Source organism: Marinobacter sp. VGCF2001, assembly GCF_049943275.1.
Taxonomy (GTDB): domain Bacteria; phylum Pseudomonadota; class Gammaproteobacteria; order Pseudomonadales; family Oleiphilaceae; genus Marinobacter.
Genome location: NZ_JBNFVX010000009.1, coordinates 1 through 57671, shown reverse-complemented (window position 1 = coordinate 57671; position 57671 = coordinate 1). Strand labels below are relative to the sequence as shown.

Genomic DNA, 57671 nt, shown 5'->3' with positions numbered 1-57671 from the left:
AGAATTTTGCTCCCACGCCAGCCGTTTTCTGAAGCGGCGAAGTTTCCTTGCGATAAAATGCGGGCTCCAGCCAGGTACCAAGGCTAAGGCTTGCGGGATGGCGGGAGCCCCCAGGCCATCGACCAGAAACAATTCCGGCCGGCCGGTACGATCGGTTACCACCAGATTGTGCGGTAGCAGATTGCGGGTGAGTATCCGGGTTTGAGTGAGCCAGGCTTCAAATCGATGGATGGCATTCCATAGCTCTGGCGTTGCCTGTTCGTTGCGGATCAGAGATTCGAGCGTGGGGGCGATGGCACCGTCAGCGCCGCGAATTAATTCACTTTCATTCGCCGTGCCGAGGCTGGTTTCGACGGTGCCAAAAAATTGTGGCAGATGACCCCACAGCACGTCTGCGCTATCAACTTGTTTTAAATGCTGCAAGGCGGTTTGTTGATGGGCTCTCAACTCCTGGGTGTTGTCATTGAGGCGGGCTTTTCCCAAGAGGCGCTTTACCGGAGACTGTTTTCGATACCTTGCCTGTATGCTTTCTGGCCGAATTACTTTCAGGCATCGATCAGGATTGTCCGGGTGTTGAAAGCAGAAGCGATTGGCACCCTGTGCAAACGGGAGGAGTGAGCTCAGGTCGATAACCATCGCGCCGGGTCGTTGGTGGGTGTTACTCATCCCGGATCACCTCCTGGTATACCCGCAGGGTATTTTCAATCATGGCGTCAATAGTCAGTTCACGGGCAGCATAATCGCGGGTAGTGGCTTGAGTCTCTTCCAGTTCAGGAATGGGCGTATTCAGCAGCGCGGCGAGCGTGTCGATATCGCCGATCGGACAGATATGTTGAGGGGGAAGTAGCTCATTGGCTACGGGAACATCTGTTGAGATTATAGGTTTGCCCGCCAGCAAAGCCTCGGCACAGACATAAGAGAACCCCTCTCTTCTAGAAGAGATAACTATTGCGTCGACGGACTGCATCAGCCTGGGAATCTGAGCCTGATATCCCAGCAACTTTACTCTGTCCGCTAACCTGAGCTGCTCGACTTTTTTTTGCAGTGGCTCTCGCTCCTCCCCGTCGCCTGCAATCAGAAGGGTGCCTTTGACCTTAACAAAAGCATCGATGAGATGATCAAAACCCTTCGCGTGAACCAGTCGGCCAACCGCTAGCCATATGGGGTGGTCACAAACATCCAGGGTGCAAGGTGGCGCCTTTTGGGTGTCAACGCGGATGCCGTTGTAGACCACCGTTGTTGATTGACCGATATCGCGGGCAAGAGCATGGCTAACCGCAATAATTGCTGAGAAGCGCTTCGGGGACGGATACCGCGACTTGAAGTTATGAATCGTTGCTATGTATCTGGGGGTGGGTAAGATCGCGGACAGAGGCTGGATGGTCGCTGCAGCTTTGCTCCCCTGAGCATGAATGATGTCGAATTTTTGCCTCCGCTGGGCGTTGACGATTGACCGGATCAGCGGAACCGAATATCGGGATGCATTGGTATTAACCGGATATCGGAGGATTCTGCTGTCGAGCGATTGAAGGTGTTCAGCCGCCGACATACAGGATACCGAAACACCCGCATTCGCCAGCCCATTGGCCAGGTCGCTGAAGTGTTTTTCCATGCCTCCGTTTGCCGCGGGGGGGGAAAGCATCAGGAGCAGAACTTTCACTGAGCGAATTCCTGTTGGGCCTGGAGGGCTGCTTCGTAGACCTGCAACGTTGATTCAGTCTGCGCCTTCAGCAAAAAACGCTCGGGCAGCGTAATATCCGGCCGGGGTTTGTTGAGTAGCCCCAGAACTGCGCCGGCAAAGGCGCCGGTATCATCCGGAGTTACCAGGCCATCACGAAAACAGGCCTGCAGCGTTTCCGCCGCGCCACCGCGATTATAGGCCACCACCGGTGTGCCCGATGCCAGCGCTTCGGTGACGGTGCGCCCGAAAGGCTCCGGCTTTGTCGACATATGGCACACCAAATCGGCCAGCAGGTAAAGATTGGTCATATCGTTACGCTGGCCCAGAAACGTGACCTTGTCGGTTAATTGTAAACGGCTCCGTTCTTTTTCCAGCTCCTGCAGAAAGCGTTCTTTTCCTGGTTCAGCGCCACCCACGATGATGCCGTGGCAGTCCGGGCGTTGGCGTACAATACGTGCCATAGCCTCAAGAAAGTGCAGCTGACCTTTCCAGCGCGAAATGCGGCCCGGCATCATGATGATTTTTTTCTCAGCCAGTTGCGGAAATCTCCCGAGGATATGGTCTCGCCACTGCTCGTTGATGGCACGGTCCCGGAAGGCGTCTATGTCGACGCCACGTTGAATGACGGTCAGCCGATATTCCGGCACTGAAAAGTGGTTTAACACATAGTCGCGCACACAGTTGGATACGGCAATCACCTGATCCGCCTTCGCCATAACCGCACTGTAAGGGTTCACCGAGTACATACCGTGAAAGGTGGACACCAGCGCTGGCCGTTCTCGTTCCGGCAAGGTCTTCAGTGCCAGATGAATGATCCAGGCCGGCATTCGTGAGCGCACGTGTATGAGGTCGGGCTGTAATGTCTGGATCAGCCGGCGCATCGGCAGAATCTGGCCGAACGAAGACGGCGATTTGCGGTGGATCGGCATATGAATATGGGTAGAGCCCTGGCCTCGAACCTGCTCGGCCATGGGGCCTCCGTTCGAAACCACAAAGGACTCATGGCCACGTTTGACCAACTCCGCGGCGAACTCCACCGTGCCGCGTTCAACGCCGCCGCTGTGTAATGCCGGCAATGCTTGCAGGACTCTCAAAATCGTTACTCCCTGCCTCTGTTCTGGTGCTTGGCGAGAAATTGTTTGATCAGCCATCGGGCTGCCCGGTCTGCCTCCCAGAGTTTTGTCTGATGTTCGGCCTGGTGTGTCATAACCGAGGCATGATCTGCCCAGTGCGCCACAAGTCCCCGTTGTAACAGATGTTCAACGCCTTTAGCCACCCGGCTGCCCTTAAGGGGCGCGAGCTCCAGCAGCCCGGTGGGCACGCCGGAGGTAATCGCTTCGCACACCATAGACTGACTATCCGGCGTCACCCACACCGCTCTAGATGCGGCGAGTTGATGGTTGAGCCAGCTGTCGTGGGTTTGATGGTGGCTGACCACGGAAACTTTGGGGCTCTGTAGTTCGGATAGTTTCTCAAACACAGTGTCTGGCGTGCGGCGTGAATCGCTGATGGTCCACCGCCAGTCTGGATAGCGGGCCATTAAGTCGCTTAACTGGGCGAGAATGGCGTCGTCATGCCAGTCAAAATGCGCCGATGGTCCGCCGATAAGCGCCAGCGCCTCGGGCTTGCTGGTGAGCCTGGCCAGTGGGGTGGCGGCGTTGATAACGCCTTCGGTCATCAGAACGTTGCGGCCGGGTTTGACGTTGTCGTGTGCGGGTATCAGCGCCGCGTCGATCCAGTGGATGGGAAAAGCGGGCTTCATCAGCACCACCGATTTGGCCTGCTTATGGCGCCGCAGCGCCAGCAACAGTCTGTGGGTACCGGTACCCGCAGCTATGATGAGCGCTGGCTGTGGCAGCGTGGGTAAAGAAGCGGGGGCTACGCCCAGAAGTGCCCGCCAGAGCGCAACCGGATAGTCTGGCGCGCTGACCCAGTGGATATCCGCACCCGCCAATACCCGCAAGCGGTTGCCCAGACCGCGCAACTGGTTTTTGTGGCCGGGCTTGTTGTCGGTCAACAGCCAGATCACAGGCGCAGAGGCGTCGGAGCCCTGGCTCAAGACCGCCTCTTCTTCTTTCGCTTGGGGCCATAAAAACCGGGGTCAGCCGGGTCCGGCCGCGTTTTGAAGCGGCGGTGCATCCACAGATACTGATCCGGTGCCTTGCGGATTTCCTGTTCGATGATGGCATTAACGCGGGTGGCATCTTCAAGATCGTCACCGCTGGGAAAGTTTTCCAGAGCAGGGTGGAAGTAGATGTCGTAGCCGGGGCCGTCTTCGCGCCGAAAATGGCTGAACGGTACGACCTTGCATTTGCTTCGTTCCGCAATACGCGACGTTGCCGTAATGGTGCCCGTGGGAATTTTGAAGAAGGGCGCGAAGACGATGTCCTTCCGGCCATAATCCTGATCGGTGGCATACCAGACAGCGCGGTTGTTTTTCAGGCACCGGAACAGACCGCGAAGATCCCGGGCGCCCAGAACTTTGCCATAGCGGCGGCCGCGGGCCCGGGTCATCACGGCATTCATCAGTGGGTTGTTGTGATCCCGCTGCATGACGTCAGCCTCAATGTACTCGGTCGCCAGGCTACCGCCCAGATCCAACGTGCTATAGTGGCCTCCGACCAACAACACGCCATGCCCCTCTTCGAGCGCTTGCTCGAAATGTTCGAGACCGTGAACTCTGGTGATCTTTTTGAGTTTCGATGCATCGCGAAACCAGGCAACACCAATCTCCAGCAAGCCAATCCCATTGGCAATAAAGGCATTGCGTACCAAGGCGGCCTGTTGTTGCTGGTTAAATTCAGGAAAGCACAGCCGGATGTTCACCTCGGCAATGTGGCGCCGGCTTTTAGCCAGCTTCCAGGCCACCAGCCCGGCCATCTTGCCCAGCCACCATTGCAGGCGCAGCGGCAGTTGCGCGACCAGCCACATAACAGCGATGCCCAGCCAGGTTGGCCACCAGCGAGGATGGCGATAGGCGGAATAGTCAGTATTGCGCGGTTGTTTGCGGTACTTCTTCTTCAAAATCGTGAATCCTGCATCGACAAACGGTGTGCCGGGGGGCAAGATGCCCTTCCACAGCTATTTTTTCCTATGATAACGCACTGTTTTGCCGGGAGTCCTGTGTGTTCCAGTTTATCTATTCCCAACTGATTCGCCTTGTACTGCCGTTTATCCTCATCCGGCTCTGGTGGCAGGGGCGCAAGGCTCCTGGCTTGCGGCAGGATTGGCAGCACCGTTTGGGTTGGGTGCCGGAGATTTCCGGGCCGGTAATCTGGGTGCACGCTGTGTCTGTGGGTGAAACGATTGCGGCGGGGCCGCTGGTGCGTCGCCTGCTGGCCCGGAACCTCGGGGCCACCATCCTGATGACCGCCATGACCGATACCGGCCTGGCCCAGGCCCGGAAAATGTTCGGTGACAGAGTAACCTATGCCTACGCTCCCTACGACACCCCGGGGGCAATTCGCCGCTTTCTGAACCGGGTGAATCCGAAGATTCTGGTTATCCTTGAAACGGAAATCTGGCCCAATATGATCCGCCAGTGCCGCCGCCGCCGGGTGCCGGTATTTCTGATCAATGCCCGGTTATCCGAGCGCTCAGCGCGCGGTTACGAGCGAGTCAAAGGGTTGGCAGCGCCGATCATGAAAAGCATTACCTGGGTTGCGGCACAGGCTGACCCCGATGCCGACCGGTTCCGGCGTATCGGGGTTGCCGCATCCCACGTGGAGGTCACCGGCAGTGTGAAGTTCGATGTCGACATACCGGACTATGTGCGGGTCGCCTCAAAATCACTGCGTGAAGCGTTGGGCGATCGCCCCGTCTGGATTGCAGGGAGCACCCACTCCGGCGAAGACCCGCAACTGCTGGAAGCACACCGGGCCATTATTCGCCAGCACCCGAACGCGTTATTGATCATCGTGCCACGGCATCCGGACCGCTTTGATTCCGTGGCAGAGCTGGCGGAAAAAGAGGGTTTCAGGGTGGCACGCCGGTCCCGCAGCGATCATCCGGCCGATGCCCAGGTTTACCTGGGGGACACCATGGGGGAGCTGATGATGCTCTACGGAGCCAGTGACATTGCGTTTGTGGGTGGCTCGCTGATCGAGCGGGGCGGCCATAACCCTCTGGAGCCCGCAGCCTGGGGCATACCGGTGTTTTCGGGGCCACACGTATTCAATTTCGAAACCATCTACGAGCACCTGCTGGCCGACAATGGCGTGCAAGTGGTCGAAGGCGCCGATGCTCTGGCCAGGTGTCTGGTCAATCTGATGGCGAACGATAAAGAACGCAGGGCTTACGGTGAGCGCGGGCTGCGCGTTGTCGAGAAAAACCGGGGGGCGCTGGACAAGGTGGTCGAAGGAATAATCGAAAGGCTCTAGCCCCGGATAACCAGATGGCACCCGGGGCCGGATTTCAGATCGGTTACTGGGTAGGGTCGTCCAGTGTCCGGTCTTCCTCTGCCAGGGCCTCGATTCCCCGGGCTCCCTCGCTCAGCCAGTTGTTCAGATCCACCAGATCCTGAGGGCTCAGGGTTCCGGCAGCCTGTTTGAGCTGCAGTGTGTTGATCACATAATCGTACCGTGCATTGGCATAATCCCGCAGGGCGACATAGTACGCCCGCTCGGCGTCCAGCACTTCCACGATGTTGCGGGTACCCACCTCGTAACCGGCCCGGGTGGCATCCAGGGCGCTGCGGCGTGAAATAATGGTTTGCTCAAGGGCCGAGGCGGTCTCCACGTTGTTATTCACTGTCAGGAACAGGCTGCGGGTATTCACCTGCACATCCCGGCGAACGGTGTTCAGGTCTTGCTCCGCTGCTGTAACCAGCGAACGTTGCTGGCGCACGCCGGCCTGGGTGCCGCCGCCGGTGTACAGGGGAACATTGAGCTCCAGGCCAATAACACCCTGGGTGCCTTCCTGCTGAGTGGATTTGGCGCCATCCAGTTCCGATTCGCCATAGGATGCCACCAGGTCCAGCGTTGGCATATGGCCAGACTTGGCGACCTTCAGGTTGGCTTCACTGGCATTTAACTGGAACAGTGCGGCCTGAATAGACCAGTTCTGGTCGAGCGCAGTGGCCTCCCATTCGCTGGGGTTCAGTGGCTCCGGACGACCAAGCGGGAAGTTCTCCCGCAGATTCTCAAGGTCTTCGGCGTATTCGCCGGTCAGTCGCGCCAACTGCTCGCGGGCTACGTTCAGCTGGTTTTCTGCCGCAATGCGCTGGCTCTTGCTGTCGTCATAGCTGGCGCGGGCTTCATACACTTCGGTAATGGCAATCAAGCCGACATCGAAGCGCTCCTGGGCCTGTTCATACTGGCGCTGGATTGCCGCTTCGGTTGCCCGGGCGGTGGAGACGGTGTCTTGCGCTCGCAACACGTTGAAATACGCGGTTGCAACGTCGAGGATCAGTTGCTGTTGGGCCAGATTGTACTGGGCCTGGGCCGCTTCGGTCTGAAACTGGCTGGCGTCGTAACGGAACCAGTTATCCGCACGGAACACCGGCTGTGTCAGCTGTACGCCGTAATTGAACGCTTTATAGCTGTCGCCGGGGCCATTCTTGGCATCGAAGTCCGTGTGGTTCCCTTCAGCGAACGCGCCGACCTGGGGTAGCAAACTACTTTTGCTGACATCGCTGGCCGCCTGCTGCGCCTGAAACTGTGCCAGGGCGGATGCGATACCCGAGTCATACGACAGCGCCTGTTCGTAGGCATCCACGAGATCCAGAGAAAAGGCCGGCTGGGCCGCCAGCAAGGTGATCAATCCTGGAAGTAAACGTTTCTTCATTATCGCTCCTGAAAACTATCTCCGGGCATCCGTGATCTGGACACAGGTATCGGTAGGCCGTCGCGCGGGTCGCGAGCATCCTCGCAACCGTGACCCAAAGGTATTGGTGGACCATTATGGACAATAATCGTTCCCGTCTCTACACTTGAGAAGCTCACTCACTTTGTGGGCCAGACAGATTATTTATCGCGTCTTGACGGGGTGCTGAATCACCATGAACCGGTGATCGGCTGAGATTGCAACGCAGAACCCGCGACCTGATCCGGATAATACCGGCGTAGGGATTAAGGCCGTACGAATCATGCCAAAGCCGCATTTATGCGCAGTGTCGGCATGGCTCCGTCATACGCGACCCGACCACTCAATTAACGGGAGCAGACGATGACGGACCTTCCTTCCTACCTGAGCGATTCTGCGCAAGTAGATTCTGCAGCAATCAAACCATTACCAAGCTCACGAAAGATATACGTGCAGGGTAGCCGACCCGATCTTCGCGTGCCAATGCGGGAAATTACAGTGAGCGATACCCCCACGGACATGGGGGGCGAAAAAAATCCTCCGGTGATGGTGTACGACACCTCCGGCCCCTATTCCGACCCCGAAGCGACGATAGATTTGCGAAAGGGCCTGAAACCACTGCGCCAGGCCTGGATTGAGGAACGGGGTGATGTTGAGCAGTTGCCTGAATATACGTCGGAATTCACCCGCCGGCGGATGAAAGACCCGCAGCTGGACCCACTGCGTTTTATGGATGAGCGCAAACCACTGCGCGCCAAACCGGGCAAGAACGTCAGCCAGATGCACTATGCCCGCCAGGGCATCATTACGCCCGAAATGGAATTCATCGCTATCCGGGAAAACATGAAGCTGCAGGACGCCCGTGAAAACGGCCTGCTGGCCGACCAGCATCCGGGCCAGTCATACGGCGCCAACCTGCCGCCGGAAATTACCCCTGAGTTCGTGCGTGAGGAAGTGGCCCTTGGCCGCGCGATCATTCCTGCCAACATCAACCACCCGGAAACCGAGCCGATGATCATTGGCCGGAACTTCCTGGTGAAGATCAACGGCAACATCGGCAATTCCGCTGTCAGCTCGTCCATCGAAGAAGAAGTGGAGAAACTCACCTGGGGCATCCGCTGGGGCTCAGACACGGTGATGGATCTGTCCACCGGTAAAAACATTCACGAAACCCGCGAGTGGATCATCCGCAACTCGCCGGTACCGATTGGCACCGTGCCCATTTACCAGGCCCTGGAAAAAGTCGGTGGCGTGGCCGAGGATCTGACCTGGGAAATCTTCCGGGATACCCTGATCGAGCAGGCCGAGCAGGGCGTGGATTACTTCACCATTCATGCCGGCGTGCGCCTGCACCATGTGCCGCTGACGGCCAAACGGACCACCGGCATCGTCTCCCGGGGTGGTTCCATCATGGCCAAATGGTGCCTGGCGCACCATAAAGAAAGCTTTTTGTACGAGCATTTCGAAGACATCTGCGAAATCATGAAGGCCTACGATGTCTCCTTCAGCCTCGGCGACGGCCTCCGCCCGGGTTCCATTGCCGATGCCAACGATGCCGCCCAGTTCGGTGAACTGGAAACTCTGGGTGAACTTACCAAAATCGCCTGGAAGCACGACGTTCAGTGCATGATCGAGGGCCCCGGCCATGTGCCGATGCACCTGATCAAAGAGAATATGGATAAACAGCTCGAATGCTGTGACGAAGCGCCGTTCTACACCCTGGGCCCGCTGATCACCGATATCGCACCGGGCTACGACCACATCACCTCAGGTATTGGTGCGGCCATGATTGGCTGGTATGGCTGCGCCATGCTCTGCTACGTCACACCCAAGGAGCACCTGGGGCTCCCCAACAAGGACGATGTGAAAACCGGCATCATCACCTACAAAATTGCCGCTCACGCCGCCGATCTGGCGAAAGGGCATCCGGGAGCCCAGGTTCGGGACAATGCGCTTTCCAAGGCCCGTTTTGAGTTCCGTTGGGAAGACCAGTTCAACCTTGGCCTCGATCCTGACACCGCCCGGGCCTATCACGATGAAACCCTGCCGAAAGAATCGGCCAAAGTGGCGCATTTCTGCTCCATGTGCGGCCCCAAGTTCTGCTCCATGAAGATCTCCCAGGAAGTGCGGGATTACGCCGCCGAGCACGGCATGGATGAAGTCTCCGCCATCGACGCCGGGATGCAGGAAAAATCCCGGGAGTTTGTGGATGCCGGCAGTAAGCTTTACGACAAGGTGTAGGCGGCCGGGGCTCGGCATTTACTGAGCCCTGAAGCACTCGGTGGGCGGGGTGTTAACTTGCACCCCGCCCCGGCTCCCGCTATCGTTCAAGGCCGAATATGACGCCGGGATGACCGATGCCAAAACCGTTTCAGTTCCAGGCCAGTGACGTCCGTGTTGTTAAGCGTGAGACCGTGTTTCAGGGTTTTTTCCGCATGGATAAGTTCTGGTTGACGCATCCGCGCTTTGATGGCCGAGAAATGCCTGTCTTCACCCGCGAGCTCTTTATTCGCGGAGATGCCACCTGTGTGCTTCCCTACGATCCCGAGCGCGATGAAATTGTTTTGCTGGAACAGTTTCGCCTGGGGGCATTGGAGCGCGATCAGTCGCCCTGGCTGCTTGAACTGGTGGCGGGCATGAATGAAGAGGGAGAAAGCCCCGAAGATGTGGCCCAGCGCGAAGGGCAGGAGGAAGCCGGCCTGAGCTTCAGCCGCCTGGAGAAAATCTGTGACTACATGGTGTCCCCCGGTGGCACCACGGAAATGATTCACCTGTATTGTGGCCAGATCAGCACAGCCGCTGCCGGTGGCGTTTTCGGCGTGGAGCATGAGCACGAGGACATTCTCAGCCACATCGTGTCCGCCGATGAGTGCTTCGCTATGATTGCCGATGGCCGGATCAATAATGCGGCGGCGATTATCGCCATCCAATGGTTGCAGCTCAACCGGGACAGGCTGCGCCGGGAGTGGCAGCCATGACCGAGTGGGTAAAGCGACCCAAAGCGTACGTGCCGGATTTGCGCCAGTTAGGTGCCTTGTGTGATGGCAATTACCAGCGCCTGCGGAAATTGCGGCAACTGGAATCCGACGGTAAGCCCGTGTGTGAATTTGAACTGCACCGGGAAAACCAGTATCTGGGCCGGGTCCGCATCGAAGTGCTACAAACGGCGAAGTTCACCGAAACGCTCTTGCTCGAGCAGGTGCACAACAGCGGGCGCTGGCTAAACAATCCGCGCATCACCGTGCGGGTATATCATGACGCCCTCATGGCGGAAGTCATCAGCTGCTACCGCCAACGCCACATTGCCCCCGTGAATGACTATCCCAACCGGTTCATGCATCACCCGGACGAAAAAGCCCAGGTAAACGGATTTCTTGCCGACTGGCTGGACTATTGCCTTAAGTTCGGGCATTTGCCCATGGAGCACGCGGCCTGGTCAGCAGGCGAGGGCATTGAATAATTGCCGCTCCCGGTCTCTGCACCCATTCTCAATTTGGCGAAAGTCTGAGGGTTCGATTGCTTGACCTGTGTCAAAGTTGTCAAAAAGTGAAAAATATCGATAAAGGCTGGCCAGAGTGTGACCCAGGCTGCATTCTGGATTGAAGGATCTGAACTCCGCCATCGTACACTTGTCAGAATAAACAACCGCTTGCAGAGAATCGAACAGGCCCGGCATGACCGAAACCGCAACGGCTCGCCCACTCAAAGTGTTACAGCTTACCGATCCCCACCTCATGGCCTCTGCCAGCGGTGCGCTATTGGGCGTCAATACCCGAGACAGCCTCGCGGCCGTGATTGATGAGGTACTGCGCAGCCATGGCCAGCCTGACCTGATTCTGGCCACGGGTGACCTCACCCAGGATGCCTCACCGGAGGCTTATCGTTACTTTGGCGAGCAACTGAAGATATTCAATTGTCCCTCGCTCTGGATTGCCGGGAATCACGACGATTCGGATCTGGTTACCGCCATCGCCTCGGAATTCAATGCCGATCATAAACAATGGATTGAGGCCGGCTGGCACGTTGTCATGCTGGATTCCTCGGTGCATGGCAAAGTGTACGGCGAGCTCTCAGAGGATGAGTTGCGCTTTCTCGATCAGGCCCTCGCCGACCAGCCCGATCTTCCCGCCATGGTATGCCTGCATCATCATCCGGTTGATATCGGTTCGGCCTGGATGGAAAAGATCGGCCTGAAAAACCGCGAGGCCTTCTGGCAGGTTGTTGACCGGCATCCCCAGGTCCGGGTGGTGCTGTGGGGGCATATTCACCAGGAGCTTGAACAGCAGCGCGGCGGCGCTTCACTTCTGGCCACGCCTTCCACGTGCATCCAGTTTGCAACCGGCTCCGGAGACTTCGCGGTTGAGCCTCTGGCACCTGGCTATCGCTGGCTGGAACTGGATCCCTCCGGCAGTTTCAGAACCGAAGTGCGCCGGGCGGACAGGTTTGAATTTGATCTGGATGAGAATAGCTCCGGCTATTAATCCGGACTCATTGACGCTGAGCGTTTTCAGCTGGGGGGGCGAACTTACCAGCCAAAGCTTTGCTATTATCATAGCCCTGTGCACAGGACGTCACAGGAAGAGCAACACTCGTCAACGGATGACAGAACATGAAAATCGTGCATCCCCGGGATTTGCTGGCCGCAGATCTACCCGGGTTGGAATCGCCATTCTTTGCTGTAGAAAAAGCCCGCAACCTCATTCAGCGTGGTTCACTCCAGAGCCTTGCGCGCCTGCTCGGGCGGCCCGTATCCCATGGCCTGGGCGCCCGGGCATTCAGAGACCAGCGCAACACACTCATCGAGACCATCCTCCGCGAAATACAGAACGGACAACTGTTTCTGGTTCATGAAAGTATCGATGGCGAACCATCCTCTCCCGTTGTGCAATGGCAGGGCGACAGCGGGCACAAAGGCCGTTGGCAGATGACAGAGGCCGGTGGTAGTCCCGAGGTCATCGCCAGTGTCGAAGCCCTGAATCAACATGGTATTACCCTGCAAAAGCTGCGGGCTCAGAGCAGCACGGGTATCGGAAATCTGCCCGCCGGCGACTTTGCCATGGAGTACCGCCTGAAGCAGCGCGAAGAGGCTTTGCAACGGGAGCCCTTGGCCAGCAGTTCGGCCAGCTCACCTGCGCCGAAAATGGCGCCTGTTCTGGAAATGCCCGAGACAAGCGAATCGCCCTCCCGCAAACCAGCCCCGGAAATCCACCTCGAAATCGGCATCTTTACCGATGGCACCCTTAACAATGCTGAAAACTCCCGCGAAATGACGGAGCGCATCGCGACTGAGTGTGTTGAAGCCTTTGATCGGGGAGAAATGTCCAGGGAGGAGTGCGAGTACCGGTTGTCTATGACAATAGGAGGCAGTTATGGGAATGCGCCGAGTAATGTGGCTAAGCTTGCTACCTATTATGACGAATCTAAAAGTAAGTCTGGGAATCGGATAACCCACCGGCTTTGGGTCTATGCGCCGGGAATTGGTACTAAAACTGGCAAAGCTGATTCACTAGTTGGATCGATTTCAGGAATGGGTGAGACGGGTATAGTCAGCCAGGTTCGCGAGGCCTTTGCCGATGCTGCGAACCGAATTAGTGGGCTGGGGCTTACTGGACGGATCAGGGTTTTGAAGATTGATTTGTTCGGATTCAGTCGCGGAGCTGCATCCGCGCGGCATGCCGTATACGAAATAAATCAGGGGCAGGGTGGGGCGCTGGGTGAGGCATTTCGAAAAGAGGGTCTTGATTGGCCTCAAGACACAAAAGTTCGCTTTGTTGGGCTATTCGATACGGTTGCGGCTATCGTGAATCCGCTATTGCTGGATCTCGCGCCCGGCAATAACCGGAATGAACCCGTAAAGGTCGCCCTCGACCCAGCACATATTGATCGCGCTGTGCATATTGTTGCAGCCGATGAAATCCGGAAAAACTTCGCTCTGAATAGCCTGCGTAACGGTGATGGGAGTCTTGCTGAGTCGTTCCGCGAGATAGTGTTACCTGGTGTGCATTCCGATATCGGAGGAGGCTATCCAGACGTGCAGCGCGAGGATGTCCTCCTGACCCCATACCATTTGGTTCCAGTCAATCGGCATCGTTGGCCGGAACGGACTATACAGTGGGATAATCTGGAAGAGATCAAGTCGAAAGTTGCCTCAGAAGGCTGGGTTAGTGAGCGTGGTTTGTCAGGTCAATCATTCCAACGGTATGACACAGCGAGCACTGGGTTTCGCTCGGAGGCGGAGCCTTACTTGGGCATCTATAAAAAAGTTTCCTCCCATCCGACGCCTGACGGTCGAGTTGAGTTGGCATTGCGAATGGTTCGTCAGGTTCGGGGTGAATATTCCCGTGTCGCCTTAAAAGTAATGTACGAACTGGCCAAGGAAGCCGGTGTTCCATTCGGCGATATCAACGGTAGTGATAGTGCAAGATTACCAGAGGATTTGGAGCCAATTGCCGAAACCATTCTTGATCAGGTTACCTCCGGTTCTGATAAACCTTCGTTAGGCACAGATCAGCGTGCATTGATTCGTCAGCGATTTACTCACTACTCAGCGAACTATAACCCCTTTCGAACAATGACGAAGGGCCTCGTAGCGACTATCCGTCTCGGGCGACACTTCAGCCCAAATGCGCCGGCAGAGTCGGGAAAGCGAACCATCCATCCCAACAATTAAGAGGCATCCGTGATGTGTAGATTGCTAAGTATTGCATTAATGCTCGCACTAGCCTTTGCTATTGCCGGCTGCTCCACTTGGACGAAAGATGAGCCTCCTTTATACGTCGGTGTCTCAGCACCTGAGCAATACCAGGTGCGGGTCGTGCATATGCAATTGGAAAAACCTGGCGAGAGGAGCTGGTGGTTCCCTGTTGGTACAGTTTCTTGTTGCTGGATTGGGGAGTTCGGTCCTCGCCGCGTTGGAGGCGGGAAGATGAATCCCTTTCCCAGTCTGATCGCCCTTCATTGGTTTTCATTTGCAGAGCAAAAGTTTTATTTTTCGTTGATTCGTGTTCCGGAAGGTCTTCAAAACAAGATGCGCCAGCCAGCCAAACACTCATACGCGGATGGAACAACTGGCATGAAGCCCCGGAGTTCTCTGGTGTTGGGATTAGCCCCCGGTGGCCAGGTCGTCATGTGGATGATGAGCCAGCGAAGTAACGCGGTGGAGGTAATGCGTGTATCTGCCACTGAAGTCGAGGGTGACCCCGACGATTTTGCCAGCGCGACGGCAGCCTATCTGGAGGAGCATGGGGAGTACCTGCAACAGCATGGCCTGCAACTGAATACGTGGTAGGCAGGTGGTGAGGTCAGCGGGCGCACCCATTTGAGCACAGCCCGCTGCTTCACCTTTGCTCGTTTCAGGCGCGCAACTCCCGCGCCGCCGCCACCATAGTCTCCAGCGCGGGCGTCACTTCTTCCCACTTCCGGGTTTTCAGGCCGCAGTCGGGGTTGATCCAGAGCCGTTCCGCGGGGATACGTTCAGCGGCCAGGGTCATTAGGTTGATGATGTGGGCTTTGTCCGGAATGTTTGGCGAATGAATGTCGTACACGCCAGGGCCAATATCGTTCGGATACTCGAAGTTCCTGAAAGCATCCAGCAGCTCCATGTCGGACCTCGATGTCTCAATGGTAATCACATCGGCGTCCATGCGGGCGATGGCCTCGATGATGTCGTTGAATTCCGAATAGCACATATGGGTGTGGATCTGGGTGCTGTCGGCCACGCCATTGGCCGCGATGCGGAAGCTGTTGATCGCCCAGTCGAGGTAGTTTGCCCAGTCGGACTGGCGCAGCGGTAGCCCTTCTCGCAAGGCGGCTTCGTCAATCTGGATAATATTTACGCCGGCCTTCTCCAGATCCTGTACTTCCTCCCGAATGGCCAGTGCCAGTTGCAGGCAGGAATCCTTGCGGGGCTGATCGTCGCGCACGAACGACCAGTTCAGAATCGTGACCGGGCCCGTCAACATACCTTTGACCGGCTTGTCGGTGAGTGACTGGGCGTGGCGGGTCCATTCCACGGTCATCGCGTTGGGGCGGTGAATATCGCCGAACAGAATCGGAGGTTTTACGCAGCGGGAGCCGTAAGACTGCACCCAACCGAAACGGGTGAAGGTGTAACCGTCCAGCTGCTCGCCAAAGTACTCCACCATGTCGTTACGTTCAGGCTCGCCGTGCACCAGCACATCCAGGCCGAGCTGTTCCTGCTCTTTTATGCAGTGGGCGATCTCGGCCTGCATTTGTTCGGTGTAGGCTTTTGCCGACAACTCGCCTTTGCGGTATTTCAGCCGTGCCTGGCGGATTTCCCGGGTTTGTGGGAAGGAGCCGATGGTCGTTGTCGGGAACGCCGGTAGCTTCAGAGCCTGTCGCTGGGTTGCAATCCTGTCTGAATAACCACTCTGGCGACGACCCAGCTCCGGCGTAATGGCCGCGGCGGCCTTACGAACCTCCGGATTGGTTACCCTGTTCGAGTTTCGGCGGCTCTGGAGGGCTTGCTGATTGCCCGTCAGTTCGGTTCGGACGCTGTCGCGCCCCTCGTTCAGTGCCCGGGCCAGAATATGCACCTCATGCAGTTTCTGAACGGCAAAGGCCAGCCAGCTCCGGATGTCGATATCGAGTTCTGTTTCCCGCTGTAAATCCACCGGCACGTGCAGCAAAGAACAGGAAGGTGCGAGCCATAGCCGTTCTTCGAGCTTTTCATTCAGCGGCTCAAGCCGGTCCAGCAGGTCGAGCAAATCCGATTTCCAGATATTACGGCCGTTCACAACACCCAGAGAAAGCACCTTGTGGCTGGGCAGCCAGTCTGCCACCCGGCTGACTTCCGCCGGAGCACTGACGGCATCAATGTGAAGGCCCGCCACCGGTAACTCGCAGGCCAGTTGCAGGTTGTCCCGAAGCTCCCCGAAATAGGTGGCCAGCAGCAGCTTGGGGCGATTGGCTTTGAGTTGGTGATAGGCAAGGTTGAACGCGTAACGCCAGTTTGCATCCAGGTCTGTCACCAGGGCGGGCTCATCTATCTGCACCCAGTCTGCGCCGGCATCGGCGAGCGCTTCCAGCAATTGGGAGTAAACTGGCAACAGCCGCTCCAGCAAATCCAGCCGGTTGCTGCCATCCGATGTCTTGCCCAGCCAAAGGTAGGTAACCGGCCCGATCAACACGGGCTTGGCGTTAACGCCGTGTTCGCGAGCTTCGGCCAGCTGAGACAACAGTCGCTCGGAATTCAGCTCGAAACGGGTGTCTGCCGACAACTCAGGCACAATGTAATGATAATTGGTGTCGAACCACTTGGTCATTTCGCCGGCTGCCGTGGCGCAGCAGGGGCTATCACTGGCACCGCGGCCACGCGCTGCCCGGAAATAGGCGTCCAGCGCTGAACCGTCTTTATCGGTGGCCCGGGCGGGCAGGTTGCCAACCGTCACCGACATATCCAATACCTGGTCGTACAGGGAAAAATCGCCCACCGGGGCAAAGTCCAGCTCCGCCTGCTGCTGCCAGTGGCGCCGGCGAAGGTCTGCGGCCGTGATCTCCAGCTCGTCTGCGGTCAGGCGGCCGCCCCAGTAGTTCTCCAGTGCAAACTTCAGCTCCCGCTGGCTGCCAATGCGCGGAAAGCCCAGATTGTGAGTGATTGCCATGATCGAATCCTTGAAATGCTATGTGTGAAGTCAGGGCTCAGATTAGATCGATGCAGGTATGAATAAAAATGGTATTATTTCAATAAACCATGAGCAGAATTCACAGGCGTTATGATAGATCGACATCATCTCGAGATTCTCAGGGCGGTCGAGCGTCACGGTTCGTTAACCGCGGCCGCCGAACAATTGCACCTTACCCAGTCGGCGTTGTCCCATTCCGTGCGTAAGCTGGAACAGCAGCTGGGCACGCCGGTCTGGTTGCGTGAGGGGCGTCAGCTGCGCTTTACCCAGGCGGGCCAGCAGTTGCTGGCGCTGGCCTCCCGGTTGTTGCCGCAATTCGAGCACGCCGAGTTGCAGATCCGCCAGATTGCCCGCGGCCAGCGTGGCAGTCTGCGTGTGGGTATGGAATGCCACCCCTGCTACCAGTGGCTTTTGAAAGTGGTTGGCCCCTACCTGCAGCAATGGCCGGATGTGGATGTGGATGTGAAGCAGGAATTTCAGTTTGGCGGCATGGGGGCCTTGTTCGGTCACGACATCGACCTGCTGGTAACGCCGGACCCGCTGCACAAGCCCGGTGTGCATTTCGAGCCGGTATTCGATTATGAGCAGGTGTTGGTGGTTCCTGAAAACCACCGGCTGGCGGGGCAGGCCTGGGCAGAACCGCACCAGCTCGAAAAAGAAACTCTGATTACCTACCCGGTTGCGGTGGAGCGTCTGGATATTTTCACCCGGTTTTTCCTGCCCGCCCACACAGCCCCGGCCAGACACAAGACCATCGAAACCACGGATATCATGTTGCAGATGGTGGCTGCGGGGCGGGGGGTGAGTGCGCTACCGCGCTGGCTGGTGGATGAATATGCCCGGACGATGCCCATCCGTTCCCTGAAGCTGGGGAAGCAGGGGATGCCCAAACAGATTTTTCTCGGCTTCCGCGAGCGTGATGAAGCGGTGAATTACCTGAACGCGTTCGTGAAGCTGGCCCGCGGTATTCGCTGGAACTAAGCTCTTCGGTTAAACTGCGCGAAAAAATGGAACAGGACACACAAACATGAGCGAAATCCCTGCAGACCTGAAATACATAGAAACCCACCAGTGGGTGCGCGTAGACGCGGACGGCACGGCCACCGTGGGCATCACTGACTTCGCCCAGGCGCAATTGGGCGATGTGGTTTACATTGGCACGCCGGAACAGGGCGCAACCGTCAACGGCGGCGAGGAAGCCGGCGTTGCGGAGTCTGTGAAATCCGCGTCAGACGTATTCAGCCCGGTGACCGGTGAAGTTATCGAGATCAATGAAAAGCTCGAAGACGAGCCGGAAATTGTCAATGACGATCCATACGGCGATGGCTGGATGTTCAAAGTTAAATTGGCAGACGAAGGCGAGCTGAAAGGCTTGATGGACGCAACCGCCTACGCCGAGCACGTGGCCGCCGAGGAATAGTCATTTATGGATTTTCCCGTTCTCTACCTGCGCAAGGGCGCAGAGCGACGCCTTCGGGCAGGGCATTTGTGGGTCTACAGCAATGAGGTAGACACAGGGCGCAGTCCGTTGCCCGGGTTCGAGCCGGGAGCCCAGGTCCAGGTTCGGGCCTCGAACGACAAGCCACTGGGCATTGCCTTCGTCAATCCCCACGCCCTGATCTGCGCCCGGCTGGTCAGCCGGGATGCCAGCCACGGCATGACCCCGAAGCGACTGACCGATCGCATGGAGGCGGCATTAAGCCTCAGGGAACGGCTGTTTGATAAACCCTTTTACCGGTGGGTGTTTGGCGACAGTGACGGCTTGTCTGGCCTGGTGGTCGACCGGTTTGATGATGTGGTGGTGGTCCAGATTTCCACCGCCGGCATGGAGCAGATGAAAGACGCCATCGTTCGCGCAGTGCAAAGGCTGGCTCACCCCCGCACCATTGTGCTCAAAAACGACGGAAAGATGCGCAAGGTGGAAGGCCTGGGCTCCTACGTGGAATTCGCCCACGGGCCGGAATCAGAGACGGTGCTGGTGGAAGAGAACGGTGCCCGCTTTGAAGTGCCGCTGGCCGGCGGCCAGAAAACCGGATGGTTCTACGATCATCGAATGAACCGCCAGCGCCTGCAGGCTTATGCCCCGGGCAAGAAAGTGCTGGATGTGTTCAGTTACGTGGGCGGATGGGGCATTCAGGCAGCCTGCGCCGGCGCGGCCCAGGTCACCTGCGTGGATGCATCGTCATCTGCGGTGGATGCCGTCCACCGCAATGCCGCGCTGAACGGCCTGGATAATGTCGATACCCTTGAAGGCGATGCCTTTGACGCCCTGAAAGCGCTGGCCGACGAGAAAGAAAAATTCGATATCGTGGTGCTCGACCCGCCAGCCCTGATTCCCCGCCGCCGGGATCAGAAGGCCGGTGAGCAGGCCTACGCCCGCCTGAACCAGCTTGGGCTGCGCCTGCTTGAGCGCGACGGGCTGCTGGTTTCGGCCTCCTGTTCCATGCACTTGTCCCAGGAAAAGCTGATCGACATCATTCGCGGCAGCGGCCGCAAGATCGACCGGTTTGTGCAGTTGCTGGAGCAGGGCCATCAGGCGCCGGACCACCCGATTGTGCCCGGCATTCCCGAGACCGATTACATTAAATCCTGCTTTGTCCGGTCGCTGACGGGCTTTCTGTAATCAGTCCCGCAGCGACATAACGGCCCAGCCGTTCTCTATCGCCCGCTGCTCCAGGGTTGGGTCCGGGTCAACCGCCACCGGGTTGTCCACCTTGCGCAGCAGCGGCAAATCGTTGTGGGAATCGCTGTAGAACCAGGCGCCATCCAGGGTTTCGCCGTGCGCTGCCAGCCAGTCGTTCAGCCGCTTCACCTTGCCTTCCTGGAAGCTGGGTGTGCCGGCTACCTCACCGGTAAACTTGCCGTTAACCAGTTCCGGCTCGGTGGCAATCAGGTGCTCCACACCCAGTAATTCCGCGATGGGCTCGGTAATAAAACGGTTGGTGGCGGTAATAATCATCAGGGTATGGCCTTGCTCCCGATGGTCGGCAAGCAGTTTGATGGCCTTGTCCTGCATCATCGGTTGCACTCTTTTGGCCATGAACGCCTGTCGCCAGGCCTCCAGTTCGTCCATGTTGTGGCGGGTGAGCGGCGCCAGAACAAAGCGCTGGTAGTGGAAAACGTCCAACTCGCCGTTCAGGTATTCCTCATAGAAGCGGTCGTTGGCCCGCTTGTACTCGTCGGCGTCCACCATGCCTTCTTCCACCAGGAACTCGCCCCAGGCGTGGTCGCTGTCGCCGGCCAGCAGCGTGTTGTCCAAATCAAAAATTGCGAGCGTCAAGCCTTTCTCCTTCCATCTGTTCAGGCCGTTTGGCAAAGCCGCCAGTCTACCACGGTACGCCGGCAACGCGTCGCCAACACGGCGGTTTGCCCAAGCCTTGGGTTTCTGTAAGAATGAGAGCAACTTGGACAATTCTCGCCGGTTAAAATATAACCGGCGACCGACTACTGTGAGGACTGTGCCGTGATTGACTCAGACGGTTTCAGACCCAACGTCGGAATCATTCTGGCCAACCACAGAGGAGAGGTTCTCTGGGCAAGGCGAATAGGGCAGAACTCCTGGCAGTTTCCTCAGGGGGGGATCAAGCACCATGAAACCCCCGAGGATGCGCTTTACCGGGAGCTTGGAGAGGAAATCGGCCTGGGCGCCGGTGATGTAGACATCATCAGTTGCACCCGGGGCTGGCTGCGTTACCGGCTTCCGAGGAGGATGGTACGCCATAACTCGCACCCCGTCTGCGTGGGGCAAAAACAGAAATGGTTCCTGCTGAGGATGTTATCGCCAGACGCGCACGTACGCGTGGATGGCACGGATTCACCGGAATTCGATGGTTGGCAGTGGGTAAGCTACTGGTACCCGTTGGGGCAGGTGGTTTCATTCAAGAGAGAAGTATACAGGCGCGCGTTGAGGGAACTGGCCCCGAGACTGTTTCATAACATGGAGCAGCAGAGAGCCGAGATGTCCCGACGCTCGAAGGAATATCAGAAATGACGGACTGATTCCATGCTCAGCATCCTGCGAAGTATAGTACAAGAGGTAAACGGCGCCCGCGATCTGCAGGAGGCGCTGGGCATCATTGTATCGCGGGTGCAAAATGCCATGAACACGGAGGTCTGCTCCGTTTACCTGTTGGACCCCGCATCCAACCGCTACATCCTCATGGCCACCGAAGGCCTGTACAAAGATTCGGTGGGTCAGGTCAGCCTGGCCTATTCCGAAGGCCTCGTCGGCCTGGTGGGATCCCGGGAGGAGCCCATCAATCTTGAGGATGCCCCCTCTCATCCCCGCTATCGCTATTTTCCGGAGACCGGTGAAGAGCGGTTCCGCTCCTTCCTGGGTGTGCCGATTATCCACCATCGCCGGGTTCTGGGCGTGCTCGTGGTGCAGCAGCGAGAGAGCTCCCGCTGCTTCGACGAGGGTGAAGAAGCCTTTCTGGTCACCGTGTCGGCGCAACTCGCCGGGGTTATTGCTCACAGCGAGGCAACCGGCGTTATCAGTGGCTTGTCGCTGACTGGCGAAGAAACGCGCGACATCAGTTTCAGCGGTGTGCCCGGTGCCCCCGGTGTGGCCATTGGCACCGGAGTCGCGGTTTTTCCGGCGGCCGATCTCGATCTGGTGCCGGAAAAACCCACCGACGATGTCGACCAGGAGCTTGCCCTGTTCGATTCGGCGGTATCCGCTGTCCGCCAGGATATAGAGCGGGTGGCCAATCGCCTGGCCTCACAGCTCCGGCCCGAAGAGCAGGCGCTGTTCGATGTGTACCTGCGGATGCTCGGTGACGAGGCCCTGCCGGGCGAGGTCGCCAACCGGATACGCGAAGGCATTTGTGCCCAGGGGGCTCTCAAGCAGGTGGTTCAGCAGTATGTCCGTCATTTTGAAATGATGGATGATCTCTACCTGCAGGAACGGGCCGTCGATATTCGCGATCTGGGGCGGCGGCTGCTCTCGCACCTGCAGGAAGGTGAGCAAAAGCATCTGGAATACCCCGAGCGGACGGTCCTGGTCAGTGAAGAGCTGACGCCGGCCATGCTTGGTGAAGTGCCCAAAGGGCAGCTGGTCGGCCTGGTGTCTGTTAAAGGCTCCAGCAACTCCCACGTGGCCATTCTGGCGCGAGCCATGGGTGTGCCCACGGTGATGGGGCTGATCGATATCCCGGTTAATCAGCTGGACGGCCGCGAGCTGATCGTTGACGGCTTTGAGGGGCAGATTTTTGCCTCGCCATCGTCGGATTTGCGAGCCTTCTTTCAGGCCATTTGCGACGAAGAAAACGAGCTGATTCGCGGTATGGAAGTCCTGCGGGACAAGCCCTGCGAGACCACCGATGGCCACCGCGTGTCGCTGCTGGTGAACACCGGTCTGATGACCGATGTTGTGCGCTCGCTGTCCCATGGGGCCGAGGGTATCGGGCTGTACCGCACCGAAGTGCCATTCATGATCAAAGACCGCTTCCCCTCCGAACAAGAGCAGCGGGAATATTACCGGGAACAGCTCGAGGCCTTTGCCCCGAATCCGGTGACCATGAGAACGCTGGATATCGGCGGTGATAAAGCCCTGACTTATTTTCCCATTCAGGAAGAAAACCCCTTTCTGGGCTGGCGCGGCATCCGGGTGACGCTGGATCATCCCGAGATTTTTCTGGTTCAGGTCCGGGCCATGCTCAAGGCCAGTGAGGGGCTGAATAATCTGCAAATCATGTTGCCCATGATCAGCAACATCTCGGAAGTCGAGGAATCCCTGCACCTGATTTATCGGGTGTACCACGAAGTCCGGGAAGAAGGTTACGACATTCATATGCCCAAAGTGGGCGTTATGGTGGAAATTCCGGCGGCGGTCTACCAGATTCGCGAACTGGCGGAACGCGTGGACTTTCTGTCGGTGGGGTCGAACGATCTTACCCAATACCTGCTGGCGGTGGATCGCAACAACCCGCGGGTTGCGCAGCTTTACCATTCCTACCATCCCGCCGTGCTGCAAGCGCTGGTGCGAGTGGCCCAGGATGCGCACTCCGTGGGGAAACCGGTGGGCATCTGCGGTGAGTTGGCCGGCGACCCGGGGGGCGCGCTGTTGCTGATGGCCATGGGTTACGACTCGCTCTCGATGAACGCGGCGAGCCTGCCGAAAGTAAAATCGGTGATCCGCAGTGTCGATCGGGAGTGGGCCATTCAGCTGTTGGAAGATGTGTTGCTGCTGGATTCGCCCCACGTAATCAAAAGCTGCGTAGACCTGGCCCTGCGTAATGCCGGGTTCGGCCGGTATTTGCGCCCGGGGCGCACCTCGACGGCGGCACTGGCGGAGCAGGCCGTTTCCTGAGCGTAGCGGGGTTATAGTGTGCTTACTCTAAAATCCGTTGCTACAGTGCAGGACAACTGAAATCCTGCAGCGGTATCCGATAAGGACAGTGAATGAAAACAGCGACCGAGCTCAAACCAGCACCAAGAATCGGCCTAGCCCTGGGTGGCGGTGGTCCTCTGGGCGGTATTTATGAGATCGGCGCCCTGCGGGCCCTGGATGAAGCCCTGGACGGGCTGGATTTCAACAACATCAACGTGTACGTGGGGGTTAACGCCGGTTCGTTTGTGGCCGCTAACCTCGCCAACCAGATGACCACGGCCCAGCTCTGCCGGATTTTCGTGCGTAACGAGGCCGAGGTACACCCGTTCCATCCGGAAGTGTTCTACCGGCCCGCTGTACGGGAAATCGGCCGCCGTCTCCTGGCGGTGCCAGGGCTGCTGTCCACGGCTGTCAGCCGGTTTGTGAACAACCCTTACGATCAAAGCCTGCTGGAAGCCATGACCATCCTGGCGCAGGCAGCGCCGGCGGGCCTGTTCGACAACGAAGGCCTGCACGATTACCTTCGGCGCGCCTTCACCATGCTGGGCCGTACCAACGACTTTCGCCAGCTCAGGCGCAGCCTGTATATCGTCGCGGCGGATGTTGAAAGCACCGAGGCGGTGTGTTTCGGCGCCCCGGGCTACGATCATGTGCCCATCTCCCGGGCCGTGCAGGCCAGTATGTCCTCGCCCGGGTTGTATGTACCGGTCGAGATCGACGGCCGCTACTACGTGGACGGCACCCTGAGAAAAGGCCTTCATGCCTCCGTTGCCTTCGAAGACGGCGCAGACCTGGTGCTGGCGGTTAATCCCCAGGTGCCCATCGACGCCAGTGCGGCCGTGCGCGCGGGCTCCATGAAGCCCGGAGAGTTGAGCCACGCCGGAATGCCCAATCTGTTGTCCCAGATGTTCCGCACCATGGTCTATTCCCGTATGCAATCGGGCATTGGCCAGTACGCCCGGGATTATCCGGACAAAGACATACTGCTGTTCGAACCCACCCGGGACGACGCCAAGCTGTTCTTCTCCAACGTGTTCAGCTTCCAGAGCCGGCGCATGGTGTGTGAACACGCCTACCAGATGACCCGCCGCGATCTGCTCAACCGGGCCGACGAACTGGAACCCCGGTTGCGCAAATACGGCATCACGCTGCGCCGGGACCGCCTGGAAGACGAACAGCGAACCATCAGCACCAGCCTGTACGGGGAAATGCTGCCGCTGTACGTGGCCAAGGGGCGGAAACAGAAACGCACGGAAAAGAGCCGCATTGCCTCCGGCCTGGACACTGTCACCCATCTGTTTTCAAAGGCCGAATAAGCCCGGCGAGTGGCGAGAGGTCGGTGAGGAGTGAAGAGTGAAGAGCGGGGCGCAAAAAAGCCGGAGGTGCCTGTAGCGCCTCCGGCTTTTTTGATGGTGGCGGTTGCCGGTTAATCAGAGAATGTAACGGCTCAGATCCTCGTCTTCCGACAGTTCGCCCAGTTTCTCGTCAACGTAGGCGGCGGTTACCTCAAAGCTGTCGGTAACGCTGTCGCCGGCGTCGTAAGAGAGGCTTTCAAGCAAGCGCTCCAGAACCGTATGCAGCCGGCGTGCACCGATATTCTCTGTGGTCTCGTTGACCTTCCAGGCCACTTGGGCGATGCGGTCGATGGCGTCCTCGCTGAAGTTCAGCGTTACGCCCTCGGTGTTCATCAGCGCTTCGTACTGCTGCACCAGCGAGGCATCCGGCTCGGTCAGAATCCGCTTGAAGTCGTTCGGGCTCAGGGCCTGAAGTTCAACCCTGATCGGCAGGCGACCCTGCAGTTCCGGAATCAGGTCCGACGGCTTCGACAGGTGGAAGGCCCCGGAGGCAATGAACAGAATGTGGTCCGTACGGATAGAGCCGTATTTCGTGCTCACGGTGCTGCCTTCAATCAGAGGCAGCAGATCGCGCTGAACGCCCTCGCGGGAGACATCCGAGGAGGTGTTCTCCGAGCGCTTGGCCACTTTGTCGATCTCGTCAATGAAAACAATGCCGTTTTGCTCCACCGCCCGAATGGCCTTCTGCTTGATTTCCTCTTCATTCACCAGCTTGGCGGCTTCCTCGTCCTTCACCTGTTTCAGGGCGTCGGCGACTTTCATCTTGCGAGTCTTGCGCTTGTCTGAAGACAGGTTGGAGAACATATTCTGCAGCTGAGACGTCATCTCCTCCATGCCCGGAGGCGCCATAATCTCTACGCCGGCACCACTGCTGCGCAGGTCAATCTCGATTTCCTTGTCGTTCAGCTCGCCTTCCCGCAGTTTTTTGCGGAACAGCTGGCGTGTGGAAGAGTCGGTATCGGTGCGCTGGCTGTCTTCGTTGAAATCCCGCGGCGGTGGCAGCAGGGCGTCCAGAATGCGCTCTTCGGCGGCATCCAGGGCGCTGTGTTCATGCTGCTTCATTTCGCTTTCACGCAGCATTTTCACAGCCATATCCGCCAGATCACGGATGATGGATTCCACATCCCGGCCAACGTAACCCACCTCGGTAAACTTGGTGGCTTCAATCTTCAGGAACGGGGCATCGGCCAGTTTCGCCAGCCGGCGGGCGATTTCGGTTTTACCCACCCCGGTGGGGCCGATCATCAGGATATTCTTGGGGGTAATCTCATCCCGCAGGCTGCTGTCTAGCTGCATACGGCGCCAGCGGTTGCGCAGAGCGATGGCGACGGCGCGTTTGGCTTCTTCCTGGCCCACGATGTGTTTGTTCAGTTCGTGGACAATCTCTCGGGGAGTCATTGCAGACATGGTCGCTCCGGTCGTCAGTCTTTAACAGGTAGCACTTCCAGAGTGCGGTTCTGATTCGTGTAAATGCAGATGTCGCCGGCAATCTCGAGGGCTTTTTCGGCGATGTCGTGGGCGCTCAGGTCGGTGTTTTCCAGCAGGGCGCGGGCGGCGGCCTGGGCAAAAGGCCCACCGGAGCCAATGGCAATCAGGCCCTGTTCCGGCTCGATCACATCGCCGTTACCGGTGATGATCAGAGACGCGGTTTTATCGGCAACGGCCAGCAACGCCTCCAGTTTTCGCAGGGCGCGGTCGGTACGCCAGTCTTTGGCCAGTTCCACGGCGGCCCGGGTAAGATTGCCGTGGTGCTTCTCAAGCTGGGCCTCAAATCGCTCGAACAGCGTAAACGCATCGGCGGTGCCGCCGGCAAACCCGGCAATCACCTGGCCGTTGTAAAGCCGGCGTACCTTGCGGGCGTTGCCTTTCATCACGGTATTGCCCAGGGAAACCTGGCCGTCGCCACCCAGGGCGACTTCATTTTCCCGGCGTACGGAAACTATCGTGGTCATTGGGGCTCCAGTTGCCTGTATGAATTTGTATTTTGGCTTTATGGAGGCGCGGGGCGGGATTTCAAGAGCGAGGGGCGGTTACCCCTCTTTGGGAATCTTGCGGACCAGAGGCTGGATGTTGATCGACACCAGCTTGTCGACCGCCGAGTTCATCTGGCTGCGTGATGTGAACGGGCCAACATTCACCCGGTACCAGACACTGCCGCTGTCCAGGTCAATGCGCTGAACGTGCGCTCTCAGGCCCTGGAATGCAATCTGCGCCCGCTGGCGCTCGGCGTCCTGCTGGTTCCGGAAGGAGCCGGACTGCACCACGTAATCGAATTCTTTGGCGGCGGGCCCCGGCGTGTACTCGTCTACCTGCGGCGGTACCACTTCCGATTCCGGCAGCATCTCATAGAACCGGAACTTTTGTTCTCTCGATTCCGGCTTTTGTTTGGCTGTGTTGGCGGGCGTTTTTTCGGTCTGCACCGGAGGCTGTTGCTGCACGGGCGCTTGCCCGGCGGTGTCCGGGCTGCCCGGCAGGGTGTTCAGGTAGACAATAAAGCCAATGAAGCCGCCAACAGCGGCCAGCGACAGAAGGGTTTTCATAGACAACGCGCCATGCTCCGAGTGCGCAGCGGCACTCTTTCCGGGTTTGGGAGACTTCGAGGGTGTCGGGGATTTCCGGGGCCTGGCTGCCGGTTTACTGGCAGCGGCCCCTTTCCCTGACGGGCGATCCTTCCGGGCGTAATCTCTGGCCATGGCCTGATTACATCTCCTCTGGGGCGCTGACGCCCAGCAAATCCAGGCCGTTGGCAATCACCTGGCGCACCGCCAGGTACAGGCTTACCCGGGCATCCCGCAGGGCGGTATCGTCAATCAATACCTTGTGGGCGTTGTAGTAGGTGTGGAACTGGCCGGCCAGCTCACGCAGGTAATGGGTGAGGTGGTGCGGCTCGCGCTGGGCGGCGGAGTTGGCAATCAATTCCGGATATTTGGCCAGCTGGTTCGCCAGTTCTTTCTCTTCGTCCAGCGTCAGCAGGCTCAGATCGCCCACGCACTCGTTCAGGCCACGCTGTACGCCCTCGGCGGCCAGTTTGCGCAACACGCTGCAAATCCGGGCATGGGCATACTGGATGTAATACACCGGGTTCTCGTTGGTCTGGGAGCGCGCCAGATCAATGTCGAAGGTCAGCTGGGAATCCACGCGCCGCGCTGCCAGGAAGAACCGCGTGGCATCGCGGCCCACTTCGTCGATCAGGTCCCGTACGGTCACGTAGCTGCCGGCGCGCTTGGAGATTTTTACCTCCTGGCCGGAGCGGGTCACCATCACCATCTGATGCAGCACGTAATCCGGCCAGCCCCGGGGAATATCGGCTTGCAGGGCCTGCAGGCCGGCACGCACCCGGGTAACCGTGGAATGGTGATCGGCACCTTGCTCGTTAATCACGGTGGTGAAACCGCGCTGCCACTTGTCCAGGTGGTAAGCCACATCCGGCAGGAAGTAGGTGTAACCGCCGTCTTTTTTGCGCATCACGCGGTCTTTGTCGTCGCCGAACTCGGTGGTTTTCAGCCACATGGCGCCGTCGTGTTCGTAGGTGTAGCCGTTGGCTTTCAGGCGCTCTACCGTAGCTTCCACCTTGCCGTCCTGGTACAGGGAGGATTCCAGGAAGTACACATCAAACTGAACGCCAAAGGCTTTCAGGTCCAGATCCTGCTCGCGGCGCAGGTAGGCCACGGCGAATTCGCGGATGGCCTCGCGGTCTTCCGGGTCTGCCTTGGCGGTGACTTCCCGGTCATCGGCAATCACGGTTTCACCGGCCAGGTAGGCGTTGGCGACATCGACAATGTAATCGCCCCGATAGCCGTCTTCCGGCCAGCTGTCGTCTTCCGGTGTCAGGCCCTTAACCCGGGACTGAACCGACAGCGCCAGATTGTTGATCTGGGCACCGGCGTCGTTGTAGTAAAACTCACGGGTAACATCGTAACCGTTAGCTTCCAGCAGGCGGCACAGGCAGTCGCCAATGGCCGCGCCCCGGCCGTGGCCTACGTGCAGCGGGCCGGTGGGGTTGGCCGAAACAAACTCCACCTGAACTTTTTCACCCTGGCCGGCGTTGTTGCGGCCGAACTGCGCGGCTTCATCCAGAATGGTATTCACAATGCTGAAGGCGCTGGCCGTGCTCATGAAAAAGTTGATAAAGCCGGGCCCGGCAATCTCCACCTTTTCCACCGCAGAACTCGCCGGCAACGCAGCCACCAGCGCTTCCGCCAGCTTGCGCGGCGGGCAACCGGCGGCTTTCGAGGCCACCAGGGCAATGTTGCAGGCGTAATCCCCGTGGGACTTGTCTTTGGTGTTGCCCACCTGAGGCGTGAAGTTCTGGTCTGCCGGCAGTGTGCCGTCAGACTGCAGGGCCGCCAGTGCGGACTGGAGAAGCTCGGATACGGTCTCTTTCATGCTGTCGAATGACTCGGTTTGCAGAAGAATGGGTGTCAGGGCAGGGCGCCCGTTGAAAATAGAAGGGGCGTATTATCGCGGAAAGTTGGTGTGTAAGCAAAAAGCCCGGCGCTGGGGCCGGGCTTTTTGTCTAAGTGTGAAACTTAGTTACAAACTTGAGTGTTGTAAGGGCTGGGTGAGCCTGGTGGAGATACACTTTCGTCAGCCAGGTCTTCCGCCAAGCATGGGAGAGTGAATTCACGAGAATTAGAGCTTGAGAAGCCCTCAACGTTAGATGTTGCTGTTAGTCGAACTCTTACCCAGGTGCACTGGTCTTTTGTGTATCTAATGTTGAATTCAACAGAACCACTGTCGTCCGTCACAACCGCAGTGGGAGCTGAAGCGGGGTTCGAAATTTCAGTGCCGTTTACTTCATCTGCATAGTTGGTTTGGCAGGTCTCTGTGGTTGAAGCAACCCACTTGTCGTCAACGTACGTGTACGATCCTTTACTGAACTCGAGCGGAAGCACGCTAAGTTGGACAGATTGGTTGGTGCTTGGGTTGCCGTTCGCATCACTAACCAGCACACTCCATGGCATATCGTAGATTGTTTCGGTTGGCGCAGCGATCGTATTGCCGGTGCCCAAAAGAAGTGTCAAAGCGCGTCCGGCAACGGTCAACGAAATAGATTCAGATGCTGTCGTGGCGTCGCTGCGCGTAATTGTTGCTGTTACCAATACGCCATCTTTTTCGCTAATACTGCTTGTAGACCTATAAGTCGTAATGGCCCTGCCTTGGCTATCCGTTGTTACTGTTCCCGGGGAAACCTGACCGCCAGTGGCATCGGTTACGTTGAATGCGACCGTGGCATTTTTTACCAAATTTCCATTGATATCCCTGACGGTCGTGATGATGCTTGTCTCATCGTTGGTGGATATTTGGGTTTTGGTTGCTCGTACATTGAGGCTGTGCGGCTTGGATGAGACAAATTCAAAGGACTGGCTCGCTCTGATTTCACTGCCTTCAGAACTTTCAGCAGTTGCGGTGACCTCAGCGATGCCAACATCAGTGGAGCTGACTCCTACCGTTGCAACGCCTTGAGCATTTGTCGTGGCCGACGGAGAGGAGAGGGAGCCCCGAGTGGTAGAAAACTTAATTTCTTTGCCAACCACGGCGGAGCCATTTTGCGTCCAGGTAATTGAAATCTGCTTCGGAGTTGAGCCAATTTCAACTTCCTTTGTGCCTAGATCACCGAAGATAAAGCTATCAGCGGATACGTTTATTTGAAGCTCTGATGAGACCCGTGACTCTCCCTCAAAGGCTGCAACCGATAAGCTGTCAACGCCACCATTGTTTGCGGTCAGAGAGAATTGCACACGTCCCGATGAATCTGTGCTCAATGACCCTGCGGACACGGTGTTGTTTTGGCTAGAGATTTGTACCAACGCACCATCAATGCCTTGCCCTGAGGAGTCCAGCAGGCGAGCTTCGTAGCTCTCAGACGCCCCATTGCTTATAGCCGATGGCCCCGTCAGGTTTAAAACCGTTCCAGATACATCAACATTTACCGAGTTTGATACCGCGCCCACTGAGGCGGTTACTGATATCGTGCGGTTACGCTCGTCTCCAGGAGTCGACAATTCAGCGCTAGCCTGGCCTGAAGCCGATGTTGTTGGCTCCGTGACGATTAGAGATCCGTTATTTGATGCTTGGAATGAAACGTTAACATCTGGCGATAGCACACCATCAGAATCACGCACCAAGGCAGTGATATTGGCTTTATCTTGCCCTGCCGAGCCGATGCTTGGGGTGCTGGTGATTAGTTGGATTGACCCAATTTCTACACCCGGTGTGGGCGAGGTGCCGGTGTCTCCGCCGCCGTTGCCACCATTACCGCCGCCAGCCAAGGGTGTAGAGCTATCGTCACCCCCACAGGCCGCTAAAACAAAAGCCAGCGACAACGCTGACGCACGCGCAAGGAATTTCCCTGACATTTTTTCTCTCCAGTTTTCGTTTACAGCAAAAGCCTTTTCGCTGCGCATTCCCAGCACGAGAACCGCAACCTCAGGTTTTTATCCAGGTTTGTTGGTTAGATTGCTGAAAATCATAGCACAGTCAACAAAAACGAAATGCCTATGGATAGTGAAATCTGAAAAACTTTGTAACGAATTGCAGAACATGGGCTGTGTCACGTTCTGTGTGGGCTGTCTCAGCCGGTTTCCTGGGGGTCGACATCCACAATCCACTTGGTGCTGGCGGGCAGTTTGTTCTGGTCGAGGTATTGGCAAACGTGCGCGAGAATCCGGTTCAGTTGCCGCCGGCTGTCGCTGCACAGAATCAGTTGCGCCCGGTGCCGGTTTGCCTTACGGGCAATCATGGCAGGCAGTGGGCCCCAGGTTTCGGAGCCTTTGCTGGCGGTCATGGGCTTGATGGTGTCCAGTAACTGAAGGCTGGCCTGCATGGTGTCGGCTTCAGCACGAAGAATGGCCATGGCGCGGAAGGGCGGAAGCTCACCGGTCTGGCGTTCGGCCAGCAGCTGGTCGGCGAGCAGAGGGTAGTTGCCCTGGCAGAGCGCTTTGAGCAGCGGGTGGTCGCTGTGACAGGTCTGGATCAGTACTTTCCCGGGTTTGTCGCCCCGGCCCGCGCGGCCGCTGACCTGCAGTAAGGTTTGCACCATTTGCTCCGGCGCCCGGAAATCGACGCTGAACAGTCCGCCGTCGGCGTTGACCACTGCAGCCAGGGTGACGTTGGGGAAGTCGTGGCCCTTGGCCAGCATTTGCGTGCCTACAAGAATACAGGGTTCTCCGCTGTTCACTTTCGCCAGCAGGGCCTGGATGCTGCCCTTGCGCTGGGTGCTGTCCCGGTCTACCCGGACAATCGGTGTGTCGGGGAACTGATCTGCCAGGGTGTCTTCGGTGCGTTCGGTGCCCTGGCCCACGGGTTTGAAATTGTCGCTGCGGCATTTCGGGCAGGTGGGGCTGGCGGCCATCTGGAAGTCGCAGTGGTGGCAGCGCATGGCCCGGTCCCGGCGGTGGTAGGTCAGGCGGGTGTCGCAGCGCGGGCATTCTTCCATGTGGCCACAGTCAAAGCACATCATCACCGGAGCAAAGCCCCGGCGGTTTACAAATACCAGGGCCTGCTCGCCCCGTGCCAGTGCGTCGCGGATGGCGTTGAGTGTGGGGCGGGCAAGCCCGGCTTCCAGTGGCCGGCTGCGAATGTCGAGCAGCGCGAGCTCCGGGGGGCTGGCATTGCCGGCCCGTTGTTCCAGGCGGATCAGGTGGTACTTGCCCTGTTGGGCGTTATACCAGGATTCCAGCGACGGCGTTGCCGAGCCCAGGATGACCGGGCACTGGTTAAGGTGCGCCCGGTACACCGCCACATCGCGGCCGGAATAGCGGAAGCCCTCGCCCTGCTTATAAGAGCTGTCGTGCTCCTCGTCTACAATAATCGATCGCAAGTGGGTGAAGGGCAGTAGTACCGCTGAACGGGTGCCAATCAGGATAACCGGGTCGCCGTTGCGGATTCTCAGCCAGGTGGCCAGGCGCTCGCCATCGTTCAGGGCCGAATGCCAGGCGACAATCCGGCTGCCAAAGTACTTGCGGAAGCGGGCCAGGGTCTGGGGGGTCAGGTTGATTTCCGGTACCAGTACCAGGGCTTGCTGGTCTGGCTGCAGCTGTTGTTTCAGGTAATGCAGGTACAGTTCGGTTTTGCCGCTGCCGGTAATGCCGTAAAGCAGCGTGGCGCTGAAGCGGTTGGTGTCTGTGGGAAGGTCTTCAGCAGCCGTTTGCTGGGCACCTGAAAGCGTGGGGCCGGGGGCTGCCTGCCCCGTGTCGCCGGGGCTTTGGGGGTTGCCTTCAGTACGGCAGATCAATTCCTTGTCGGCCAGCCCTTTGATCTGCGGGCGGTTAAAGCCGGCTTTCACCAGTTCGCCGCTGGTGATTCCGGGGGCGCTCTGAATGGCGGCCAGCAGCGCTTTCTGGCGATGGGCGTTGGCGGGCAGGGCGGCGCCGGTGCTGGCGGCCCGCCAGTGCTCGTCCTGCTTTTGCTCTGAAGGGCGGCCACGGCGCAGTGCAGGTGGCAGGGCGGTGAACAGGCACTCGCCCAGCGGGTGCTGATAGTAGTCACTGGCCCAGCTGAGCAGGCGGAATGTGGTTTCGGGCAGGGCAGGCCAGGGTTCAAGGGCCGCGGTTATCGGTTTCAGGGTGATGCCGTCCGGCGGGTTCACGCCGGTTTCCACCACCAGGCCGGTCAGAACCTGGCGGCCAAACGGAACCTTTACCCGCTGCCCGGGATAGACGCTCAGGTGGTCCGGAATGCGGTAGTCAAAGAGCCGGCGGAGCGGGCGATTCAGAGCGATGCGGGCGGTCGGGGGCCGTGTCACGGTAACTGCGTATCCTGAAAGCGGGCGAAAGTAGGCCGGTTGCAAGGTGTCCGGTGTATTCCGGAAGGCCAAGAGGCTTGCCTGTGGCCGGGTTTGTCAGTAAGATTCGCGGTCTGTTTCTGGCCGGGCTTGATTGTGCACGGTCTTTTCAATTGATTCAAACATGCGGTGCCTGGCAAAACGTTGCTGATCAGGTAGCGGCATGACCGAAAGAGGTTCGCCATGAGAGAAGGTATTCACCCGAAGTACGAAGACGTCACCGCTACCTGTTCCTGCGGTAATGTCATCAAGACCCGTTCCACCATCGGTCACGATCTGCAGCTGGACGTATGCTCACAGTGCCACCCGTTCTACACCGGCAAGCAGAAGGTTATGGACACCGGTGGTCGTATCGACCGTTTCCAGAAGCGTTTCGGCAGCCGTATCGGTGCCAAGAAAGACTGATTCAGTCTCGGAACGTTGCACAAAAAAAGCGCCAGGTTGGCGCTTTTTTTGTGCGTGGATGGAAAATAAAACTGGCAATATACGCAAAATGCACTATTGACTGGTTACAAAATATTCGGGTTCGGCTTGTCGTTTCGGGTCGGGCGCGCCATAATGGCGCGCTCCGCTGACCAGGGTGTTGCTCTGGTACCGGTGGGATTTACCTTTAAACGTGACAAACGGAACAGTGGCAATGTCTCAAGATCTGAAAGAAGCAGCCCTTGAATATCACGCCAAACCGCGGCCGGGTAAGCTGAGTGTTGAAATCACCAAGCCTACCGCGACCTCCCGCGACCTTTCCCTGGCGTACAGCCCCGGGGTTGCCGAGCCGGTCCGCGAGATCGCGAAGGACCCCGAGAATGCATACAAATACACAGCCAAGGGTAATCTGGTTGCCGTCATCTCAGATGGCAGCGCTATCCTGGGCCTGGGTAATCTCGGCCCTCTGGCGAGCAAGCCGGTTATGGAAGGCAAAGGCGTACTGTTCAAGCGCTTTGCCGGCATTGATGTGTTCGATATCGAAGTGAATTCCGAGAGCCCGCAAGCGTTTATTGAAACGGTTGAGCGTATTGCTGATACCTTCGGTGGTATCAACCTTGAAGATATCAAGGCGCCGGAGTGCTTCGAAGTTGAGCGCGCGCTGATCGAAAAATGCAGCGTGCCCATCTTCCACGACGACCAGCACGGTACGGCGATTGTAACTGCCGCTGGTATGATCAATGCCCTTGAACTGCAGGGTAAGAAGATTGAAGAGGCCACCGTGGTGTGCCTGGGTGCCGGTGCAGCCGCCATTGCCTGCATGAAGCTGCTGATCAGCTGCGGTATGCGCTCTGAGAACATCTTCATGCTCGACCGTAAGGGTGTGATCCACTCTGGTCGTGATGATCTGAACCAGTACAAGGCGATGTTTGCCAACGACACCGATAAGCGCACGCTTGACGATGCCATCGACGGCGCAGACGTGTTCCTGGGTCTGTCCGGCCCGGATCTGCTGACTGGCGAGCAGTTGGCGAAGATGGCTCCGAACCCGGTGGTGTTTGCCTGTTCGAACCCGGATCCGGAAATCAGCCCTGAGGTGGCGCTGGCCACTCGCAAGGACCTGATCATGGCCACCGGCCGTTCCGATTACCCGAACCAGGTCAACAACGTGCTTGGCTTCCCGTTCATTTTCCGTGGCGCGCTGGACGTTCGTGCAACCGCCATCAACGAGGAAATGAAGGTCGCCGCGGTGAATGCTATCCGCGAACTGGCCAAAGAGCCGGTGCCGCAGGAAATCTGCGAGGCGTATGGTGTTAATTCGTTCGAGTTCGGCAAGGAGTACATTATTCCCAAGCCGATGGACGTCCGCCTGCTGGAAGTCGTTCCGGCTGCCGTGGCTCGTGCCGCAGTGGATTCCGGAGTAGCGCGTAATCCGTACCCCGCGCACTACCCGTTGAAGTCTATGGACGACATCATCTGATCGGGATGTAGTCTGGCTTCAAAAAAAACCGGCGGAGATCCCGCCGGTTTTTTTGTGTCTGAATATGGCTGCCCGGCCGGTCAGAAGATCTGCCGGGACAAATCCTCTCCTTCGCCGCTGTCGCCATTGCTGCCGTTGCTCTGAACTGCCAGCGGAGCCGGTGCATCTTCTTCTTTGAAGATTTCGAAGATGCCGTCCTCGCCGGGGCGGGCCCGCTCGCCGGTTTCCGGGTTGATCCGGATGTTCGCAATGCCGTTGGGCCTGGGCATATTGGCGGCTGGCTGCTCTTTCAGGGCGGCTTTCATGTAGTTGATCCAGATCGGCAGGGCGGTGCTTGAGCCATATTCCCCGCGGCCCAGAGGGGCGGGTTGATCGAAACCTACCCAAACGGTGGTGGCAATGTTGTGGTTGAAGCCTGCGAACCAGGTGTCTTTCTGTTCGTTGGTGGTGCCGGTTTTACCGGCAATGTCGGTTCGGTTGAGTGCCAGGGCGCGCCGGCCGGTTCCCCGGCGAACTACGTCTTTCATCATCGAGTGCATGATGTAGATGGAGCGCTCGTCGGCGAGTCTCGGCATGATGCGGGGTGCATCGGTTTTTGCCGGGGCTTTCGACGCGGGCAGTGTCATGCCGTCAATTGTGGGCGCCTGCTCCGGTTCGTTCCCGCCGTTGCCTGGCTGTGCGGCCAGTTCCTCACAGTTTTCGTCACAAAGGATCGTTCCGGGTGCCTGGTAGATGACGGTGCCGTCTGATTCTGTGATGCGGTTGATCAGATAGGGTTGAACGTCGTACCCGCCGTTGGCGATAACGGCGAAACCGCGCGCCAGCTCCATGGGGGTCAGCAGTCCGCTGCCGAGGGACAGCGACAGGTTGTTGGGCATATTCTCGGTTGGCAGTTTCAGTTGCTTCAGGTAGTCGAGCGTGGTGTTGATGCCAAGGTCTCTGAGCAGGCGGATAGACACCAGGTTGCGGGAGCGGTAAAGCCCTTTGCGCAGCGTGGTCGGGCCATAGAACTGGCCGGAGGAGTTCTGCGGCCGCCAGGCGGTTTCAAGTTCCGAGTCTTCGAAGACAATGGGGGCATCGTTGTAAATGGTGGCCGGCGTACGCCCGTTTTCCAGCGCCGAAAGGTACAGAAATGGCTTGAAGGTAGAGCCTGGCTGCCGGTTGGCCTGTGTGGCGCGGTTGTATTTGCTCTGGTTAAAGCTGTATCCGCCGGCCAGGGCTTTGATGGCGCCGGTTTTGGCTTCCAGTGAGATCAGCGCGCCTTCTACCCGGGGTATTTGTGCCAGGGCCACTCTCAGGCCGTTGGCGGAGCCCGGTTGCGAGGCGTTTGTGCCGTCTGTTGCTTCTGTCTCTGCTTCTGCTTCTGCGTCGGCAGGGGAGGGGCGTTGTTTGATCTTCACGTAAACAACGTCGCCCCGGCTGACAACGTCTGAGGGTTTTTCCGGTTCCGGCCCGGTAATGCTTTCCGTGCGGAAGCGGCGCGCCCAGGTCATGGTGTCGAACGGCATAAGGCCGGGGCCAAGAGTTCGGGTGTGCACGGCTACCTGGCCGTTTTCGTCGTCTACCCCAGTGACCACTGCGGGCACCAGGGTCTCGACCTGCGGGTAGTTTCGCATCCGGGCTGAGAGTTCATCCGGGGTCAGGTTGCTGGTATCGAACTGGCCGATGGGGCCCCGGAAGCCGTGGCGGCGGTCATAGGCTTCCAGGCCGGCTCTGACTGCCTCGGTGGCCGTTTGCTGTTGGGCGCTGTCGACGGTGAGGGTCACGCTGTAGCCGTCAGTATAGGCGTTTTCGCCAAAGCGGCGGACCATTTCAGCCCGTGCCATCTCGGCTACGTAGTCTGCGTCCACTTCGGTCTCGCGGGTGTTGTAGCTGGCCGACAGGGGCTCCTGGGTGGCCAGGGCGCGGGCGTCTGCGGTGATGTAGCCGAGGTCCTGCATCCGGCCGAGAATCCAGTTGCGGCGGATCTGGGCGCGCTCCGGGTTAGCCAGTGGATTGTAGGCGGAGGGGGCCTTGGGCAGGCCGGCCAGCATGGCCATTTGTGCCAGTGACAGTTCAGCCACGGGTTTGTCGTAATAAACCTGGGCGGCGGCTGCAATGCCGTAGGCGCGGTTGCCGAGATAGATCTTGTTGAGGTACAGCTCCAGTATCTGGTCTTTGTTCAGTTCACGTTCTATCTGAAGAGCCAGCAGTATCTCATTGAACTTGCGGATGAAGGTGCGGTCGCGTGACAAAAAGTAATTTTTTGCAACCTGCATGGTGATGGTGCTGCCCCCGGACTGGATGCTGCCGGTGGTGACCAGTTCCACTGCAGCCCGCGTCAGGCCTTTGATGTCGACCCCGAAGTGTTCGTAAAAACGCGCGTCTTCCGCGGCCATAAAGGCTTGTAACTGAATTGTAGGGATCTGTTCGATTGTGATCGGTGCCCTTCTCTTTTCACCGAATTCTGCTATTAATCTGTTGTCTTCGCTATACACCCGCAAAGGCGTCTGCAGCTTGACGTCCAGCAGTTGTGCGACCGGCGGAAGGTTGGGCCGGAGATACAGATACAGACTTGAGCCAATAATGACCGCGACACTCAGGCCGGTGAGAAAGAACCAGGCAAAAACACGAGATGTACGCAACAAATGAGACATTTTTTTCTGACAACTGTTGGATATAGGTCTATTATTTGAGAAATTGCTTTAGGAAGGTTTGGTCGCCTCGCCGTCGACAATGTCTCCCGAAATTCGCGAGCTAGCATTGTAGACGGAATAAATAAGAAATTCTCTTACATAAAAAACACATAGAACGCCTCTGAAATGGTCGCCTTCACAGGGAGTGATTCAGGGGTTCCAACGCCGGGTGCATTTAACCAGGTATAGGGTGAGCGCGTGTTCGGATTACCAGGAAAAAAATCCAATGCTGTTCTGGGGGTAGATGTAAGCTCCAGTTCGGTAAAGCTGCTAGAGCTGTCTAAACATGGCGATCGGTATAAAGTCGAAAGCTATGCAGTGGAGCCGTTACCGGCCAATGCAGTTGTTGAAAAAAATATCACTGACGTAGAAGCGGTTGGAGAGGTGCTCAAACGCGTCGCGTCCAAATCACGGACCAGCGTAAAGCAGGTTGCGGTAGCCGTCTCCGGCTCTGCGGTGATCACCAAGGTCATCCAGATGGACGGTGGTCTCAATGAATTTGAGATGGAAGACCAGATCGCGCTGGAGGCAGACCAATACATTCCGTATCCCCTGGATGAGGTGGCCATCGACTTTGAGGTTGAGGGCCCGTCCGAGTCCAATCCCGATCAGGTAGATGTGCTGCTGGCGGCCTGCCGTAAGGAAAACGTCGACATTCGTGAGGATGCGCTCGAGATCGCGGGGCTGACCACCAAGATTGTTGATGTCGAGGCCTACGCTCTGGAACGTGCCTATCACCTGATTGAGCCGCAGCTGGACTCCCAGGGAGAAGAGTTGGTGGTTGCCATTGTTGATATTGGCGCCACCATGACCACCCTGAGTGTCCTGGCCGAGGGCAAGACGGTGTACACCCGGGAGCAGATTTTCGGGGGCAGGCAGCTGACCGAGGAAATCCAGCGCCGGTATGGCCTGTCGCTCGAGGAAGCGGGCCTGGCCAAGAAGCAGGGTGGGTTGCCGGACGACTACAGCGAAGAGGTTCTGACCCCCTTCCGGGAGGCGGTGGTTCAGCAGGTGGCCCGGGCGCTTCAGTTTTTCTTTGGTGCCAGCCAGTACAACGCCGTGGACTACGTGGTGCTTGCCGGCGGAACGGCATCTATTCAGGGCCTCACGGAAATGGTGGAAGAGAAAACCGGAACGCCAACACTGGTGGCCAATCCATTTGCCAATATGGCAGTAGGTTCGCGCGTGAATGCGTCAGCGCTCAGCAATGATGCCCCCTCGTTGATGATTGCCTGTGGTCTGGCAATGAGGAGTTTCGACTGATGGCAAAGATTAACCTCAGGCCCTGGCGTGAAGAGCTTCGCGCCGAGAAGCAGCAACAGTTCGTGGTGATGATTGTGGGTGCCGTCATCATCGCCGGCGGCCTTGCCTTTCTGTGGAACTCCGACATGGAAAGCCGGATTGCCTACCAGCAGTCCCGTAATGCCTACGTAGAGACGGCGACGAAAGAGCTGGACAAGCAGATCAAAGAGATTGAGAACCTCAAGCGCCAGCGTGACGAGTTGCTTGCCCGGATGCAGGTCATTCAGGACCTTCAGGGTAAACGGCCGGTGATTGTCCGGGTGTTTGACGAGCTGGTGAGAACCCTGCCGGATGGCCTTTATTACACCGATCTCAAACGCTCCGGTGACCGCCTGGACATTGTCGGTATGGCCGAGTCCAACAGCCGCATTTCCAACCTGATGCGCCAGTATGAAGAGTCGGAGTGGTTCGCCAACCCCAACCTGACCAACGTGGCCGCTGCGGATAACCGCCGTGCGGGCTACAGCCAGTTCAACCTCTCTGTCCAGCAACGGACACCAGAGCCCGAAGCGGAGGATAACTGATGAGCCTCGCGGACTCGCTGAAAAGTCTGAATGAGTTCGATATCAACGATCTTGATATCAATAACGCCGGTATCTGGCCGGCGCCGGTCAAGGCTATCGTCGCCCTGATTGTCTTCGGTTTGATTCTGGGGGGCGGTTACTGGTTCTTTATCAAGGATCAGTACGCGCAACTCGAGCGAGTTGAGCAGAAGGAGCAGGAGCTCAAACAGCGCTACGAGCAGAAAGCCTATCAGGTGGCGAACCTGGAGGTGTTCAAGGCGCAGATGGCGGAGATGGAAGAAACCTTTGGGGCACTGGTGCGGCAGTTGCCCAGTGAAACCGAGGTGCCGGGGCTGCTGGAAGACATCACCAATACGGCTCTGGGCAGTGGTCTGTCTTTGCAGGAGGTCAAACTTCAGCCCGAGCAGCGGCGAGACTTCTATGCCGAGCTGCCAATCAATATCCGGGTGTCTGGCTCCTACCATGAGCTGGCCTCGTTCGTAAGCAGCGTCGCGAGCTTGCCGCGTATTGTTACGCTGCACGATTTGACTATCAAACCAATTGGCGGAGACGAAGACCAGCTTGATATGCAGGTGGTTGCCCGTACCTACCGCTACCGGGCTGGAGAATGAGCATGACAGGAAAGCATGCGGGAAAAGCCTGGCTGGGTGTGTGTCTGGCGTCTTTGCTGACGGCTTGTTCCCAGGGAAACGGTTTTTCGGATCTCGACAAGTTTATGGCAGACACCCGGGCCAAGCCCCGGGGGTTCGTAGAGCCTCTGCCAGAGTTCAAGGCTTATGAAGCCTTCAGTTATTCCGCCGCAGATCGCCGGGCGCCTTTCGAGCCGCCGGTGGATGTCCAGCTGACCATGGTGGACGAAGAGCCGATCACCGATGTTGAGCCGGATCTGGACCGCCCCCGGGAGGTTCTTGAGAACTTTGATCTCAAGGCCCTGGCCATGGTGGGCACATTGCAGGGTGTTGAGGGCAATTTGTTTGCACTGGTGCGGGATAACACCGGCGGCATTCACCGGGTACGCACGGGCAACTATATTGGCCAGAACTACGGTCGCATTGTGGGGGTCAGCGAGACCCGCATTGAGTTGATTGAAATCGTTCCGAATGGCCGGGGTGGTTGGGTAGAACGCCCGCGCTCCCTGTCTTTGGATGAGGGCTGAGGAGCGGTAAGGTTATGAACGTAAGAAACATGCACGAACAAACAGGTTTAGGGTCGAGGCTAGCGATGTTCAAAAAACTCAATTTCTGCGTAGGCGCGATTGCCATCGGGTTATGGAGCGGCCTGGCCAGCGCGGTCACGCTGCAGGACTTGTCGTTTTCGTCGCTGCCGGGCGAGAGGCTGGAAGTCACCATGCAGTTCGACGGTACGCCGCCGGAGCCTGCCGGGTATACCATTGAGCGGCCAGCCAGAATTGCGGTCGACCTGAAAGATACCACCAGCGCGTTGAATCAGCGCAGCATTCCTCTGGGAACAGGCAACGCGCAGAGTGTGACCGTGGTTGAAACCAAGGATCGCACCCGTCTGATCTTCAACCTGGTTGAACTGGTACCCCACGACACAGTGCGCTCCGCCAATTCCCTGGTGATGACCATTGGTGGCGACGGTGGCACTGCGGAAAGCACCGCGCAGCCGGCGCCGCGTGCGCAAGCCTCCTCTGCGGGCTCATCGGATGCCCTGGCCGGCGTTGACTTTCGTCGTGGCAAGGATGGTGAAGGCCGGGTGATTGTGGATCTGGGCTCCAGTGCGGCGGCGGTCAACCTGAATGAACTGGGTGGTCGTATCCGCCTGACCATGCCGGATCTCGAAGTGCCTGCGGATCTGCGCCGTCGACTGGACGTTACCGATTTTGCTACTCCGGTTACCCGCATCGATACCTTTGTTGAAGATGGCAGTGCCGTTGTTGAGATCCGCCCGGAAGGGGATTACGACTACATCGCCTACCAGTCTGGCCGAGAATTCACCGTTAGCGTGGAAGCATTGACCCAGGAAGAGGCAGAGTCCCGCCGCGAGGAAAAATTCCCGTACACCGGTGAGAAACTGTCCCTCAACTTCCAGGACATTGAAGTGCGCTCTGTGCTGCAGCTGATTGCAGACTTTACCGGGCTGAACCTGGTTGCCAGTGACACGGTCGGTGGCAGCATTACTCTGCGCCTGCAGAATGTGCCCTGGGATCAGGCTCTGGATCTGATCCTGAAAACCAAGGGCCTGGACAAGCGTCAGATCGGTAACGTGCTGCTGGTGGCGCCTGCCGAAGAAATTGCAGCCCGCGAAAAGCTTGAGCTGGAAACCAACAAGCAGATTGCCGAGCTGGCCCCTGTGCGCCTGGATATCATTCAGGTGAACTACGCCAAGGCGGCAGACGTGGTCTCCCTGATCCAGGCGGACGAAGAACTCATCTCTTCCCGTGGCTTTGTCTCTTCCGATGCGCGAACCAACACCATCAGTGTTCGGGAAACCGCAGAGAAGCTCGACGAAATCCGCCGTCTCGTTTCCACCTGGGACGTGCCTGTCCGTCAGGTGTCCATTGAGGCCCGGATTGTTCGTGCCCAGACCAACGTGGCCGAGAATCTGGGGGTTCGCTGGGGCGGCGCGGCTTATAACGTAGACGGCGATGATGTCGTTACCGTGGGTGGGTCACTGGGCACCCTCGAAGAGGCACGAGATGCGGCAGGTGGTGGCAGTAACAGCATTTCCTTCCCGGGTGCCCTGGGTGTGGACCTGGGTGTAAGCGGCGACGGTGCGTCTTCCTTTGCCATTGGCTGGGGCAGCGACGACTTCCTGGTGGATCTGGAGTTGTCTGCGCTGGAGAGTGATGGCCAGGCGGAAGTGGTTTCCCAGCCGAGAGTGGTCACCGCGGATCGTCAGCCTGCCTCGATCAAATCCGGTGAAGAGATTCCGTACCAGGAAGCTTCCTCCAGCGGCGCAACCTCCGTGTCATTTAAAGAAGCGGTATTGTCGTTGGAAGTGACTCCGCAGATTACGCCGGACGATAAAATTATCATGGATCTTGTGGTAAACCAGGATTCCCGGGGTGAAGTCACTGCAGGTATCCCGTCAATCAACACCAATCAGGTAACCACTCAGGTGTTGGTGGCCAACGGTGAAACGGTGGTTCTGGGCGGTATTTTCCAGTCTGAGGTGGCTACCCAGACCACGAAAACTCCGTTCCTTGGCGACATTCCCTATCTTGGCCGCTTGTTCAAGCGCACCGAGCATATTGATGAGCGCAGCGAACTGCTGATTTTCATTACCCCGAAAATCATCAAGAACGACATCCTGCAGTAACGCTGAAGCATCAAAAAAACCGCCGGCAACCCCGGCGGTTTTTTTGTTTGGGGCGGCTTTCAGACTGCGTGGGGCGGCTTATGGATTTGCTGCCCTTATGCTATTCTCACCGGCCTAAACCTGTTGAGCGGAAATTATGTCTTTGCCCAAACGTGTTGTTCTGGTTGGGCCCATGGGGGCTGGAAAAAGTACCATTGGCCGTCTGCTTGCCAAAGAGCTCGGCTATCGGTTTCTGGACTCGGACCGGATTATTGAAGAGCGGTGCGGCGCCAATATCCCCTGGATCTTTGACGTTGAGGGTGAAGACGGCTTTCGCCAGCGGGAGACCGCCATGCTCGAGGAGTTGTCCCACGAGGCCGGCACAGTTCTGGCTACAGGGGGCGGCGCAGTGATGCGGGCAGAAAACCACGGCCTGCTGAAAAAGAATTCGGTCGTGATTTATCTGAAAACCTCCATCGAGCAGCAGGTTGAGAGAACGCGCAAAGACCGGAACCGGCCACTTCTGCAAAACGACGATCCCGAAGGTGTTTTACGCAGGCTGTTCGCCATCCGGGACCCGCTCTATACCCGTTTGGCCGATATCGTGATGTTTACCGACCGGAAAAGCCCACGGCTGGTGGTTCGACAACTGGTTAACCGTATTAATCCGAAAACGCCCCGCCACAGACGGCAGCGGCGAAAAGAGGGCAGGCACAATGTACAAGGTACTTCGAGAGCTCAAGGTTGACCTCGGGGAGCGCAGTTATCCGATCATTATCGGGCAGGGGTTGTTAGGGGCGTTCGACCTGACGCCCTGGGTGGCTGGCCAGCAGGTGATGATCGTGACCAACGACACCGTTGGGCCCCTGTATCTCGATAAAGTGAAGTCCTGTTTTCCGGGCAAGGCCATCGATGTGGTTACCTTGCCGGACGGCGAAAAATACAAAAATTGGCAAACCCTTAATCAGATCTTCGACGGCCTTCTGGAGCAGCGCCATACCCGTAAGACAACGGTGGTTGCCCTGGGCGGCGGTGTTGTGGGTGATATGGCCGGCTTTGCGGCAGCCTGCTATCAGCGTGGTGTGCCGTTTATCCAGGTTCCGACGACGCTGCTGTCACAGGTAGACTCGTCGGTAGGTGGCAAAACCGGTATCAATCACCCGCTGGGCAAAAATATGGTGGGCGCTTTTCACCAGCCACAGGCCGTTCTGATTGATACCGATACGCTTCAGACCTTGCCCGCGCGGGAAGTGTCTGCCGGTCTTGCCGAGGTGATCAAGTACGGACTGATCCGGGACGAAGCGTTTCTGTCCTGGCTGGAAGAAGCGATAGATAGTCTGGTTCGCCTGGATGCCGAGGCATTGGGTGAGGCCATTTTCCGCTCCTGTACGTGCAAGGCCGAGGTGGTGGCGCTGGATGAGCGCGAGGGTGGCTTGCGGGCTATTCTCAATCTTGGTCATACCTTTGGCCATGCGATCGAGACGTTTGCCGGCTACGGGAACTGGCTGCATGGCGAGGCGGTGGGTACGGGCATGATGATGGCGGCGGACCTGTCGGTTCGCGAGGGCTTTATCTCCGAGGAAGATCGCGAGCGAGCCAATGCCCTGATCCGGCGTGCCGGCCTGCCGGACAGAGCACCGCCGGAAATGACCGAGGCCGATTTTATGAACCTGATGTCGGTTGATAAGAAAAACGTGGATGGCCGGCTGCGGTTGGTTCTGCTGAAATCGGTTGGTGATGCGTTCACAACCGACGAGGCCTCTGCGGACAATCTCCACGATACTTTGACGGGGTTCCTGCCATCGGCAGGCTGATGCCCCGGAATTTCAGATGCAGGGACGACACGTGGCTCACGAATCTTTGAACAGTACCGATGGCGGAGGGTTGTTTCCGCGGCTCCAGCAACGGTACGGGCTTCGGGATAATCCGCTGGATATGGAGACGCCGTTTTTTCCGGACGCCATGCGCCAGCACGCGCTTGAAACCTTGCGACATCTCTGTGGGTTTGGCGATATGGTGCTGGTGCTGACCGGGGCGCCGGGCGCCGGTAAAACCAGGATTTTGTCGGAGTTGATTCGCAGCGAATCCTCTCGCCTGGATTTCCATCGCCTGCCTGCATCGGCCCTCACCAGTCGGCAGGCGTTGGCCCGTCATCTGAAGCAACTGGCGAAATCCGGCATACCGGCAGACGCCGAGCCCCGGGAAGCGGTGTACCGTTTCTTCCGGTGGTCTGAATCCGGCATTCGCCGGGGGCAGCGGCAGGTGTTGCTGATCGATGATGCCGACCGGGTGGAGCCGGATGTTGTGAATTTACTGGTCGCGGGGTTTGTCGCATCCGATCGGTCGGTGGCGGCCGTTCCGGTTATCGCCGGCGCCGGGCCGGTCTGGGCGCAGCTCGAACAGCGTCACGATTCGGCTCATGCCCATCATATGGAGCTTCCACCGCTGGGGCGCGAGGATATCAAAGCGTACCTTGAACCCCGGATTCACGCGGCCGGCGGAAACGTGGCGGATTTGCTGTCGGGGCCACGGCTGAAAAAACTTGAATCCCTGAGCCAGGGCAGTTTTGCCCGCCTGCAGCGTGTGGCGCCTGGCGTTTGGCTCGACAGGGTGCCCGCTTCGGCGGAGTCCGCGGCTCCGGCAACGGGCTTCACGCTGGCGCATCTGAGGTGGCCGGCGCTCGGGCTGGTGCTTTTGGGGGCCTCCTGGTGGTTTGTTTCCCAGCAGTATGAAAGCAGCGTTCAGCGTCAGGCTGCGGTGGAGGATATGTCGGAGCCTGTCCGGAAAAGTATCACCATTGGCCCCGAAACCGACACGCAAGCACCGGGCAATGACCCCGTTGAGGTGCCAGACGTTCAACCCGAGCCCGCACCTGAGCCGGAAGTGACGTCTGTGGGTGTGCCAGAATCGTTCCCAGAACCAGAACCAGAACCAGAACCAGAACCAGAACCAGAGCCAGAGCCAGAGCCAGAGCCAGAGCCTGAGCCAGAGCCTGAGACCGAACCGACGACAGAACCTGTTGCCGAACCGGTTGCGAATGCAGAGACTCCCATGCCGGCGGCCCCGCCCACCGAGCCGGCTTTTCAGCCAGCGGCGCCGGATGACTTTATTGAATTGGATCAGTTGCGCCAGCGCAGCGGATGGACCCTGCAGTTAGTGGCCGGGAATCAGGAGCAAACCGTTCTGAATGTGCTGGAGCGGCTGCCCGGCAATCCTGACCTGAGCTACACGCGAGGCGAGCGGAAGAATTTGCCCTGGTTCATGGTGATTTACGGTCAGTACGCCAGTCGCGAAGAAGCGCGTGCAGCGGCGGGCCGTTTGCCTTCGCAGTTGCGCATTGCCAACCCCTGGGTGCGGGAGTTTTCGAGTTATTAAGTGCACCCAAATGGTGCGCTTTACTGTTTCTGATTGCGAGAAACGACGAAAAAAATTGTATACGTAGTTTCACGTGTGTAAAATCCCTTCCCCCTTTTTTCGGAGTCAGCGTATTTTTTGCCCATTTTTGGTGCAAAAAGGCCCGCTGACTGGAAGCATTTACACGTGAGAGAACGCTTATGACAACAGGCTTGTATCATCCTGACGAGTTCAGGGACAACTGCGGTTTTGGCCTGATTGCCCACATGAAGGGCGAAGCGAGCCATAAGCTGTTGCAGACAGCCATCGAATCTCTGACCTGCATGACCCACCGGGGCGGCATTGCCGCTGATGGTAAAACCGGTGATGGTTGTGGCTTGTTGATCCAGAGCCCCAAGGCCTTCCTCTACAAAGCTGCTGAGGCAGCGTTCGGCAAAAAACCTGGCGACTTATTTGCAGTTGGCCAGGTTTTTTTGGCTAAGGACGAGGGAAAAGCGGCCGAGGGCCGTGCCGCTGTAGAGAGACGGCTGACGGAGCAGGGGCTCGAGATCATGGGCTGGCGCGAAGTGCCGGTCGATGACAGCTGCCTTGGCCCCATGGCCCTTGATTGCCTCCCCCGCATTGAGCAGGTGTTTGTCGAGCCCGGCGGAAAGCCGGAAAAAGAGTTCGCCATCAGCCTGTTTGTCGGGCGTCGTCACGCCGAGCGGGATATGGCGGACGACCCGGAGTTCTATATCTGTAGTCTTTCCCACCGGACTCTGGCCTACAAAGGGCTGATGATGCCCGCGGATCTGGCCAACTTTTATAAAGACCTGGGCGACCCGGATCTGCAAACGGCCATTTGCGTGTTCCACCAGCGCTTCTCCACCAACACCATGCCGCGCTGGCCACTGGCCCAGCCGTTCCGTTTTCTGGCACATAATGGTGAGATCAACACGGTTGACGGTAACCGGAACTGGGCCATTGCCCGGGCGGCGAAGTTCAGTTCACCGGATCTGCCCGACCTGCAGACCCTGCAACCGCTGGTGAACCTGGCGGGGTCCGATTCCTCCAGTATGGATAATATGCTGGAAATCCTGCTGGCCGGCGGCGTTGATCTGTTCCGGGCCGTGCGCATGATGATTCCGCCGGCGTGGCAGAACGTCGATACCATGGATTCCGAGCTGCGGGCCTTCTATGAATACAACTCCATGCACATGGAGCCCTGGGACGGCCCGGCCGGTCTGGTGATGTCTGATGGCCGGTATGCCCTGTGTATGCTTGACCGGAATGGGTTACGGCCCGCGCGCTGGGTCATTACCAAGGATGATTTCATCACCCTGGCCTCGGAAGTGGGTACCTACAGCTATTCACCCGACGATGTGGTGGCCAAGGGCCGGGTAGGGCCCGGGCAAATGCTGGCCATCGATACCGAATCGGGTGAAGTTCTGCACACCGCGGATATTGATCAGCGCCTGAAGAAAGCCCAGCCCTACAAACGCTGGTTGAAGGATAACGCGCTGCGGGTGGAAACCACGCTGAACCAGGCCACGCCGGAATTCAAGCTGATGGAATCCGACGAACTCCTGGTGCACCAGAAAATGTTCAATCTCTCGTTTGAAGAGCGGGATCAGGTGCTGCGCCCGCTGGCGGAAGGCGCACAGGAAGCGGTGGGCTCCATGGGGGATGACACCCCGATGGCGGTTCTGTCCAGCAAGGTGCGGCACGTAGGCGATTATTTCCGCCAGAAGTTCGCACAGGTCACCAATCCTCCCATTGATCCGCTTCGCGAGACTATCGTGATGTCTCTGGAGACGTGTCTGGGGGTTGAGCAGAACGTGTTCGAGGAGACCCCTGAGCACGCTAACCGGATCATTCTGACGACTCCGGTACTGTCGCCGGCCAAGTTCCTGAAGGTCAGCAATAACGATCGTCCGGGATTTGAGGCGGAAAAAATTGCCTTGAGCTATCGCGCCGAGGAAGGTCTGGAAGCTGCCGTGCGTCGGGTTTGTGAAGAGGCCGAGCACGCAGCCAGAAACGGCAAGGTGCTGCTGATCCTCAGTGATAAGGATCTGGCGGAGGGCGATCTCCCCATTAACGCCCTGATGGCGACAGGTGCCGTACACCACCACCTGGTGGCCAAGGGCCTGCGGTGCGATTCGAACATTATTGTCGAGACCGGCTGGGCCCGGGACTCTCATCACTTTGCGGTGCTGTTCGGTTTTGGTGCCACGGCGGTCTACCCGTACCTGGCATACCAGATTCTGAACGATCTGATTCGCACCGGCGAAATGCTGATGGACCCGATCGAAGCCAAGAACAACTACCGCAAAGGCATTAACAAAGGGTTGCTGAAGATTCTCTCGAAGATGGGGATCTCCACCATTACCTCTTACCGTGGTGCCCAGCTTTTCGAAGCCATTGGCCTGGCCGATAACGTGGTCGACCTGTGTTTCAAAGGGGTGCCCAGCCGGATTCAGGGCGCGGACTTCTTCGACTTCCAGCAGGATCAGGAGCAACTGGCTGCGGTTGCCTGGAAACCGCGCAAGCCCATTTCTCAGGGTGGGTTGCTGAAATACGTTCACGGCCAGGAATACCACGCCTTCAATCCCGATGTGGTGGGTAAGCTGCAGGAAGCGGTGACCAACGGGGATTACGGTACCTATCGGGAATATGCCGGTCTGGTTAACGAGCGCCCGGTCGCCACGCTGCGTGATCTGCTGGTGTTCCGTGAGGGGATCAAGCCGATCGACCTGTCTGAGGTGGAGCCGGTAGAAAACATCTTCCCCCGGTTTGATTCTGCGGCCATGTCTCTGGGCGCCCTGTCGCCGGAGGCGCATGAAGCATTGGCGGTTGCCATGAACACGCTGGGTGGTCGCTCCAACTCCGGTGAGGGTGGTGAAGACCCGGCCCGTCATGGCACGAACAGGCGCTCCAAGATCAAGCAGGTGGCCTCTGGCCGTTTCGGTGTGACCGCCGAGTATCTGCGCAGTGCCGATGTGATGCAGATCAAGGTGGCCCAGGGCGCCAAGCCGGGTGAGGGTGGTCAGTTGCCTGGCGGCAAGGTAAACGATCTGATCGCGCGCCTGCGCTACTCCGTGCCTGGCGTGACGCTGATTTCGCCACCGCCCCACCACGATATCTATTCCATTGAAGACCTGGCGCAGCTGATCTTCGATCTGAAGCAGGTGAACCCGGAGGCCCTGGTTTCAGTGAAGCTGGTTTCGGAGCCCGGCGTGGGCACCATTGCTGCAGGTGTGGCGAAAGCCTATGCCGACCTGATTACGGTGTCTGGCTACGACGGAGGCACAGCGGCCAGCCCGCTGACCTCCATCCGCTACGCTGGCTCCCCCTGGGAGCTGGGCCTGACGGAAACCCAGCAGGCCCTGCGTGCCAATGATCTGCGGGGCAAGATTCGCCTGCAGACTGACGGCGGTATCAAGACCGGCCTGGACGTTATCAAGGGCGCCATCCTGGGGGCCGAAAGCTTCGGGTTTGGCACCACGCCGATGGTCGCGCTGGGCTGTAAGTACCTGAGAATCTGCCACCTGAACAACTGTGCAACCGGTGTGGCAACCCAGAACGAGTATCTGCGGGAAGAGCACTTCAAGGGTACCGTGGACATGGCCATGAACTTCTTCCGCTTTGTGGCGGAAGAAACCCGGGAGTGGCTGGCGAAGCTGGGTGTGCGCTCGCTGGAAGAACTGGTGGGGCGTGTCGACTTGCTGAAGCGTTTGCCGGGCAACACCGACCGCCAGAAGAAGCTGGACCTCACTCGCCTGCTGGAAAACGAGCATATTCCGGCCGACAAGCCGCACACCTGCCAGATCGATCGCAACCGGCCCTTCGATGAGGGCAAGCTGGCGGAAAAAATGGTGCGGGACACTGCCGCCGCCATCGCCGAGAAGTCCGGTGGTGCCTGGAACTATCGGGTCACCAACTGCGATCGCTCTATTGGTGCGCGACTGTCCGGTGAAATCGCGGCCCGCCATGGCAACCAGGGAATGACCGATGCGCCCATTACGCTGGACCTGACCGGCACCGCCGGCCAGAGCTTTGGCGTCTGGAACGTGGGCGGTCTGAACCTGATTCTGGAAGGCGATGCCAACGACTATGTCGGCAAAGGCATGACCGGCGGCAAGCTGGTGGTCAAGCCGCCCCGGGGCAGTAACTTCCAGACCCAGGAAACGTCCATTGTCGGCAACACCTGCCTGTACGGCGCCACCGGTGGCAAGCTGTTTGCTGCCGGCACGGCGGGTGAGCGGTTCGCCGTGCGTAACTCCGGAGCCCATGCGGTCGTGGAAGGCGCCGGTGACCACTGCTGCGAATACATGACTGGCGGCCTGGTCACCGTTCTGGGTTCCACCGGCTATAACTTTGGTGCCGGCATGACCGGCGGGTTCGCTTACGTGCTCGATCTCGACAATACCTTCGTGGACAAATACAACCACGAACTGGTTGAGATACAACGTATTTCCCGTGAAGACATGGAGGCCTACCGGAACCACCTGCGCGGGGTGATCCGGGAGCACATTTCCGAAACCGGAAGTGCCTGGGCTGAGCACCTGCTGGAAGATTTCGACGATTACATCGGCCGCTTCTGGCTGGTCAAGCCCAAGGCCGCGAACCTTCGCAGCCTGCTGGCCAGCACGCGGGCCCGCCCGGAATAACCGGCGCGCGGAACAAGGTTGATGGGCCGCGCCAGCGCGCGGCCCCCGTCGAAATCGAGCTGATGAGAGTAGCAACATGAAAGAACGTCTCAATAATGACTTCCAGTTTGTGGAAGTAGGGCGGGTAGACCCGAAGAAGGTGCCGGCCAAGAAGCGTAAAAACGAATTCGGGGAAATCTATCACCCGTTCAGTGAAACCCATGCGGCCTCGCAGGCGCATCGGTGCCTGGAGTGTGGCAACCCGTATTGCGAGTGGAAGTGCCCGGTGCACAACTACATTCCGAACTGGCTGAAGCTGGTGTCGGAGGGCAACATCATGAAGGCGGTGGAGCTGTGTCACCAGACCAACTCGTTGCCGGAAGTGTGCGGGCGCGTTTGCCCGCAGGACCGCCTGTGTGAGGGCGCCTGCACCCTGAATGACGGTTATGGCGCGGTCACCATTGGCTCGGTGGAGAAGTACATTACCGATACCGCCTTTGCCCTGGGTTGGAAGCCGGATGTCTCCAACGTTAAGTGGACAGACAAGAAAGTCGCCGTGATCGGCGCCGGCCCGGCCGGTCTTGGCTGTGCCGACATTCTGGTGCGCAACGGCGTCAAGCCTGTGGTGTTTGACCGTTACCCGGAAATTGGCGGCCTGCTGACCTTTGGTATTCCCGAGTTCAAGCTGGAAAAGTCTGTTATGTCCCGTCGCCGCAAGGTCTTTGAGGAAATGGGCGTGGAATTCCGTCTGGGCACCGAGGTGGGCAAAGACGTTCAGATCAACAAGATCCTGGAAGAGTACGATGCCGTGTTTATGGGCATGGGCACCTACACCTACATGAAAGGCGGGTTCCCGGGCGAAGAGCTCCCCGGTGTGTACGATGCATTGCCGTTCCTGATCTCGAACGTGAACCGCCGCCTGGGTTTTGAGAAGAAAGCGGCCGATTTCATCGATATGAAAGGCAAGCGCGTGGTGGTGCTTGGCGGTGGTGACACCGCGATGGACTGCAACCGCACGTCCATCCGCCAGCAGGCCGAAAGCGTGACCTGTGCCTACCGCCGGGACGAGGAAAATATGCCCGGTTCACGGCGCGAGGTGGCGAATGCGAAAGAAGAGGGCGTGAATTTCCTGTTCAATCGCCAGCCCATCGCCATTATTGGCGAAGACCAGGTTGAAGGCGTCAAGGTGGTCACCACCGAGCTGGGTGAGCCGGATGAGAATGGTCGGCGCCGGCCGGAAGTGGTGCCGGGCAGTGAAGAGGTGATACCGGCCGATGCCGTGTTGGTCGCCTTTGGTTTCCGGCCCAGCCCGGCCTCCTGGTTTGAGGAGCACGGCGTGAATACCGACGATTCCGGGCGCGTGAGTGCTCTGGAGCAGGCCGAGTTTCCGTTCCAGACCAGCCATCCGAAAATCTTTGCCGGTGGTGATATGGTTCGGGGATCGGACCTGGTAGTCACCGCGATCTGGGAAGGCCGCCAGGCCGCTGAGGGCATCCTCGACTACCTGGACGTTTGATGCTGGCTTGATCGGTGTCAGAAAGGGCGGCTTGCCTAAGGGTAAGCCGCCCTTTTTTCTTCGTGTAAACGGGGTATCATTGCTCCCCATTGTCTCTGACCCATTTTTACCGACGAGAACGGGAAACCCTATGACCGAGCTGAAGAACGACCGCTTCCTGCGTGCCCTGATGCGCCAGCCTGTAGACCGCACCCCGGTGTGGATGATGCGCCAGGCCGGGCGCTACCTGCCGGAATACCGTGCAACCCGGGCCAAAGCCGGCGATTTTCTCAGCCTTTGCAAGAATACGCCGCTGGCGTGCGAGGTGACCTTGCAGCCGCTGGAACGTTATCCGCTGGATGCCGCCATTCTGTTTTCGGACATTCTGACCATCCCCGATGCGTTGGGGCAGGGCCTGTACTTCGAAACCGGGGAAGGTCCCAAGTTCCGCAAGGTCATTCGTTCTGCGGCCGATGTGGACGCGTTACCGAAAATGAATGCCGAGTCGGACCTGGACTATGTGATGAATGCGGTCTCTACCATCCGGCGCGAGCTGAATGGCCGGGTGCCGTTGATCGGCTTTTCGGGCAGCCCCTGGACGCTGGCCACTTACATGGTTGAGGGCGGATCCTCCAAAGATTTCCGCGAAACCAAGAAACTGGCTTATGGCCAGCCCGAGGTGATGCACCGGTTGCTGGACCATCTGGCGGATTCGGTAATTGACTACCTGAACGGCCAGATCAAAGCCGGAGCCCAGGCCGTGCAGGTTTTTGATACCTGGGGTGGCGTGCTCAGTGGCTGGGCTTACGAGGAGTTCTCTCTGGCTTACATGAGAAAGATCGTCGCCGGGTTGATTCGTGAACACGAAGGGCGCCGGGTGCCGGTCATTCTGTTCACCAAGAACGGTGGGCAGTGGCTGGAGTCCATCGCCGATTCCGGGTGTGATGCGGTAGGCCTGGACTGGACCACGGATATTGATAATGCCCGTGCCCGCGTGGGTGACAAAGTAGCCCTGCAGGGCAATATGGACCCGACCATGCTGTACGCACCGAAGGCCCGTATTCGTGAAGAGGTGGCCGATATTCTGGCGCGCTACGGTTCTGGCCCCGGGCATATTTTCAATCTGGGGCATGGTATTACGCCCGAGGTGGACCCGGAGCACGCGGGTGCGTTCATTGAAGCGGTTGTCGAGCTCAGCGGGCAGTACCACCAGTAGTCCTGCCGTCTTTGTGCAGCCTGCTGATTCGCTGTCAGCAGGCTGTACTCATCTTTGCGTCCGGTCTATAGTCTGGGAAAAGCCAGATGACGGCCCGGAGCATTCCCGTGACAACAAAACAGCCTGAAAAACGCCGCTTCCATCGAATCAGCTTCGATGCCCCTTGTGAGTTACATTGTCAGGACCAGGTATGGTCTACCGAGGTGCTGGATATTTCACTGAAAGGCGTGCTGGTTCAGCGGCCGGAAGCATGGAATGTTCCGCTGAACAAGCCCTGTGAAGTGGTGATTTACCTGAATGACCATGAAGCCGCCATTGTCATGGCGGTGGAGCTCAAGCACGTTGAAGATCACCGGCTGGGATTTCGCTGCCAGTACATCGACCTGGAGAGCGCGACGCATTTGAAGCGATTGGTCGAGCTGAATCTGGGGGATCAGGCGCTGCTGGAGCGTGAGTTTGCGCACCTGATTGACTAACCCGCTTAAATCAAAGCTCTTCCAGTGCAGTGAGCGCATCGGACAGCTTGGTCACCGGAATCACCTTCATCCCCTCTAAAGGTTTACGGGGCACATTGGCCTTGGGGACCAGCGCGCGGGTGAAGCCGTGTTTGGCGGCCTCGTAGATCCTTTCCTGGCCGTTCGGTACTGGCCGGATTTCCCCGGACAAGCCAACTTCCCCGAAAATGACCAGATCCTGCGGCAGCGCCCGGTTCCGGAATGACGACACCACGGCAGCCAGCAGCGCGAGGTCGGCACTGGTTTCGTTTACTTTGACCCCGGCGACAACGTTTACAAACACATCCTGATCGGCCACGTGCATTCCGCCATGGCGATGCAGAACCGCCAGCAGCATGGCGAGGCGATTCTGGTCTGTGCCCACGGCTACGCGCCGCGGATAGCTGCCCTGGGCCATGTCGACCAATGCCTGGATTTCCACCAGCATGGGCCGGGTGCCTTCCCAGACCACCATCACCACACTGCCGGGAGCGGCGTCTTCCCCACGGTTCAGGAAGATGGCGCTGGGGTTTTTGACCTCCTTCAGGCCCTGTTCCAGCATCGCAAACACGCCCAGTTCATTCACCGCGCCAAAGCGGTTCTTGATGCCACGGAGCGTGCGATAGCGACTGTCGCTTGAGCCTTCGAGCAGGATCGAGCAGTCAATCATGTGTTCCAGAACCTTCGGGCCGGCCAGGCTGCCGTCTTTGGTGACATGGCCCACCAGCAGCAGGATGGTGCCGGTTTGTTTAGCAAAGCGGGTGAGAAACGCGGCACTCTCCCGCACTTGCGACACCGACCCCGGGGCCGATTCAATGTCGGCCACGTGCATCACCTGAATACTGTCGATTACCAGAATTCGCGGTTTTTCGGCTTCGGCCACCTGCATCAGGCGCTCGACCGAGGTTTCCGAAAGCATTTTCAGGTCTTTCGTGGGCAGGCCAAGGCGCTTGGCGCGCATGGCAACCTGTTGCAGCGATTCCTCACCGGTGACATACAGCGCAGAGTGCTGCTCGGCCAGCTGGCAAACCGCCTGCAATAGCAGTGTGCTTTTGCCTGCACCGGGGTGTCCGCCCATCAGTACTGCCGAGCCTTCCACCAGGCCGCCGCCCAGAACCCGGTCGAACTCCTGCATACCCGTGCTGATACGGGCCTGTTCCGCCAGGCTGACCTGGTCCAGGCTTTTCACCTCGGACAGGCTGCCGGCGTAACCCTCGAACCGGGCGCTGCGCGCGCCTTTGCCGGGGCCGGCCACGCCACGCACTTCGCTGAAGGTGTTCCATTCGTGGCAAGCGTTGCACTGGCCTTGCCATTTCGAATAATCGGCGCCGCACTCGGTGCACACAAAGGCGGTTTTGGCTTTTGCCATGAGAGAATTCCGTATCGGGCAGAGCAGAAAAACAAGCCGGCACAATGGCCGGCTTGGTGCGGGTTCAGGCCAGCTTCTTGTACTTCATGCGTTTGGGCTGCATGGCAGAATCGCCTTTGCGTTTCTTGAAGTCGGCATCATAGTCGGTGAAGTTGCCTTCGAAATAAACCACGTCGCCATCGTCTTCAAACGCCAGAATGTGAGTGGCTACCCGGTCAAGGAACCAGCGGTCGTGCGAGATCACCAGTGCGGAACCGGGGAAGTTCAGCAGGGCTTCTTCCAGGGCGCGCAGGGTTTCCACGTCCAGGTCGTTGGTGGGTTCGTCGAGCAGCAACACGTTGCCGCCTTGCTTCAGCAGCTTGGCCAGGTGCAGCCGGTTCCGTTCACCGCCGGACAGGTCGCCCACGCGCTTTTGCTGGTCTGAGCCCTTGAAGTTGAAGCGGCCGACGTAAGCGCGGGATGGCGTTTCGTAGTTCCCGACCTTGATGATGTCGTTGCCGTCGGACAGTTCTTCCCAGACGGTTTTACTGCCGTCGAGGTCACGCATCTGGTCCACGTAAGCCAGTTCCACCGTTTCACCCACTGTGATGTTGCCGGAGTTGGGCTTATCCATGCCGGCGATCATCTTGAACAGCGTGGATTTACCGGCACCGTTACCCCCGATGATGCCGACGATGGCACCCGGTGGCACGCTGAACGACACATCCTCATACAGCAGGCGGTCATCGAAGGCTTTGCTGATGCCTTCAACTTCAATCACCTTGTTGCCAAGGCGTGGTCCGGGTGGAATGTAGAGCTCGTTGGTTTCGTTGCGTTTCTGGAATTCCTGGGAGCTCATTTCCTCGAAGCGTGCCAGGCGGGCCTTGCTCTTGGACTGACGCCCCTTGGCGTTGGAGCGCACCCATTCCAGTTCCTGCTTGACGGCTTTCTGGTGGGAGGCCTCCTGCTTGGATTCCATCTCCAGGCGCTTCTCTTTGTTCTCCAGCCACTGGCTGTAGTTACCTTCAAACGGGATGCCCTGGCCACGGTCCAGTTCCAGAATCCAGCCGGCCACGTTGTCGAGGAAGTAGCGGTCGTGCGTGATCGCAACCACGGTGCCTTCGTAATCGTGCAGGAAGCGCTCCAGCCAGGCCACGGATTCCGCATCCAGGTGGTTGGTGGGCTCGTCGAGCAGCAGCATATCCGGGCCGGACAGCAGCAGGCGGCACAGGGCCACCCGGCGGCGTTCACCACCGGAGAGCACTTTCACTTTCTGGTCCCACGCCGGCAGGCGCAGGGCGTCGGCCGCAACTTCCATCTTGCGCTCGATGTCGTGGCCGTCGGTAGCCTGGATAATGGCTTCCAGTTCACCCTGTTTTTTCGCCAGTTCGTCGAAGTCGGCATCCGGTTCCGCGTAAGCCGCGTACACCTGATCCAGTTCGGCCAGGGCGTTATGCACATGGGCTACGGATTCGTCGACGATTTCCTTGACGGTTTTTTCTTCGTCAAGCTCCGGTTCCTGGGGCAGGTAACCCACATTGATGCCGGGCTGGGGGCGGGCTTCGCCGATGTAATCCTGGTCAACGCCCGCCATAATACGCAGCAGGGTGGATTTACCGGCACCGTTGAGGCCAAGCACGCCGATTTTGGCGCCCGGGAAGAAGCTCAGAGAAATGTCTTTCAGGATTTCCCGCTTGGGTGGAACCACCTTGCCCACGCGGTTCATGGTGTATACGTATTGGGCCATATTGGCGTAAACCTCATTGGAATCAGGTTCATGGATTCTGGCGGCGGTGGTGCGGGCAGCGGGGCAGGCCTTCAGGGATACGCTGTGAATACGTCCATGTACGCTCGACAAAATCATCCCTGATTT

44 protein-coding genes and 1 riboswitch (1 of these 45 running past the window's edge) are annotated in these 57671 nt (G+C 58.4%); of the genes, 27 read left to right on the top strand and 17 right to left on the bottom strand.

What is annotated here, in order from left to right:
* The 5 genes in view from ACP2AU_RS10445 to lpxL are tightly spaced (at most 5 nt apart) and all read right to left on the bottom strand, a layout consistent with a single transcriptional unit that may run on beyond the window.
* Positions 1 to 666: the 5' portion of a YrbL family protein gene (locus ACP2AU_RS10445; protein ID WP_426376083.1), read on the bottom strand. Its footprint begins 39 nt before the window's first position; only the first 666 of its 705 coding nucleotides appear in the window; its start codon is at positions 664 to 666; its stop codon lies beyond the left edge, outside the window.
* On the bottom strand, positions 659 to 1660 hold the full coding sequence (locus tag ACP2AU_RS10440; protein ID WP_426376082.1) for a glycosyltransferase: 1002 nt from the start codon (positions 1658 to 1660) through the stop codon (positions 659 to 661). Before ACP2AU_RS10440 ends, ACP2AU_RS10445 begins: the two co-directional genes overlap by 8 nt.
* Complete coding sequence (locus ACP2AU_RS10435; RefSeq protein ID WP_426376081.1) at positions 1657 to 2775, bottom strand: glycosyltransferase family 4 protein; 1119 nt, start codon at positions 2773 to 2775, stop codon at positions 1657 to 1659. The genes ACP2AU_RS10440 and ACP2AU_RS10435 overlap by 4 nt, the downstream gene beginning before the upstream one ends.
* 5 nt (positions 2776 to 2780) lie before the next feature.
* Positions 2781 to 3740, bottom strand: coding sequence for a mitochondrial fission ELM1 family protein (locus tag ACP2AU_RS10430; RefSeq protein WP_426376080.1), 960 nt, complete (start codon positions 3738 to 3740; stop codon positions 2781 to 2783).
* Positions 3737 to 4705, bottom strand: a complete 969-nt coding sequence (lpxL, locus tag ACP2AU_RS10425) for an LpxL/LpxP family Kdo(2)-lipid IV(A) lauroyl/palmitoleoyl acyltransferase (protein WP_426376079.1) — start codon at positions 4703 to 4705, stop codon at positions 3737 to 3739. The genes ACP2AU_RS10430 and lpxL overlap by 4 nt, the downstream gene beginning before the upstream one ends.
* Positions 4706 to 4806: 101 nt before the next feature.
* Between lpxL and waaA the strand changes: the two genes are divergently transcribed.
* Complete coding sequence (gene waaA, locus ACP2AU_RS10420) at positions 4807 to 6060, top strand: lipid IV(A) 3-deoxy-D-manno-octulosonic acid transferase (protein WP_426376078.1); 1254 nt, start codon at positions 4807 to 4809, stop codon at positions 6058 to 6060.
* Positions 6061 to 6103: 43 nt separating this feature from the next.
* Here waaA and ACP2AU_RS10415 read toward each other — a convergent pair whose 3' ends face one another.
* Complete coding sequence (locus tag ACP2AU_RS10415; protein WP_426376077.1) at positions 6104 to 7465, bottom strand: TolC family outer membrane protein; 1362 nt, start codon at positions 7463 to 7465, stop codon at positions 6104 to 6106.
* Between the two features lie 187 nt (positions 7466 to 7652).
* A riboswitch (TPP riboswitch) is annotated at positions 7653 to 7766 on the top strand.
* An 80-nt stretch (positions 7767 to 7846) separates the two neighbouring features.
* Here ACP2AU_RS10415 and thiC point away from each other — a divergent pair.
* From thiC to ACP2AU_RS10385, 6 genes are all read left to right on the top strand, one after another.
* Positions 7847 to 9724 (top strand): phosphomethylpyrimidine synthase ThiC, encoded by a 1878-nt coding sequence (thiC, locus tag ACP2AU_RS10410; RefSeq protein WP_426376076.1) that lies wholly within the window; start codon positions 7847 to 7849, stop codon positions 9722 to 9724.
* 116 nt (positions 9725 to 9840) lie between these two features.
* Complete coding sequence (locus ACP2AU_RS10405) at positions 9841 to 10461, top strand: NUDIX domain-containing protein (protein ID WP_426376075.1); 621 nt, start codon at positions 9841 to 9843, stop codon at positions 10459 to 10461.
* Positions 10458 to 10943 carry a DUF1249 domain-containing protein gene (locus ACP2AU_RS10400; RefSeq protein WP_426376074.1) on the top strand — a complete coding sequence of 162 codons (486 nt, stop codon included), beginning with the start codon at positions 10458 to 10460 and terminating at the stop codon, positions 10941 to 10943. Before ACP2AU_RS10405 ends, ACP2AU_RS10400 begins: the two co-directional genes overlap by 4 nt.
* 214 nt (positions 10944 to 11157) lie before the next feature.
* Complete coding sequence (gene cpdA / locus ACP2AU_RS10395) at positions 11158 to 11964, top strand: 3',5'-cyclic-AMP phosphodiesterase (protein WP_426376073.1); 807 nt, start codon at positions 11158 to 11160, stop codon at positions 11962 to 11964.
* Positions 11965 to 12092: 128 nt separating this feature from the next.
* Positions 12093 to 14153: a T6SS phospholipase effector Tle1-like catalytic domain-containing protein gene (locus ACP2AU_RS10390; protein WP_426376072.1), complete on the top strand. Its 2061-nt coding sequence runs from the start codon at positions 12093 to 12095 to the stop codon at positions 14151 to 14153.
* 12 nt (positions 14154 to 14165) lie between these two features.
* On the top strand, positions 14166 to 14771 hold the full coding sequence (locus ACP2AU_RS10385) for a DUF2931 family protein (RefSeq protein ID WP_426376070.1): 606 nt from the start codon (positions 14166 to 14168) through the stop codon (positions 14769 to 14771).
* Between the two features lie 64 nt (positions 14772 to 14835).
* On the opposite strand, the gene metE is transcribed toward ACP2AU_RS10385, so the two are convergent.
* Entirely contained in the window at positions 14836 to 17106 is a 2271-nt protein-coding gene (gene metE, locus ACP2AU_RS10380) for a 5-methyltetrahydropteroyltriglutamate--homocysteine S-methyltransferase (RefSeq protein WP_426376069.1), read from the bottom strand.
* Between the two features lie 111 nt (positions 17107 to 17217).
* Here metE and ACP2AU_RS10375 point away from each other — a divergent pair, with 111 nt between their 5' ends.
* Genes ACP2AU_RS10375 through ACP2AU_RS10365 form a run of 3 tightly spaced genes read left to right on the top strand, consistent with a single transcriptional unit; the run spans position 17218 to position 19750 of the window.
* Positions 17218 to 18108, top strand: a complete 891-nt coding sequence (locus ACP2AU_RS10375; RefSeq protein ID WP_426376068.1) for a LysR family transcriptional regulator — start codon at positions 17218 to 17220, stop codon at positions 18106 to 18108.
* 46 nt (positions 18109 to 18154) lie between these two features.
* Positions 18155 to 18547 (top strand): glycine cleavage system protein GcvH, encoded by a 393-nt coding sequence (gene gcvH, locus ACP2AU_RS10370; RefSeq protein ID WP_426376067.1) that lies wholly within the window; start codon positions 18155 to 18157, stop codon positions 18545 to 18547.
* 6 nt (positions 18548 to 18553) lie between these two features.
* Positions 18554 to 19750 (top strand): class I SAM-dependent rRNA methyltransferase, encoded by a 1197-nt coding sequence (locus tag ACP2AU_RS10365; RefSeq protein ID WP_426376066.1) that lies wholly within the window; start codon positions 18554 to 18556, stop codon positions 19748 to 19750.
* Here the strand turns inward: ACP2AU_RS10365 and ACP2AU_RS10360 are convergent, their stop codons facing one another.
* Complete coding sequence (locus ACP2AU_RS10360) at positions 19751 to 20407, bottom strand: HAD family hydrolase (RefSeq protein WP_426376065.1); 657 nt, start codon at positions 20405 to 20407, stop codon at positions 19751 to 19753.
* 183 nt (positions 20408 to 20590) lie between these two features.
* On the opposite strand from ACP2AU_RS10360, the gene ACP2AU_RS10355 reads away from it, so the two are divergent.
* From ACP2AU_RS10355 to ACP2AU_RS10345, 3 genes are all read left to right on the top strand, one after another.
* Positions 20591 to 21118, top strand: a complete 528-nt coding sequence (locus tag ACP2AU_RS10355) for an RNA pyrophosphohydrolase (protein ID WP_426376064.1) — start codon at positions 20591 to 20593, stop codon at positions 21116 to 21118.
* Between the two features lie 12 nt (positions 21119 to 21130).
* A complete protein-coding gene (gene ptsP / locus ACP2AU_RS10350; protein ID WP_426376063.1) occupies positions 21131 to 23437 on the top strand; it encodes a phosphoenolpyruvate--protein phosphotransferase in 2307 nt (768 codons plus the stop codon).
* A 92-nt stretch (positions 23438 to 23529) separates the two neighbouring features.
* Positions 23530 to 24774, top strand: a complete 1245-nt coding sequence (locus tag ACP2AU_RS10345) for a patatin-like phospholipase family protein (RefSeq protein WP_426376062.1) — start codon at positions 23530 to 23532, stop codon at positions 24772 to 24774.
* 114 nt (positions 24775 to 24888) lie between these two features.
* On the opposite strand, the gene hslU is transcribed toward ACP2AU_RS10345, so the two are convergent.
* From hslU to ACP2AU_RS10315, 6 genes are all read right to left on the bottom strand, one after another.
* The gene (hslU, locus tag ACP2AU_RS10340; RefSeq protein ID WP_426376061.1) at positions 24889 to 26220 is read right to left on the bottom strand and encodes an ATP-dependent protease ATPase subunit HslU; all 1332 of its coding nucleotides are present in this window, start codon (positions 26218 to 26220) and stop codon (positions 24889 to 24891) included.
* A 14-nt stretch (positions 26221 to 26234) separates the two neighbouring features.
* Positions 26235 to 26765, bottom strand: a complete 531-nt coding sequence (gene hslV, locus ACP2AU_RS10335) for an ATP-dependent protease subunit HslV (RefSeq protein WP_426376060.1) — start codon at positions 26763 to 26765, stop codon at positions 26235 to 26237.
* Between the two features lie 78 nt (positions 26766 to 26843).
* Positions 26844 to 27506 (bottom strand): SPOR domain-containing protein, encoded by a 663-nt coding sequence (locus ACP2AU_RS10330; RefSeq protein WP_426376059.1) that lies wholly within the window; start codon positions 27504 to 27506, stop codon positions 26844 to 26846.
* 7 nt (positions 27507 to 27513) lie between these two features.
* Positions 27514 to 29199: an arginine--tRNA ligase gene (gene argS, locus ACP2AU_RS10325; protein ID WP_426376058.1), complete on the bottom strand. Its 1686-nt coding sequence runs from the start codon at positions 29197 to 29199 to the stop codon at positions 27514 to 27516.
* A 143-nt stretch (positions 29200 to 29342) separates the two neighbouring features.
* Complete coding sequence (locus tag ACP2AU_RS10320) at positions 29343 to 31220, bottom strand: Ig-like domain-containing protein (protein WP_426376057.1); 1878 nt, start codon at positions 31218 to 31220, stop codon at positions 29343 to 29345.
* Between the two features lie 167 nt (positions 31221 to 31387).
* Positions 31388 to 33559, bottom strand: a complete 2172-nt coding sequence (locus ACP2AU_RS10315; protein WP_426376056.1) for a primosomal protein N' — start codon at positions 33557 to 33559, stop codon at positions 31388 to 31390.
* Positions 33560 to 33781: 222 nt separating this feature from the next.
* On the opposite strand from ACP2AU_RS10315, the gene rpmE reads away from it, so the two are divergent.
* Positions 33782 to 34003: a 50S ribosomal protein L31 gene (gene rpmE / locus ACP2AU_RS10310; protein WP_426376055.1), complete on the top strand. Its 222-nt coding sequence runs from the start codon at positions 33782 to 33784 to the stop codon at positions 34001 to 34003.
* Positions 34004 to 34235: 232 nt separating this feature from the next.
* Positions 34236 to 35501: a malic enzyme-like NAD(P)-binding protein gene (locus ACP2AU_RS10305; protein ID WP_426376054.1), complete on the top strand. Its 1266-nt coding sequence runs from the start codon at positions 34236 to 34238 to the stop codon at positions 35499 to 35501.
* Between the two features lie 80 nt (positions 35502 to 35581).
* Here the strand turns inward: ACP2AU_RS10305 and ACP2AU_RS10300 are convergent, their stop codons facing one another.
* Complete coding sequence (locus ACP2AU_RS10300; protein ID WP_426376053.1) at positions 35582 to 38137, bottom strand: penicillin-binding protein 1A; 2556 nt, start codon at positions 38135 to 38137, stop codon at positions 35582 to 35584.
* Positions 38138 to 38374: 237 nt separating this feature from the next.
* Here ACP2AU_RS10300 and ACP2AU_RS10295 point away from each other — a divergent pair, with 237 nt between their 5' ends.
* The 12 genes from ACP2AU_RS10295 to ACP2AU_RS10240 all read left to right on the top strand — a co-directional run bounded on the left by ACP2AU_RS10295 (position 38375) and on the right by ACP2AU_RS10240 (position 54432).
* Positions 38375 to 39439: a pilus assembly protein PilM gene (locus tag ACP2AU_RS10295; protein ID WP_426376052.1), complete on the top strand. Its 1065-nt coding sequence runs from the start codon at positions 38375 to 38377 to the stop codon at positions 39437 to 39439.
* Positions 39439 to 40002 (top strand): PilN domain-containing protein, encoded by a 564-nt coding sequence (locus ACP2AU_RS10290; RefSeq protein ID WP_426376051.1) that lies wholly within the window; start codon positions 39439 to 39441, stop codon positions 40000 to 40002. Before ACP2AU_RS10295 ends, ACP2AU_RS10290 begins: the two co-directional genes overlap by 1 nt.
* On the top strand, positions 40002 to 40613 hold the full coding sequence (locus tag ACP2AU_RS10285; RefSeq protein ID WP_426376050.1) for a type 4a pilus biogenesis protein PilO: 612 nt from the start codon (positions 40002 to 40004) through the stop codon (positions 40611 to 40613). The genes ACP2AU_RS10290 and ACP2AU_RS10285 overlap by 1 nt, the downstream gene beginning before the upstream one ends.
* A gap of 2 nt (positions 40614 to 40615) precedes the next feature.
* On the top strand, positions 40616 to 41158 hold the full coding sequence (locus ACP2AU_RS10280; protein ID WP_426376049.1) for a pilus assembly protein PilP: 543 nt from the start codon (positions 40616 to 40618) through the stop codon (positions 41156 to 41158).
* Positions 41159 to 41172: 14 nt separating this feature from the next.
* Positions 41173 to 43284 (top strand): type IV pilus secretin PilQ, encoded by a 2112-nt coding sequence (gene pilQ, locus ACP2AU_RS10275; RefSeq protein WP_426376048.1) that lies wholly within the window; start codon positions 41173 to 41175, stop codon positions 43282 to 43284.
* 136 nt (positions 43285 to 43420) lie between these two features.
* A complete protein-coding gene (gene aroK, locus ACP2AU_RS10270; RefSeq protein WP_426376047.1) occupies positions 43421 to 44011 on the top strand; it encodes a shikimate kinase AroK in 591 nt (196 codons plus the stop codon).
* The gene (gene aroB, locus ACP2AU_RS10265; RefSeq protein WP_426376046.1) at positions 43980 to 45077 is read left to right on the top strand and encodes a 3-dehydroquinate synthase; all 1098 of its coding nucleotides are present in this window, start codon (positions 43980 to 43982) and stop codon (positions 45075 to 45077) included. Before aroK ends, aroB begins: the two co-directional genes overlap by 32 nt.
* 16 nt (positions 45078 to 45093) lie before the next feature.
* On the top strand, positions 45094 to 46638 hold the full coding sequence (locus ACP2AU_RS10260) for an AAA family ATPase (protein WP_426376045.1): 1545 nt from the start codon (positions 45094 to 45096) through the stop codon (positions 46636 to 46638).
* 179 nt (positions 46639 to 46817) lie between these two features.
* Positions 46818 to 51266, top strand: a complete 4449-nt coding sequence (gene gltB, locus ACP2AU_RS10255) for a glutamate synthase large subunit (protein ID WP_426376044.1) — start codon at positions 46818 to 46820, stop codon at positions 51264 to 51266.
* A gap of 76 nt (positions 51267 to 51342) precedes the next feature.
* Positions 51343 to 52761 (top strand): FAD-dependent oxidoreductase, encoded by a 1419-nt coding sequence (locus ACP2AU_RS10250; protein ID WP_426376043.1) that lies wholly within the window; start codon positions 51343 to 51345, stop codon positions 52759 to 52761.
* 130 nt (positions 52762 to 52891) lie between these two features.
* The gene (gene hemE / locus ACP2AU_RS10245) at positions 52892 to 53956 is read left to right on the top strand and encodes a uroporphyrinogen decarboxylase (protein ID WP_426376042.1); all 1065 of its coding nucleotides are present in this window, start codon (positions 52892 to 52894) and stop codon (positions 53954 to 53956) included.
* Positions 53957 to 54042: 86 nt separating this feature from the next.
* On the top strand, positions 54043 to 54432 hold the full coding sequence (locus tag ACP2AU_RS10240) for a PilZ domain-containing protein (RefSeq protein WP_426376041.1): 390 nt from the start codon (positions 54043 to 54045) through the stop codon (positions 54430 to 54432).
* A gap of 10 nt (positions 54433 to 54442) precedes the next feature.
* Here ACP2AU_RS10240 and radA read toward each other — a convergent pair whose 3' ends face one another.
* Together radA and ettA are read right to left on the bottom strand one after the other, a co-directional pair.
* Positions 54443 to 55819 carry a DNA repair protein RadA gene (gene radA, locus ACP2AU_RS10235; protein WP_426376039.1) on the bottom strand — a complete coding sequence of 459 codons (1377 nt, stop codon included), beginning with the start codon at positions 55817 to 55819 and terminating at the stop codon, positions 54443 to 54445.
* A 64-nt stretch (positions 55820 to 55883) separates the two neighbouring features.
* Positions 55884 to 57545: an energy-dependent translational throttle protein EttA gene (gene ettA / locus ACP2AU_RS10230; protein ID WP_426376183.1), complete on the bottom strand. Its 1662-nt coding sequence runs from the start codon at positions 57543 to 57545 to the stop codon at positions 55884 to 55886.
* Between the last annotated feature and the right edge of the window lie 126 nt (positions 57546 to 57671).

Coding starts and splice junctions, on each gene's coding strand:
- ACP2AU_RS10415 (WP_426376077.1), bottom strand. CDS start 7,465: ATGAAGAAACGTTTACTTCCAGGATTGATCACCTTGCTGGCGGCCCAG.
- thiC (WP_426376076.1), top strand. CDS start 7,847: ATGACGGACCTTCCTTCCTACCTGAGCGATTCTGCGCAAGTAGATTCT.
- ACP2AU_RS10405 (WP_426376075.1), top strand. CDS start 9,841: ATGCCAAAACCGTTTCAGTTCCAGGCCAGTGACGTCCGTGTTGTTAAG.
- ACP2AU_RS10400 (WP_426376074.1), top strand. CDS start 10,458: ATGACCGAGTGGGTAAAGCGACCCAAAGCGTACGTGCCGGATTTGCGC.
- cpdA (WP_426376073.1), top strand. CDS start 11,158: ATGACCGAAACCGCAACGGCTCGCCCACTCAAAGTGTTACAGCTTACC.
- ACP2AU_RS10390 (WP_426376072.1), top strand. CDS start 12,093: ATGAAAATCGTGCATCCCCGGGATTTGCTGGCCGCAGATCTACCCGGG.
- ACP2AU_RS10385 (WP_426376070.1), top strand. CDS start 14,166: ATGTGTAGATTGCTAAGTATTGCATTAATGCTCGCACTAGCCTTTGCT.
- metE (WP_426376069.1), bottom strand. CDS start 17,106: ATGGCAATCACTCACAATCTGGGCTTTCCGCGCATTGGCAGCCAGCGG.
- ACP2AU_RS10375 (WP_426376068.1), top strand. CDS start 17,218: ATGATAGATCGACATCATCTCGAGATTCTCAGGGCGGTCGAGCGTCAC.
- gcvH (WP_426376067.1), top strand. CDS start 18,155: ATGAGCGAAATCCCTGCAGACCTGAAATACATAGAAACCCACCAGTGG.
- ACP2AU_RS10365 (WP_426376066.1), top strand. CDS start 18,554: ATGGATTTTCCCGTTCTCTACCTGCGCAAGGGCGCAGAGCGACGCCTT.
- ptsP (WP_426376063.1), top strand. CDS start 21,131: ATGCTCAGCATCCTGCGAAGTATAGTACAAGAGGTAAACGGCGCCCGC.
- ACP2AU_RS10345 (WP_426376062.1), top strand. CDS start 23,530: ATGAAAACAGCGACCGAGCTCAAACCAGCACCAAGAATCGGCCTAGCC.
- hslU (WP_426376061.1), bottom strand. CDS start 26,220: ATGTCTGCAATGACTCCCCGAGAGATTGTCCACGAACTGAACAAACAC.
- hslV (WP_426376060.1), bottom strand. CDS start 26,765: ATGACCACGATAGTTTCCGTACGCCGGGAAAATGAAGTCGCCCTGGGT.
- ACP2AU_RS10330 (WP_426376059.1), bottom strand. CDS start 27,506: ATGGCCAGAGATTACGCCCGGAAGGATCGCCCGTCAGGGAAAGGGGCC.
- argS (WP_426376058.1), bottom strand. CDS start 29,199: ATGAAAGAGACCGTATCCGAGCTTCTCCAGTCCGCACTGGCGGCCCTG.
- ACP2AU_RS10320 (WP_426376057.1), bottom strand. CDS start 31,220: ATGCGCAGCGAAAAGGCTTTTGCTGTAAACGAAAACTGGAGAGAAAAA.
- rpmE (WP_426376055.1), top strand. CDS start 33,782: ATGAGAGAAGGTATTCACCCGAAGTACGAAGACGTCACCGCTACCTGT.
- ACP2AU_RS10305 (WP_426376054.1), top strand. CDS start 34,236: ATGTCTCAAGATCTGAAAGAAGCAGCCCTTGAATATCACGCCAAACCG.
- ACP2AU_RS10300 (WP_426376053.1), bottom strand. CDS start 38,137: ATGTCTCATTTGTTGCGTACATCTCGTGTTTTTGCCTGGTTCTTTCTC.
- ACP2AU_RS10290 (WP_426376051.1), top strand. CDS start 39,439: ATGGCAAAGATTAACCTCAGGCCCTGGCGTGAAGAGCTTCGCGCCGAG.
- ACP2AU_RS10285 (WP_426376050.1), top strand. CDS start 40,002: ATGAGCCTCGCGGACTCGCTGAAAAGTCTGAATGAGTTCGATATCAAC.
- ACP2AU_RS10280 (WP_426376049.1), top strand. CDS start 40,616: ATGACAGGAAAGCATGCGGGAAAAGCCTGGCTGGGTGTGTGTCTGGCG.
- pilQ (WP_426376048.1), top strand. CDS start 41,173: ATGAACGTAAGAAACATGCACGAACAAACAGGTTTAGGGTCGAGGCTA.
- aroK (WP_426376047.1), top strand. CDS start 43,421: ATGTCTTTGCCCAAACGTGTTGTTCTGGTTGGGCCCATGGGGGCTGGA.
- aroB (WP_426376046.1), top strand. CDS start 43,980: ATGTACAAGGTACTTCGAGAGCTCAAGGTTGACCTCGGGGAGCGCAGT.
- ACP2AU_RS10260 (WP_426376045.1), top strand. CDS start 45,094: ATGCAGGGACGACACGTGGCTCACGAATCTTTGAACAGTACCGATGGC.
- gltB (WP_426376044.1), top strand. CDS start 46,818: ATGACAACAGGCTTGTATCATCCTGACGAGTTCAGGGACAACTGCGGT.
- ACP2AU_RS10250 (WP_426376043.1), top strand. CDS start 51,343: ATGAAAGAACGTCTCAATAATGACTTCCAGTTTGTGGAAGTAGGGCGG.
- hemE (WP_426376042.1), top strand. CDS start 52,892: ATGACCGAGCTGAAGAACGACCGCTTCCTGCGTGCCCTGATGCGCCAG.
- ACP2AU_RS10240 (WP_426376041.1), top strand. CDS start 54,043: ATGACGGCCCGGAGCATTCCCGTGACAACAAAACAGCCTGAAAAACGC.
- radA (WP_426376039.1), bottom strand. CDS start 55,819: ATGGCAAAAGCCAAAACCGCCTTTGTGTGCACCGAGTGCGGCGCCGAT.
- ettA (WP_426376183.1), bottom strand. CDS start 57,545: ATGGCCCAATACGTATACACCATGAACCGCGTGGGCAAGGTGGTTCCA.